Annotated in this window: 52 protein-coding genes and 1 riboswitch (2 of these 53 cut by a window edge); of the genes, 26 read left to right on the top strand and 26 right to left on the bottom strand. The window is 71.6% G+C overall.

The window, feature by feature from the left end:
* Positions 1-1027: the 3' portion of a hypothetical protein gene (locus ACIBQ1_RS15960; RefSeq protein ID WP_397278044.1), read on the top strand. Its footprint begins 47 nt before the window's first position; only the last 1027 of its 1074 coding nucleotides appear in the window; its start codon lies off the left edge, out of view; it ends in the stop codon at positions 1025-1027.
* On the opposite strand, the gene ACIBQ1_RS15955 is transcribed toward ACIBQ1_RS15960, so the two are convergent.
* The 6 genes from ACIBQ1_RS15955 to ACIBQ1_RS15930 are packed head-to-tail and all read right to left on the bottom strand — an operon-like array spanning position 1024 to position 7239.
* Positions 1024-2028: a M24 family metallopeptidase gene (locus ACIBQ1_RS15955; protein WP_397278042.1), complete on the bottom strand. Its 1005-nt coding sequence runs from the start codon at positions 2026-2028 to the stop codon at positions 1024-1026. The two genes, ACIBQ1_RS15960 and ACIBQ1_RS15955, sit on opposite strands and share 4 nt — an antisense overlap.
* Positions 2025-2933 carry an oligopeptide/dipeptide ABC transporter ATP-binding protein gene (locus ACIBQ1_RS15950; RefSeq protein ID WP_397278040.1) on the bottom strand — a complete coding sequence of 303 codons (909 nt, stop codon included), beginning with the start codon at positions 2931-2933 and terminating at the stop codon, positions 2025-2027. The genes ACIBQ1_RS15955 and ACIBQ1_RS15950 overlap by 4 nt, the downstream gene beginning before the upstream one ends.
* Positions 2930-3706 carry an ABC transporter ATP-binding protein gene (locus ACIBQ1_RS15945; protein WP_397278038.1) on the bottom strand — a complete coding sequence of 259 codons (777 nt, stop codon included), beginning with the start codon at positions 3704-3706 and terminating at the stop codon, positions 2930-2932. The genes ACIBQ1_RS15950 and ACIBQ1_RS15945 overlap by 4 nt, the downstream gene beginning before the upstream one ends.
* Entirely contained in the window at positions 3703-4581 is an 879-nt protein-coding gene (locus ACIBQ1_RS15940) for an ABC transporter permease (protein WP_397278036.1), read from the bottom strand. The genes ACIBQ1_RS15945 and ACIBQ1_RS15940 overlap by 4 nt, the downstream gene beginning before the upstream one ends.
* Positions 4578-5648: an ABC transporter permease gene (locus ACIBQ1_RS15935; RefSeq protein ID WP_397278034.1), complete on the bottom strand. Its 1071-nt coding sequence runs from the start codon at positions 5646-5648 to the stop codon at positions 4578-4580. Before ACIBQ1_RS15935 ends, ACIBQ1_RS15940 begins: the two co-directional genes overlap by 4 nt.
* A 13-nt stretch (positions 5649-5661) precedes the next feature.
* Complete coding sequence (locus ACIBQ1_RS15930; RefSeq protein ID WP_397278032.1) at positions 5662-7239, bottom strand: ABC transporter substrate-binding protein; 1578 nt, start codon at positions 7237-7239, stop codon at positions 5662-5664.
* Between the two features lie 108 nt (positions 7240-7347).
* Between ACIBQ1_RS15930 and ACIBQ1_RS15925 the strand changes: the two genes are divergently transcribed.
* A complete protein-coding gene (locus ACIBQ1_RS15925; protein ID WP_397278031.1) occupies positions 7348-8001 on the top strand; it encodes an Lrp/AsnC family transcriptional regulator in 654 nt (217 codons plus the stop codon).
* Between the two features lie 4 nt (positions 8002-8005).
* On the opposite strand, the gene ACIBQ1_RS15920 is transcribed toward ACIBQ1_RS15925, so the two are convergent.
* The 3 genes from ACIBQ1_RS15920 to ACIBQ1_RS15910 all read right to left on the bottom strand — a co-directional run bounded on the left by ACIBQ1_RS15920 (position 8006) and on the right by ACIBQ1_RS15910 (position 10711).
* Complete coding sequence (locus tag ACIBQ1_RS15920) at positions 8006-8341, bottom strand: hypothetical protein (protein ID WP_397278029.1); 336 nt, start codon at positions 8339-8341, stop codon at positions 8006-8008.
* Between the two features lie 217 nt (positions 8342-8558).
* A complete protein-coding gene (locus ACIBQ1_RS15915) occupies positions 8559-9326 on the bottom strand; it encodes a glycoside hydrolase family 25 protein (protein ID WP_397278027.1) in 768 nt (255 codons plus the stop codon).
* A gap of 12 nt (positions 9327-9338) precedes the next feature.
* Positions 9339-9481, bottom strand: a riboswitch (cyclic di-AMP (ydaO/yuaA leader).
* A gap of 417 nt (positions 9482-9898) precedes the next feature.
* Entirely contained in the window at positions 9899-10711 is an 813-nt protein-coding gene (locus tag ACIBQ1_RS15910; protein WP_397278025.1) for a TOMM precursor leader peptide-binding protein, read from the bottom strand.
* On the opposite strand from ACIBQ1_RS15910, the gene ACIBQ1_RS15905 reads away from it, so the two are divergent.
* Positions 10712-11206 carry a hypothetical protein gene (locus ACIBQ1_RS15905; RefSeq protein ID WP_397278023.1) on the top strand — a complete coding sequence of 165 codons (495 nt, stop codon included), beginning with the start codon at positions 10712-10714 and terminating at the stop codon, positions 11204-11206.
* A 6-nt stretch (positions 11207-11212) separates the two neighbouring features.
* Here ACIBQ1_RS15905 and ACIBQ1_RS15900 read toward each other — a convergent pair whose 3' ends face one another.
* The 3 genes from ACIBQ1_RS15900 to ACIBQ1_RS15890 all read right to left on the bottom strand — a co-directional run bounded on the left by ACIBQ1_RS15900 (position 11213) and on the right by ACIBQ1_RS15890 (position 12540).
* Positions 11213-11974 (bottom strand): phosphotransferase, encoded by a 762-nt coding sequence (locus ACIBQ1_RS15900; RefSeq protein ID WP_397278022.1) that lies wholly within the window; start codon positions 11972-11974, stop codon positions 11213-11215.
* Complete coding sequence (locus tag ACIBQ1_RS15895; RefSeq protein WP_397278020.1) at positions 11964-12239, bottom strand: hypothetical protein; 276 nt, start codon at positions 12237-12239, stop codon at positions 11964-11966. Before ACIBQ1_RS15895 ends, ACIBQ1_RS15900 begins: the two co-directional genes overlap by 11 nt.
* Before the next feature lie 106 nt (positions 12240-12345).
* Entirely contained in the window at positions 12346-12540 is a 195-nt protein-coding gene (locus tag ACIBQ1_RS15890; protein WP_397278018.1) for a hypothetical protein, read from the bottom strand.
* Between the two features lie 102 nt (positions 12541-12642).
* Here ACIBQ1_RS15890 and ACIBQ1_RS15885 point away from each other — a divergent pair, with 102 nt between their 5' ends.
* On the top strand, positions 12643-13125 hold the full coding sequence (locus tag ACIBQ1_RS15885) for a hypothetical protein (RefSeq protein WP_397278017.1): 483 nt from the start codon (positions 12643-12645) through the stop codon (positions 13123-13125).
* A gap of 245 nt (positions 13126-13370) precedes the next feature.
* Here the strand turns inward: ACIBQ1_RS15885 and ACIBQ1_RS15880 are convergent, their stop codons facing one another.
* Genes ACIBQ1_RS15880 through ACIBQ1_RS15860 form a run of 5 tightly spaced genes read right to left on the bottom strand, consistent with a single transcriptional unit; the run spans position 13371 to position 17788 of the window.
* Positions 13371-14375 (bottom strand): amidohydrolase family protein, encoded by a 1005-nt coding sequence (locus ACIBQ1_RS15880; protein WP_397278015.1) that lies wholly within the window; start codon positions 14373-14375, stop codon positions 13371-13373.
* Positions 14372-15184 (bottom strand): ABC transporter permease, encoded by an 813-nt coding sequence (locus tag ACIBQ1_RS15875; RefSeq protein ID WP_397278013.1) that lies wholly within the window; start codon positions 15182-15184, stop codon positions 14372-14374. The genes ACIBQ1_RS15880 and ACIBQ1_RS15875 overlap by 4 nt, the downstream gene beginning before the upstream one ends.
* Positions 15181-15975, bottom strand: a complete 795-nt coding sequence (locus tag ACIBQ1_RS15870) for an ABC transporter ATP-binding protein (protein ID WP_397278011.1) — start codon at positions 15973-15975, stop codon at positions 15181-15183. The genes ACIBQ1_RS15875 and ACIBQ1_RS15870 overlap by 4 nt, the downstream gene beginning before the upstream one ends.
* Positions 15972-16787, bottom strand: a complete 816-nt coding sequence (locus ACIBQ1_RS15865; RefSeq protein ID WP_397278009.1) for an ABC transporter permease — start codon at positions 16785-16787, stop codon at positions 15972-15974. Before ACIBQ1_RS15865 ends, ACIBQ1_RS15870 begins: the two co-directional genes overlap by 4 nt.
* On the bottom strand, positions 16784-17788 hold the full coding sequence (locus ACIBQ1_RS15860; RefSeq protein ID WP_397278007.1) for an ABC transporter substrate-binding protein: 1005 nt from the start codon (positions 17786-17788) through the stop codon (positions 16784-16786). Before ACIBQ1_RS15860 ends, ACIBQ1_RS15865 begins: the two co-directional genes overlap by 4 nt.
* 197 nt (positions 17789-17985) lie before the next feature.
* On the opposite strand from ACIBQ1_RS15860, the gene ACIBQ1_RS15855 reads away from it, so the two are divergent.
* The 4 genes from ACIBQ1_RS15855 to ACIBQ1_RS15840 all read left to right on the top strand — a co-directional run bounded on the left by ACIBQ1_RS15855 (position 17986) and on the right by ACIBQ1_RS15840 (position 20709).
* Positions 17986-19011: a LacI family DNA-binding transcriptional regulator gene (locus tag ACIBQ1_RS15855; RefSeq protein WP_397278005.1), complete on the top strand. Its 1026-nt coding sequence runs from the start codon at positions 17986-17988 to the stop codon at positions 19009-19011.
* A 189-nt stretch (positions 19012-19200) separates the two neighbouring features.
* Positions 19201-19359, top strand: a complete 159-nt coding sequence (locus ACIBQ1_RS15850; RefSeq protein WP_397278003.1) for a hypothetical protein — start codon at positions 19201-19203, stop codon at positions 19357-19359.
* A gap of 12 nt (positions 19360-19371) precedes the next feature.
* Positions 19372-20493, top strand: a complete 1122-nt coding sequence (locus tag ACIBQ1_RS15845; protein WP_397278001.1) for a hypothetical protein — start codon at positions 19372-19374, stop codon at positions 20491-20493.
* Between the two features lie 51 nt (positions 20494-20544).
* Positions 20545-20709, top strand: coding sequence for a hypothetical protein (locus ACIBQ1_RS15840; protein ID WP_397277999.1), 165 nt, complete (start codon positions 20545-20547; stop codon positions 20707-20709).
* Between the two features lies 1 nt (position 20710).
* On the opposite strand, the gene ACIBQ1_RS15835 is transcribed toward ACIBQ1_RS15840, so the two are convergent.
* Entirely contained in the window at positions 20711-23392 is a 2682-nt protein-coding gene (locus tag ACIBQ1_RS15835) for a helix-turn-helix transcriptional regulator (RefSeq protein ID WP_397277997.1), read from the bottom strand.
* A gap of 492 nt (positions 23393-23884) precedes the next feature.
* On the opposite strand from ACIBQ1_RS15835, the gene ACIBQ1_RS15830 reads away from it, so the two are divergent.
* From ACIBQ1_RS15830 to ACIBQ1_RS15780, 11 genes are all read left to right on the top strand, one after another.
* The gene (locus ACIBQ1_RS15830; RefSeq protein WP_397277995.1) at positions 23885-24673 is read left to right on the top strand and encodes a hypothetical protein; all 789 of its coding nucleotides are present in this window, start codon (positions 23885-23887) and stop codon (positions 24671-24673) included.
* Between the two features lie 2 nt (positions 24674-24675).
* Entirely contained in the window at positions 24676-25239 is a 564-nt protein-coding gene (locus ACIBQ1_RS15825) for a hypothetical protein (protein ID WP_397277993.1), read from the top strand.
* 108 nt (positions 25240-25347) lie between these two features.
* On the top strand, positions 25348-26133 hold the full coding sequence (locus tag ACIBQ1_RS15820) for a phosphotransferase (protein WP_397277991.1): 786 nt from the start codon (positions 25348-25350) through the stop codon (positions 26131-26133).
* Between the two features lie 34 nt (positions 26134-26167).
* Positions 26168-27181 carry a LacI family DNA-binding transcriptional regulator gene (locus ACIBQ1_RS15815; RefSeq protein ID WP_397277990.1) on the top strand — a complete coding sequence of 338 codons (1014 nt, stop codon included), beginning with the start codon at positions 26168-26170 and terminating at the stop codon, positions 27179-27181.
* A 37-nt stretch (positions 27182-27218) separates the two neighbouring features.
* Entirely contained in the window at positions 27219-30713 is a 3495-nt protein-coding gene (locus tag ACIBQ1_RS15810) for a WD40 repeat domain-containing serine/threonine protein kinase (RefSeq protein WP_397277989.1), read from the top strand.
* Positions 30714-30763: 50 nt separating this feature from the next.
* Entirely contained in the window at positions 30764-31828 is a 1065-nt protein-coding gene (locus tag ACIBQ1_RS15805; RefSeq protein WP_397277987.1) for an NAD(P)-binding domain-containing protein, read from the top strand.
* Positions 31829-31964: 136 nt separating this feature from the next.
* Positions 31965-33602, top strand: coding sequence for a protein kinase (locus ACIBQ1_RS15800; RefSeq protein WP_397277985.1), 1638 nt, complete (start codon positions 31965-31967; stop codon positions 33600-33602).
* A gap of 112 nt (positions 33603-33714) precedes the next feature.
* The gene (locus tag ACIBQ1_RS15795; protein WP_397277983.1) at positions 33715-34713 is read left to right on the top strand and encodes a coiled-coil domain-containing protein; all 999 of its coding nucleotides are present in this window, start codon (positions 33715-33717) and stop codon (positions 34711-34713) included.
* 5 nt (positions 34714-34718) lie between these two features.
* Positions 34719-35090, top strand: a complete 372-nt coding sequence (locus tag ACIBQ1_RS15790) for a hypothetical protein (protein WP_397277979.1) — start codon at positions 34719-34721, stop codon at positions 35088-35090.
* A 212-nt stretch (positions 35091-35302) separates the two neighbouring features.
* Positions 35303-36076 (top strand): IclR family transcriptional regulator, encoded by a 774-nt coding sequence (locus tag ACIBQ1_RS15785; RefSeq protein ID WP_397277977.1) that lies wholly within the window; start codon positions 35303-35305, stop codon positions 36074-36076.
* 108 nt (positions 36077-36184) lie between these two features.
* Entirely contained in the window at positions 36185-37189 is a 1005-nt protein-coding gene (locus tag ACIBQ1_RS15780; protein ID WP_397277975.1) for a 2-hydroxyacid dehydrogenase, read from the top strand.
* 8 nt (positions 37190-37197) lie between these two features.
* On the opposite strand, the gene ACIBQ1_RS15775 is transcribed toward ACIBQ1_RS15780, so the two are convergent.
* From ACIBQ1_RS15775 to ACIBQ1_RS15750, 6 genes are read right to left on the bottom strand one after another with little or no spacing between them, the layout of a single operon-like run.
* A complete protein-coding gene (locus ACIBQ1_RS15775) occupies positions 37198-37914 on the bottom strand; it encodes a sulfite exporter TauE/SafE family protein (RefSeq protein ID WP_397277973.1) in 717 nt (238 codons plus the stop codon).
* Entirely contained in the window at positions 37911-38924 is a 1014-nt protein-coding gene (locus ACIBQ1_RS15770; RefSeq protein WP_397277971.1) for an ABC transporter ATP-binding protein, read from the bottom strand. The genes ACIBQ1_RS15775 and ACIBQ1_RS15770 overlap by 4 nt, the downstream gene beginning before the upstream one ends.
* Positions 38917-39951 (bottom strand): ABC transporter ATP-binding protein, encoded by a 1035-nt coding sequence (locus ACIBQ1_RS15765; protein ID WP_397277969.1) that lies wholly within the window; start codon positions 39949-39951, stop codon positions 38917-38919. Before ACIBQ1_RS15765 ends, ACIBQ1_RS15770 begins: the two co-directional genes overlap by 8 nt.
* On the bottom strand, positions 39948-40958 hold the full coding sequence (locus tag ACIBQ1_RS15760; protein ID WP_397277967.1) for an ABC transporter permease: 1011 nt from the start codon (positions 40956-40958) through the stop codon (positions 39948-39950). The genes ACIBQ1_RS15765 and ACIBQ1_RS15760 overlap by 4 nt, the downstream gene beginning before the upstream one ends.
* Positions 40955-41884 carry an ABC transporter permease gene (locus tag ACIBQ1_RS15755; RefSeq protein ID WP_397277966.1) on the bottom strand — a complete coding sequence of 310 codons (930 nt, stop codon included), beginning with the start codon at positions 41882-41884 and terminating at the stop codon, positions 40955-40957. Before ACIBQ1_RS15755 ends, ACIBQ1_RS15760 begins: the two co-directional genes overlap by 4 nt.
* A 12-nt stretch (positions 41885-41896) precedes the next feature.
* Positions 41897-43456: an ABC transporter substrate-binding protein gene (locus tag ACIBQ1_RS15750; protein WP_397277965.1), complete on the bottom strand. Its 1560-nt coding sequence runs from the start codon at positions 43454-43456 to the stop codon at positions 41897-41899.
* Positions 43457-43901: 445 nt separating this feature from the next.
* Here ACIBQ1_RS15750 and ACIBQ1_RS15745 point away from each other — a divergent pair, with 445 nt between their 5' ends.
* Positions 43902-44894 (top strand): 2-hydroxyacid dehydrogenase, encoded by a 993-nt coding sequence (locus ACIBQ1_RS15745; RefSeq protein ID WP_397277964.1) that lies wholly within the window; start codon positions 43902-43904, stop codon positions 44892-44894.
* Between the two features lie 161 nt (positions 44895-45055).
* Here the strand turns inward: ACIBQ1_RS15745 and ACIBQ1_RS15740 are convergent, their stop codons facing one another.
* Together ACIBQ1_RS15740 and ACIBQ1_RS15735 are read right to left on the bottom strand one after the other, a co-directional pair.
* Entirely contained in the window at positions 45056-46537 is a 1482-nt protein-coding gene (locus tag ACIBQ1_RS15740) for a sugar ABC transporter ATP-binding protein (protein ID WP_397277962.1), read from the bottom strand.
* Positions 46538-46926: 389 nt separating this feature from the next.
* Entirely contained in the window at positions 46927-47727 is an 801-nt protein-coding gene (locus tag ACIBQ1_RS15735) for a DeoR/GlpR family DNA-binding transcription regulator (protein WP_397277960.1), read from the bottom strand.
* Between the two features lie 163 nt (positions 47728-47890).
* Here ACIBQ1_RS15735 and ACIBQ1_RS15730 point away from each other — a divergent pair, with 163 nt between their 5' ends.
* The 6 genes from ACIBQ1_RS15730 to ACIBQ1_RS15705 all read left to right on the top strand — a co-directional run.
* Positions 47891-50419, top strand: a complete 2529-nt coding sequence (locus tag ACIBQ1_RS15730; protein ID WP_397277958.1) for a PA14 domain-containing protein — start codon at positions 47891-47893, stop codon at positions 50417-50419.
* A 464-nt stretch (positions 50420-50883) separates the two neighbouring features.
* The gene (locus tag ACIBQ1_RS15725; RefSeq protein ID WP_397277956.1) at positions 50884-51951 is read left to right on the top strand and encodes an ABC transporter substrate-binding protein; all 1068 of its coding nucleotides are present in this window, start codon (positions 50884-50886) and stop codon (positions 51949-51951) included.
* Between the two features lies 1 nt (position 51952).
* Positions 51953-54391 carry an ATP-binding cassette domain-containing protein gene (locus tag ACIBQ1_RS15720; protein WP_397277954.1) on the top strand — a complete coding sequence of 813 codons (2439 nt, stop codon included), beginning with the start codon at positions 51953-51955 and terminating at the stop codon, positions 54389-54391.
* Complete coding sequence (locus tag ACIBQ1_RS15715; RefSeq protein WP_357753812.1) at positions 54384-55343, top strand: ABC transporter permease; 960 nt, start codon at positions 54384-54386, stop codon at positions 55341-55343. Before ACIBQ1_RS15720 ends, ACIBQ1_RS15715 begins: the two co-directional genes overlap by 8 nt.
* Positions 55340-56293, top strand: a complete 954-nt coding sequence (locus tag ACIBQ1_RS15710) for an ABC transporter permease (RefSeq protein ID WP_397277952.1) — start codon at positions 55340-55342, stop codon at positions 56291-56293. Before ACIBQ1_RS15715 ends, ACIBQ1_RS15710 begins: the two co-directional genes overlap by 4 nt.
* 95 nt (positions 56294-56388) lie before the next feature.
* Positions 56389-57671, top strand: partial view of a serine/threonine protein kinase gene (locus ACIBQ1_RS15705; protein WP_397277950.1) — the 5' portion only. It continues 1252 nt past the right edge of the window; only the first 1283 of its 2535 coding nucleotides appear in the window; its start codon is at positions 56389-56391; the stop codon falls past the right edge of the window.

Below are 57671 nucleotides of genomic sequence, written 5' to 3'. Positions count from 1 at the left end.
CGTCGAGCCGCTCACCCACAACCCGCTGAACGCGGTGACCGGCGGCATCTGGCGGGTGCGCAGAGGGCAGAGGTCGGCCGTGCTCAAGGTGCTGACCCGCCGGAAGGAGGGCGGCGAGGGGTGGGCGCACTCCGACGACCCGCGCCACTGGAACTACTGGCGCAGGGAGGCCGACGTCTACGCCGACGGCCTGCCGGGGCTGTGGGCGGGCTCGGGGGTGACCGCGCCGAAGCTGCTGGAGCTGGTCGAACGCGACGACGGCGACCTCGCGCTGTGGACCGAGGACGTCGGGGGCACCCCGGCGACCGCCTGGGGCCTGGAGCGCCACACGCTGTTCGGGCACCAGCTCGGCCTGGCCCAGGGGGCGGCGGGCGAGGTGGAGCGGCCGTGGGCCAGCCGGTCGTTCCTGCGCGACTACCTGGGTTCGAAAGCGGTTCCGTTCGAGCTGTTGGAGGACGAAGCGGCCTGGCGGCACCCCCTGGTCGCCGAGAACTTCCCGCCCGGCCTGCGCGGGGAGCTGGTGCGGCTGCACCGGGACCGGGAGCGGTTCCTGGCCGTCCTGGAGTCGCTGCCGAGGGCGCTGTGCCATCTCGACGTGTGGCCGAACAACGTGATCGACCGCGACGGCGAGAGCGTGCTGGTGGACTGGGCGTTCGCGGGTGACGGGGCGCTGGGTGAGGACGTGGGCAACCACATCCCGGACAGCGTGTTCGACCTGTTCCTGCCCGCCGGGCTGCTGCCCGCGCTCGACGCGGCCGTCTACGGCGCGTACGTGCGGGGCCTGCGCGAGTCGGGCCGGCGCGGGGACGAGCGGCTGGTGCGGCTGGCGGTGTGCGCGTCCGCGGTCAAGTACGACTTCCTGGCCCCGCTGATGCTGGCCCGGGCGGGGAAGAAGCAGCTCGACTACGGCGGCGCCCGGCCGGTGGACGCGGCCCGCCGGTTCAGGGAGCGGGGCGAGGCGCTGATGTTCCTGGCGGGATGGGCGGAGGAGGCCCGCAGGCTGGCCGACGCCGTCCAACTGCCTTAGCGGTCGAGGACGTGGAGGGTGTGCGGCGACGCGCCCAGCGGCACCGGGCCGTCGTCCCCGCACACCACCACGTCCGCGACCCGGGCCCCGAACAGGTCGGGCACGTAGATGGCGGGCTCCAGGCAGAACACCATCCCGGGCTCGAACACCGCGTCCTCGCCCGGCCACGGCCCCTCGTCGTGCCCCAGCCCGACGCCGCGGCCGACGTGCGCCGCGGCGAAGCGCCCGTACCCGCTGCCGTCGATCACCTCGCCCACGGCCCTGGCGACCTCGTCCACCGGCACGCCGGGCCGCACGGCCGCGAGCCCGGCCCGGTGGGCGGCCAGCACCACCGAGTACATCGCCTCGAAGTCCTCGGGCGGCTCGGCCACGGCGAACACCCCGGCCACCTCGGCGCAGTAGCCGCCCCATCGCCCGCACACCGACACGCCCAGCGCGTCCCCGGGGTTGATCACGCGCTCCCCGGGCACGTGCGCGGGCCGCGCCGTGTGCTCTCCGGCCGCCACCCGCAGCGACAGCAGCTCCTCGCATCCCGACTCGGCCAGCAGCACGCGCAGCCGGTACGCCATCGCCCGCTCGGTCGCCCCGAACCAGGCCAGCTCCCGCGCCCGCGCCAGCACCCCTTCGGCCGCGGCCACCGCGCGCCCGACGGCCTCGACCTCGTACGGCTCCTTGCGCAGCCGCAGCGGCCACAGCACCGAGGAGGCGGGCACGAGCTCGGCCTCGATCGCCAGCCCGAACAGCTCCCGCACCCGCATCTCCGGATCCACCCCGACCCGGCGCGCCCCCGCGGGCACCACCCCGGCCGGATCGGCGGTCTCGGCCACCACGTCCCGCGTGACCACCAGGAACGCGCCCTGACGGTCCCCAAGATGGCTCCCGAGGAAGCGGGCGTCCGGCGAGGGCCGCAGCACGAGGGCCTCCACCCCGGCCTCGCCCATGGCCGCCCGCACCGCCGCCAGCCGCGCCGCGGCGGTCCGCGGCCCGGGGACGGGCGTCACTTCGGCTCGTGCAGCCAGCAGGCGACCGGCCCGAAGTCCGGCTCCTTCACGCGGCAGACGTCCATCACGGACGGGCAGCGCGGGTTGAACCGGCACCCGCCCGGCGGGTTCGCCGGGTCCGGCACGTCACCGGCCAGCTCGGCGGGCAGCACCCCCATCCCGTCCGGCTTGGGGATGGCCTGGAGCAGGGCCTTGGTGTACGGGTGCTTCGGGTCCGCCCACACCTCGGCCGTGTCGCCCACCTCGACGATCTTCCCGAGGTACATGACGGCGATCCGGTCGGCGATCAGCCGCACCACGGACAGGTCGTGGCTGATGAACAGCAGCCCCGCGCCCGAGTCCACCGCCAGGTCCCGCATCAGCCTGGCCACCTGCGACTGCGCCGAGGCGTCCAGCGCCGAGATGGGCTCGTCGCCGATCAGCAGCCGCGGCCGGGCCGCGAGCGCCCTGGCGATGGCGATGCGCTGCCGCTGCCCACCGGAGAACTCGTGCGGGTGCCGCCCGGCGAAGTCCCGCGGCAGGCCGACGCGCTCCAGCAGGTCGGCGGGCGAGGCGGCGGTGTCGTTCGAGGTGCGCAGCCCGTCGGCGATCTGGTCGCCGACCCGGCGCCGGGGGTTCAGCGACGCGTACGGGTCCTGGAAGACCATCTGGATGCTGGTCAGCTTCCTGCGCCGCAGGCCGAGCGGGGTGACCGGCTGCCCGTCGAAGGAGATCGAGCCGGCGGTGACCGGGTTCAGCCCGCAGACGGCGCGGGCCAGCGTCGACTTGCCGCACCCGGACTCGCCGACCAGCCCCACGACCTCGCCGGGGTTGACGGCCAGGCTGGCCCCCGCCACGGCCCGCACGGCGGGCCGGCCGGGGGAGCGGTGCTCGACGACCAGGTCGTCGATGGCCAACAGCGTCATTGCGCCTCCGCGTCGGGTAGGGACTCCAGCAGGGAACGCGTGTAGGCGTGCTCGGGCTCCCGCAGCACCCGCCCGCGCGGCCCCGACTCCACGACCAGGCCGTCCTTCATCACGCTCACCTCGTCCGCCACCGCCGACATCACCCCCAGGTCGTGGGTGACCAGCAGCACCGCCAGCCCCAGCTCGTCGCAGAGGCCGCGCAGCAGCCGCAGCACGCCGGCCTGCACGGTCACGTCGAGCGCGGTGGTCGGCTCGTCGGCGATCAGCACCTTGGGGGAGCAGGCCAGCGCGATGGCGATGGCGATGCGCTGCCGCATCCCGCCGGAGAACTGGTGCGGATAGCGCCCGTACGCCTCCTCCGCCCCCGGGATCCGCACCTTGCCCAGCAGCTCCACCGCCCGGGCCCGCGCCTCGCGCTTGTCCAGCCTCAGGTGGTGCCGCATGTGCTCGGTGAGCTGCTTGCCGATGGTCAGCATGGGGTGCAGGCTGGTCGCCGGGTCCTGGAACACCATGGCGACCTCGCCGCCGCGCACCCGGTTCAGCTCCTTGGGCGGCAGGGTGAGCAGGTCGCGCTCGCCGAGCCGGATCGCGCCCGACACGCGGGCGCCGTGCGGCAGCAGCCCCAGCACGGCCAGCCCCGTCATCGTCTTGCCCGAGCCGCTCTCCCCGGCCAGCCCATGCACGCGGCCGGGCTCCAGCGCGAGATCGACGCCGCGCAGGATCTCCTTGCCGCCGATCGACATCTCGAGCCCCGTGATCTCCAACGTCCTCACAGGGCACGCTCCTTGATCGCGCGGGCCGTACGGGGGTCGAGCGCGTCCCGCAGGGTGTCGCCGAGGAAGTTGAACGCCAGCACCACCGTCAGGATCGCCAGCCCCGGGAACGTCGCCACCCACCAGCTGTCGAACACCTCCACGCCCGAGGCCACCATCGCCCCCCACTCGGGAGACGGCGGCTTGGCCCCGAGGCCCAGGAACGACAGCCCGGACAGCAGCAGCAGCGCGGTGCCGATGTCGAGCGTGGCGAGCACGAGGACGGGCCCGGTCACGTTCGGCAGCACGTCCACGCGCAGCGAGCGCCACACCGAGAAGCCCAGCAGCCGCCCGCTCAGCACGAACTCCCGCTCCCGCACTCCCAGCACCAGCCCCCGGGTGACGCGGGCGTAGGCGGGCCAGGCCACCACCAGCACGGCCAGGACCGCGTTCGTCAGGCTGGCGCCCAGCGCGGCGGCCACCACCATGGCCAGGATCACGGTCGGGAACGCGAACACCAGGTCCGCCACCCGCATGATCGTCTCGTCGACCCACCGGCCGAAGTACCCGGCGCAGGCGCCGAGCAGCCCGCCGATCAGCACCGACAGCACGACCAGCAGCAACGTCAGCGGGATCGACACCCGCGCCCCGTACATGACGCGGCTGAGGATGTCGCGGCCGAGCTGGTCGGTGCCGAACCAGTGCCCGGGGCCCGGCGGCGTGAGCCGGGGCAGGTCCTGGGCGAGGGGGTCGTGCGGCGCCAGCACGGGGGCGGCCAGCGCGATGACCAGCCAGGCCACCGCCAGCACGGCGCCGACCACGGCCAGCGGCTGCCGCCACGCCTCGGGCAGCCGCGCGAGCAGGCCCCTGCGGGCCAGCGGGTCCCGCCGTCTCATTGCAGCCTCACTCGGGGATCGATGACGCCGTACAGGACGTCCACGATCAGGTTGATGACCAGGTAGACGACGCCGACGACCAGGCCGACGCCCATGACGGCGGGCAGGTCGAGGGTGGTGGCGCTCTTGTACGCGTACTGGCCGACGCCGGGCCAGGCGAAGATCGCCTCGACCAGCACGGTTCCGGACAGCAGGCTGCCGAACGCCAGGCCCGCCACGGTGATGACGGGCACCAGGGCGGAACGCAGCACGTACCGGAAGAGGATCACCCGGCCGGGCAGGCCCTTGGCCCTGGCGGCGCGCACGTAGTCCTGCCCCAGCACCTCCAGCACCGCCGAGCGCGTGAAGCGGGTGAGCAGGCCGATCGTGTAGAGGGCCAGCACCAGCGCGGGCGTCACGAGGTGCCCGACCGCGGAGGAGAACACGTCCCACCGGCCCGCCAGCAGCGCGTCCACGGTCTGCAGCCCGGTCACGGCCGGGGCCGCGCCGCTGAGCGCCGCGTCCACCCGGCCGCTGCCCGGGGTGAGCTGCAGCCGGTAGAAGAACACGTAGAACGCCACCAGCGCCAGCCAGAACGTCGGGACGGAGATGCCGATGAGGCTCAGCACGCGCAGCGCGTGGTCCGACAGCCGGTCCCGGCGCAGCGCGGCGATCACGCCGAACGCCACGCCCAGCACCAGCGACACAAGGATCGCCGCCCCGGCCAGCTCCAGCGTCGCCGGGACGAACTCGGCCAGGTCCGCGCTGACCGGCCGGTGACTCTGCTGGCTGGTGCCCAGGTCGCCGTGGACCAGGCCCTGGAGGTGGAGCGCGTACTGCTCCCAGAGCGGCTTGTCCAGGCCGTGCTCGGCCCGCCACTGGGCCACGATCGCCGGATCGCCCAGCGCCCGCTGGCCGAGGTTCGCGGCCACGGGGTCGCCGGGGACGAGGTTCGTCAGGACGAACGTGACGAGCGTGATGCCCCAGGCCATCAGGACCGCGAGCAGGATGCGCCGGATCAGGAAGCGGACGAGCGGATGCGCCCGTCTCGCCCGGCCCCGGCGGGCTTCGCCCGGGATGTCGGACACCTGCGAGGCTCCCTTACTTCACGCCGAGGTCGGCCACGTCCACCGTCCACACGGGGTGGTACTCCAGGCCGGTGACCGACGCCGCCGTCACGATGTTCTGGCCGGGCTGGATCAGCGGGATGAACGGGCCGGAGGCGTTCAGCTTGGTCTGCACGTCCACGTAGGCGGCCTTGCGGGCGTCGTCGCCGATCGCCGTGGCGGCCTTGTCACCGGCGGCCTCGATCTCCTTGGCCGCCCCCGCCTTCCAGCCGGCCCGCAGGCCCACCGTCTTGCCCGGCAGGAACGCCAGGTAGTCGCTCGGGTCGGGGTAGTCCGGGCCCCAGTACCACAGGCCCATCTCCTCCTTGCCGTTGCGGTAGTTGTCCAGGGCCGTGGTGACCGGCGCGGGCTGCAGGTCCACCGTGATGCCGACCTCCTTGAGGTTGGCCTGGATGCGCTCGGCCAGCGGCTGGAAGGACAGGCCGTTCACGGTCAGCTCGCTCGGGTACTCCAGCTTGACGGTCGGGTTCGACACGCCGCTGGCGGCCAGCGCCGCCTTGGCGCCCTCGACGTCCCGCTTGGCCGCCTGGTCGGCGGGCAGCGCGCCGAGCAGCTGCGACGGGATGACGCCCGGCGCCTGCGCCGAGCCCTCGCCGGCCAGCTCCAGCAGCCCCGCGTAGTCGACGCCCTTGCGGACCGCCTCCACGAACTTGGCGTTCGGCGTCGTCTTGCTGATCCCGGAGTCCTGGTTGGCCAGCAGGAAGATGACGTTCGCCGAGGCCGTCTTCTTGACCTGCAGGTTCGCGGGCATGCCGGTGACCTGGTCGCCCGACAGGTTGAGGGCCACCTGGCTGTCGCCGCGCTGGACGTTCAGCTTCTGCGTGGCGGCCTCGACGTTGCGGATGACGACCTTGTCGTAGGCGGGCTTGGTGCCGTAGTACTTGGGGTTCGCCTTGAGCGTGACCTGGCTGCTCACGTTGAACGACTCGATCTCGTACGGGCCCGAGCCCGCCGAGGCCGAGTTCAGGTACTGCTCGGCCTTGTCCTGGGCGTCCGTGGTGGCGCCGTGCTCCTTGGCGACCTTGCTGTTGAGGATGCCGAGGGCCGGGTTGGGCAGGATGTACGGCAGCGCCGGGTTGGCCGCCTTCGACGTCAGCGTGATCGTCGAGTCGTCGGTCTTGGCCACCTCGACGCCGTCCAGCAGGAACGACGGCGTGCCCTTCATGTCCCGCACGCGCGTCAGCGAGAACACCACGTCGTCCGCCGTGATCGGGGACCCGTCCGCGAACGTGGCGCCCTTCTTCAGCTTGAGCGTCAGCGTCTTGCCGTCCTCGCTCAGCTCGTACGACTCCGCGAGCGCGGGCACCGGCTTGGTCACGTCCGCGCCGTCGAACGTCAGCAGCGTCTCGTAGACGGCCTTGCCGACGATCAGCCCCGTCGGCTCGTACGTGCGGCCCGGGTCGGCCGTCTTGAGGTCGAAGGACGTGTCGATGACGAGGGTCTTGCCTCCACCGCCGGACGCGGCGGGAGCCTGGGAGCCGCCGCTGCCGCAGGCGGCCAGGGCGAGTGCACCGGCGAGCAGCACAGCCGCCGTCTGCGAGCGGGTCGCCATGATGGTCCTCCAAGATTTGGACGTTCGGCAGGAAGATGTCGAGGATTGTGCGGCAGAACGTCCAGGCACCGTGCGGTCGGTAAGACGTATATAAAGGTCGATGAGGTAATGATGAGTGAAATTTCCAGAAATGGTGTCGGCGGCGGCGGTCAGCCTGGACGGATCGGCATCGGTCTCGAGCTCGACGACATCCACATGAAGATCCTCGAGGTCCTGCGCGAGAACGGCAGGATCTCGGTGGCCGCGCTGGCCGAGCGGGTGGGCATCTCCCGCGCGAACGCCTACACGCGCTTCGAGGCGCTGCGCGCGGACGGGGCGATCAAGCGCTTCACCGCCGAGATCGACCACGTGCGGACCGGGCTCGGCATCACCGCCCTGATCTTCGTGACCGTGCGCCAGCAGATGTGGAAGCAGTTCCGGGCCGAGCTGGCCCGGATGCCGGAGGTGGAGTACTGCGCGATCACCACCGGGCAGCACGACGCCATGATCCAGGTACGCGTGTCCGACGTGGCCGCCGTGCACACCATGGTGACCGATCGCTTGGCCAACATCCCGGCGGTCAAGGCCACGGAGACCGTGTTCATCCTGGACGAGGTGCTCAAGCGGCCGTACGTGCTGCCCAGCGACCGCGACCGTGATCGCGACCGGGCGCGCCCGGCGCGGCGGCCCGCCCAGGAGGGGGCGCAGGGCGGCGTGCCGCTCGGCAAGATGCGCTTCGTCGGCGCCGCCGAGGGCCGCGCCGCCCTCCGCAAGGACGACTGAGCGATCAGCCGATCTCCTGGCACACGCTCACGTGGAGCGTGTCGTCCCCGTCGAAGCTGAACTCCTCCACCAGGCGCAGCAGCCCGTCGTCGCCCGCCTCGATGCGGCTGCTGCTCTGCCCGCCCGCCTTCCCACCGGCCTTCAACGCGTGCGCATACGAGATCGAGACCTGGGCGCCGTCGCGCATGCCCACGAAACGCCCGTGGGTCACGGTGTCGCCGGAGTAGCTGCCCCACACCACCCCGTCAGCCTCCTGGTACAGGAACTCCGTAGGGCTGTCCTGGTCGACTGCGCTCGCCGTCGAGCTCACCATCACGAATTTGCGGCCGTTGAGATTCACGCCCGACATCGTGGCTCACATTTCGGAAATGTCAGCATCCGTCTGGACGGATCGCGGGGAGACCGCTCGATGATCGACAATCCGTCCAGTCCGGATCTCCATCACAGGCCACGCCACGACGAGCTCGTCGGTGAGCTCGCCGTGGCGTGGGGGTCCGGTCGTCCCGGCCGCGCGAGCGCGCGGCCGGGCACGTGGCCCGGCTGTCCGCGCCGCTCGCTCAGGCGCGGCGGCCCAGGTCGCGTAGCTGGTCGGTGGACAGCACGGAGACGTTCTGGTCGATGGGGACGTCGGTGTACTGGTGGATGGCCCAGGACTTCCAGTCGGCGGGCGGGGCGACCGCGCCCTTGGCCTTGCTGTAATGGGCGACCCACAGCGGGTACTCGGCCAGGCCCTTGCCGTACTTGTTGGCGAACTTCCAGCCGCTGTAGAACATCGGCGTCGTCCCGGTCTTCTTCTTCACGTACGACAGCCAGGTCTTGGCCCAGGAGTTCACCTCGGCGATGGACTTGCCGTCGGTGGTCTCCAGGTCGAGGACGAGGATGTCGCCGGCCGCGCCGGGCTGCGAGTTCAGCACGGACAGGAAGTAGTCCGCCTCCGCGATGGGGTCGTTGGCGGGGTGGCCGTAGTGGTAGGCCCCGCGCACGATGCCCTTCTTGCCCAGCTCGCGCCAGTGCCTGGCGAAGGAGGCGTCGCGGAAGTCGGTGCCCTCCGTGGCCTTGATGATGCCGAACTTGGCCTGGCTGGCGCTCCAGTCGTACAGAGGCTCGTAGTTGGAGATGTCCAGGCCGTAGATGAGAGACCCGGTCTTTTGCTGAGACGCGTTCACCGGCCCCTGCTCCGGGGATGCCGCCGCGAACGCCACGCCGGCGATGGCGGTGGTTCCGGCGAGGGTCGCACCGGCGACGGCGAGGCCGAGGCGATTGGTGAGGAGAGCGCGGGGGTTCTTGAGGATGTGGGCGATTGCGGCAAACCGAGGCTTGGACACGACGGCATTGACTCCTTGCTTCCATACCGCCTACCGGGTTAGCTGACGGGTTCGGGCTTGGAAGTGCCTTACGGGCGCAGCCTGGGCTGGCGTCCGATTCACCCCAGAAAGTGGGTCCCCGGCTCCGCGAGGCGCGGATTAGGCGGCCGAATGCTGTCCCGAAGAGCTTCTGGAGGACAGCGCACGGTCCGGTCAACGAAGCGGCAACGATGAGGCGAAGTGACCACATCTATGCCGTGATTAGGCAAAAGATAGGCATCTGTCCATAGGTAGTGCAAGCAGAACAAATCGGATTCGCGGGTATCGGTCGCCGGACGGCGGGGAAACGCCGTGCCTGTAAGGGTTTCGGGACTTGGTAAAACTTGCGGCCATCGCGTCCTGCCCGGCTCCCGAGAACGCCGGCCGCCGGCATGGATGGGGTCGACCGGCCGCATGATGCTGCTGTGACTCGCCGCAATTGCGCAGGTAATCGTGGCCCGAGGCGGCCGTGGTCGCCGTGATTCGCACGTTGCCGGCCGTTCGCCCTGGCACAGAAGGTCTTGCTGGAGGGAGGTTTGCGATGCTGGTTGTGTTCATGGCAAAAAACGCGGTGTGATCGCGCCGTCGCGGCCCTCCCCGCAGGTCGGACAGTCGGGCCGCCTCGGGATGGGGCGCGAGCGGATCTCCAGCGGCCAGAAGTCCACCTCGCTCCACCGCCCGCTCAGCGCCGGGGGCAACCCCGCCAGGACCCGGATCGCCTCCCAGGCGAGAATCGTGCCGACCAGCCCGCACAGCGCCCCGATGGCCCCCGCCTTCTCCCTCTTGCCGACCAGCGACTCCATCCGGTCGCGCCCGTGGTCGGCGAAGGTCTCGGTACGGACGCAGGTCCAGCAGGCGGTCCGTCCCGGCAGGACCGTCGTGCCGAGCACCCCGATGTGGTACGCGTACCCGGTGCCCAGGATGTGCGGCACGTCGGGCCAGCAGGCCTCGCTGACCCAGGTGGACGTGTCGTTGGGCGTGGGCAGGTCGATCGCGTTGATCACGATGCCCGCCCCGTCCACCAGGTCCGCGAGGTCGGCGGGGGAGGTGACGCGCCGGTCGAAGGTCTCGACCGTGACGAAGGGATTGGCGGCCCGCAGCCGGGCTCCGGCCGCCTCGACCTTGGGCGCTCCCACGTCGGCGACGGAGAAGAGGGTCTGCCGGGTCAGGTTCGACGGCTCGACGCGGTCGAAGTCGCACAGGCGGATGGTGCCGACGCCCGCGTTCGCCAGGGAGAGCGCGACCCAGCCGCCGAGCCCGCCGGCCCCGCACACCACCGCGGTCGAGCGGTCGACGCGCTCCTGCAACTGCACGCCGGTGGGGAGGTCGGTGAGGCCCTGGTCGCAGAAATCCTGGAGCAGCCTCAATTGGCGGTCGTAGAATTCGGCGCGCTCGTCCCCGAGCTTCGCGAACGATCCCTCAAGATGGCCGACCCGGCTCAGCAGCCGCTCTTCCGTGAGGATTTGCAGCACCTCGCCGAGCGGCTGCGAGTCACCGACGGACCGCTGGATCTCGGCATATGTGCGGGTGCCGTCCAGAAGCGTTATCACCTGTTTCACGAAAGCGTCGGCGGCGAATCTCTTCACGGTTCTGTCCGCCGTGCACAGGAAGAGCAGTTCGTCGCCTTCAGCCTGTACGATAACGCTTTCCCGCAGGCGGGGGCGCCAATCCGTCACGTGTTCCTCCGAGCGCGGGTGAGGCGAAAACGCCTCACCCGCGCCCACTGTCAGTTGCCGGCGGAATTCGAAGCGGTGACCGCGCCCACGCGCAGGCTCGTCTCCTCGAGCTTCACCATGACCGGACGTCTTCTCATGGCTGCACCCCTCGTCCGTGGATTCCACACTGTATTCTCTACATCGTAGAATTTTTTACAAGCAAAAGTCATCGAGTTCGCGAACCGCCTGGTCGAGATCGTCGGCGACGCCGCGTTCGAACAGCCGCATGTAAAGCTCGTCGGGGCCGCGGCCATATCTGCGTATCTGGCCGGCCCGTGCGCGCATGCGCACCTGCGCCTCGAGGACGATCTTCTCGGGGCGGCCGCGCCAGCCGTACGCGTCGAGGAAGAGGCGCAGCCGCTCCGGCCGGGCGGCGAGGTCGCCGAAGCCGTCGGCGACCGCCACGCGCCGGGCGTACAGCGGCACCCAGGCGATGGCCACCCAGGCCACGTCCGAGTCGGGTGTGACCGGTCCGGCGAAGTCCCAGTCGAAGAAGCCGGTCAGCCTGCCCTCGTGCCACGCGGCGTTGAACGGCCCGGCGTCGTTGTGCGCGATGATCGTTCCCGGTGTCCAGCATCCGCCGAGCCGCCAGCACGCCCCGGGAGCCGGCACGTAGTCGGCCACGGCCGCATGGTAGTCGCGCAGCCAGCGGGCTGTCTGGACCAGCGCGTCCTCGCTCCACGCCCACGCAGGCCACGGCGGCTCGCCGGCGATCTCGCCCACCAGGTAGGTGAGCATCTCCCGGCCCTCCGCGTCCACGCCCAGGGCGCGGGGGGCGCCGCCGAACCCCACGCGCTCCAGGTGCCGCAGAAGCTCGTGGACCGACGCCGACCACCGGCGCACCGGCCGCCGCACCGTGCCACCGACCCGCACCACGGCCTGGTCGTTGCCGCCCACCGGCTGATCAGCGGCCACGGTCACCCCACGTCACGATCCCGCCGGCAAACGCACGTAGGCCCGCCGCCGGCATCAGCTCCTCACCGGCCCCCTCGGCCCCGGCTTCCACCAGCCGCCGGGCGGCAATCGGTTTGCCGCCCTGGATCGCCTCCGTCTTGCGGGCGGGCACGACGTAGCCGGACTCCGTGAAGCTCCCGCCGCTCCGGGGCCCGGGGACGGCGGGACCGGCGAGCGCGTCCCGGGCAGCCGGGTGCTCCTCCGGAGTCCCGATGACTGAATCCATGACTCCCAGCTTCCGTGATGGCGCTGACCATCATGCGTCGACTCCGACGAGATACCCCAGATCGACACCCCGCTGCGTACGGACGCCTTCAACAACAAGTGCGACGTCATGCGGCCACGTCACCGCCGACCGTGGCGCCGTTGAGGTACGTCGTGGAATCGGCGGCCAACGCCTGAGGGGCCTGGATGGTGACGAGACCGGCCGCGACGGTCAGGGCGCCGCCGAAGGCAAGCAGTTGCCGGGCCAGCCGGTTGATGAGCGGCCGGCCGGCATGAACACGTTCCGTGCGTAATGGGCGCACCCGCACTCCGCTCATAAGAATGGGAAAGTCCCGTTGATCAATCCATAGGAGCGTGCGGCCGGTCAAGATCAATCGGCTGGGCACTCCGCAGTCGGATTTCGGGTGGCACTGGCGCACCTGCTGGCGGTCTCGGGCGGTAAGCGGGTGTCCGTCCCTGAGGGGCCTGTCGCAGAGGCGTTTCGCCGGGCGATCGACATTCTGCTCCCTCCGGGACCACCGGAACGACACCTGGCTCTGGCCGGGCCTGGCCTGTCCGCCGCGATCACGGACATCGCCCTGGTGCCCCGGCATCCGCAGACCGGTGAGGTGTGGCCGTGCGACGCGGGAGCGGTGGTGCCGCTGGCCGCGGACGTGTGGACGTACATGGCCTTCAACGATGATCGGCGGCTCGTGCCGGCGGCGCATGGGATGCCTGCCGGCGTTCGCCGTGATGATCCGCTCCCGCTGCTGCCGCACGGTCTTTTCCGCCCTGATGGGCGGGTGTTCCTCCGTACGCTGGAGCGGCTGGCGCCGGTTGGGCAGCCGTGGTTGCGCCGCATCCACGACCGGGTGAAAGACCGCCCGTACATGGACCCGTTCGTGTAGACGTCAAGCCCCGAACCGGACGCGCCGCTCCAGCTTCAGCGGATCAAGGGGGCAGCTCCATCATCGGGAGACCAGGACGGAAGCGTCTGCGGCGGTCTCGCCGCTGCCGGAGATCTGTTCGCCTGCGCTCCCGCATGCACCACAAGAGCCGGACAGAGCCGACTCCGCGCGGGCGACGTCCCGGCGAGTGAGACTGCCGCATGAGATCGGACGTGGCCTTGGATGTGGCGAGATGACGCCCAGGTTTAGTCCAGCAGTCGCATCAGGCGTCGAATGTTGAGGTGGTAGATCCGGTCCCGGTCGGTGTCGGTGAGGTCGAGGGCGTCGAGGACGCGGATGGTTTCGCGGATGTACATGGGGCCGCCTTCGGGGTCGAAGGGGCAGTCGGTGCCGAACAGGACGTGGTCCGCGCCGAAGAAGTCGAGGCCGCAGCGGGTGCCGATGTCGGAGCCGGACAGAGCGGTGTCGGCGTAGAAGCGGCGGAAGTAATCCAGCGGGCGCCGGGGCAGCAGGTTCTGATAGTTCTCGCCGGCGGTGCGGCTGCCGAGTTGGTCGCTCCAGCCGAGCCCGATCCGGCCTTCCAGGTAGGGGATCATGGCGCCCAGATGGTGGGTGATGATCTTGATGTCGGGGTGGCGTTCGAACAGGCCGGAGAAGACCAGGCGGGCCATGGCGGCGCTGGTCTCGTACGGCCAGCCGAGCGCCCACCAGATCTCGTACCTGGAGGTTTCCTCGGTCGCGTAGTCGGCGAAAGCGGCGCTGCGGGTGGGATGCATCCACACCGGCAAATCACGCCGGGCCATCTCGTCGAAGACGGCCGCGAACGCGGGATCGTCCAGGGGCCGGCCGTTGACGTTGGTGAAGACCTGGACGCCGCGGGCGCCGAGGTCGTCGATGGCGAAGGCGAGCTCGTCCAGTGCCGCATCGGGGTTGTTCATCGGCAGGGAGGCGACGAAGGCCGGGAACCGGTCGGGATGTTTCTCGCACAGCTCCAGCATCGACTCGTTGGCCAGCCGGGCCAATGCCGCGGATTCGGTGGGGCCGGCGAGCAGTTCGATCGGCGGAGACGACAGGGTGAGGATCTGCTGGTAGCCGTCGCCGAACTCGTCCATCATCCGCAGGCGGGCGTCGACGTCGTGCAGCGCGGGCAGTTCCAGCCAGCGTTTGAGCGCGCCGGGGTCGACGGCGAGTTCACGCATCCGCTCGAAGTACGGCGCGGGCAGGATGTGGCTGTAGGCGTCGATCTTCATCGGTCTCCTCTCGAGGTTTTCGGGACCCAGCGGGTGATGCGGCGGTCGACCGCCTGGACCAGGGCGACGGCGCCGAGCGCGACGGCGATGATGACCACGAGCACGGCCAGCACGCTCGCGCCGTCGAAGCGCCCGCCCGCCTGGGTGACGATGCGGCCCAGGCCGACCACGGCGATGAACATCTCGCCGTTGATCATGCCGGTGACGGCGCGGCCGACGCCGAGCCGGACACCGGCCATGATCATGGGTGCGGCGGCCGGGAGCATGACGCGCAGGAGCACCTGCCGTTCGCCGGCGCCGTAGGAGCGGGCCATCTCGATCAGAGAGGCCGGTACGGACTGGATGGCCGAGGCGGTGTTGATGATGATGACGAACATCGCGTACATCACCACGACGGCCACGATCGCGCCGCGGCCCTCGCCCAGCAGGGAGAAGAAGATCGGCGCGAAGACCAGCGACGGGGCGGTGAGCAGGGCGTAGACGTAGACGCCGAGGGCGGCCTCGACCTTGCGGTAGCGGCCCATGGCGACGCCGACGGCGAGGCCGGCGCCCAGGGAGATGGCGAACCCGAGAACGAGGTTGACCAGGCTGTCGGCCAGGCTGGGGACGATCAGACCGCCGGAGATCATGTCGGCCAGGCGGGCCAGCACGGTGCTCAGCGGCGGGAAGAACGACACCCCGGCCAGGCGTCCGACCAGTTCCCAGGCCACGGCGCCGATGGCCAGGCTGACGGGGGCGGCCGGCAGGTGCCGCCAGGATGGCCGTCGTCTGGTGGAGCGCATCGTGCGGCGCTCGGCCACCGCGCTCATCCGGCCGCCTTGGCCGGGCGGTGCTCTTCGTGCATGTCGCGAAGCCGGTCCCACAGGTACGCGGTGATCTCGACGTACCGGCCCGAGCGTTCGAGGGCGCCGACGTCGCTGGAGCGGGGCCGTTCCAGCGGCACCGGGACGATCTCGGCGATCTTGCCGGGGCGGGCGCTCATCAGCACGACCCGGTCGCCCAGCAGCACCGCTTCTTCCATGCTGTGGGTGATGAACACGACGGTCATCCGGTGTTCCTCCCAGATCGACAGCAGCTCTTCCTGCAGCAGGCGGCGGGTCTGCTCGTCCACCGCGCCGAACGGCTCGTCCATGAGCAGCACCCGTGGTTGCACGGCCAGGGCGCGGGCGATGCCGACGCGTTGCTGCATGCCGCCGGACAGTTCGCCGGGGCGCTTGCTTTCGAAGCCGGACAACCCCACCATGCCGATGAGCGATCGGGCGCGTTCTTCCCGCTCGGCCTTGCCGACGCCGCGCGTGCGCAGCCCGAAGGCGACGTTCTCCAGCACGGTGGCCCACGGCAGCAGGGCGAAGTTCTGGAAGACCATGGCGCGATCAGGGCCGGGCCCGCGTACGGGCGTGCCATCGACCAGGATGTCGCCGTCGTTCCAGGGAATGAGCCCGGCGACGGCTTTCAGCAACGTGGTCTTGCCGCAGCCGCTGGGGCCGAGCACGGTCAGGAACTCGTTCTCGTCGACGGTCAGGTCGACGTCGCGCAACGCGTCCACGACCTGGCCGTCCTGGCCGACGAAACTCTTGCTCAATCCACGAATTTCGATCATTGTGCGTTCCTCGCCGTCATCGTGTGGGCCCAGCCGGTCAGTTTGCGTTCGCACCATCGCGCGGCGGAGATGAGCAGGAGCGCCTCCGCCAAAATGATCACGATGGTGCCGTAGAGCAGCGGCGCTTTGAACAGGCCGCGATATTCGAGGATCAGCCCGCCCAGCGCGGTGGAGACCATGAGCAGTTCGACGAGCACCATGCCGGTGACCGCACGTCCGACGCCCAGCCGGATGCCGGTCATGATCGCGGGCAGCGCGCCGGGCAGCAGGACCCGGGTCCAGATCTGCCGCTCGGTGGCGCCGAAGGAGCGGGCCATCTCGATCAGCGACGGGTCCACCTGGCGTACGCCGGCGCGGCTGTTGACCACCACCATCACGATCGAGAAGATCGTGACGAGGATGACCCGGGAGGCCAGCCCGAACCCGACCGACATCACCAGCAGCGGGATGATCGCCGCCATCGGGGTGACCAGCAGGATGTTGAGGTAGACGTCCGTGAGGCGCTCCAGCGTCCGGAAGCGGCCCAGCACGATGCCCGCGGGCACGCCGAGCACGACGGCGACGCCGAAGCCGAGCACCAGCGCCTGGTTGCTGACATACATCGCGCGCCACAGCTCGGCGCTGCCCAGCAGTTCGGCGGTCGCCTCCGCCGTCTCGGTGAAGGTGGGGACGAGCAGGCCGCCCCACTGGCGGGCGTACAGCTCCCAGCCGGCGGCGAAGAGGGCGAAGGTCAGCAGCTGGTACGGCAGGCTCGCGCCGGCGAGGCGGCGCAGCACCCCCGGACGGCGCGCGGGCCGGGGACCGGAGGTCATGCGGCCGCCTTGACGAAGGACAGGTCGGCGGCGTCCCTGGCGGTCATGCCCTGCTTGATCACGCCGGCTCGGACGAAGAAGTCGATGGTGCCCTGGACGTTCTGCTCGGTCAGGGCCGGCGCGTCGAACAGCTTCGCCTTGACGTACCGCTGGGCTATCTCGGCGGTGTGAGCGGCGTCCTCGTCCGGCAGGTACTTGGCGGCCAGGCTCACCAGGTGCTGCGGATCAGCGTTGATCTTGGCGTGCTCGCGGACGAGGGCGGTCACGAACGCCTGCGCCGCGGCCTTGTGCTCGGTCAGGAACCCGGTGTTGGCGTACACGGTCTGCGGGTGCAGGTCGGGCAGGGTCTTGGCGAAGTCGACGACCTGGGTGAACTTCTCCTTCCCCGACGACTCCAGGATGGCCACGTCGGAGATCTCCAGCGGCGTCGCGTCGATCTGGCCCGCGACCAGGGCCTGGGCCCGCACGTCCGAGCCGCCGATGGTCAGGTAGTTCGGCCGCTTGCCGGCGCCGCACTGGGCGCCCACCCATTCCTTGGCCATCGCGGTCGCCACCGCGCCCTCGCTGAAGATGCCGAACGGGCGCCCGCTCAGGTCGTCACAGGAAGAGATGCCGGGTTTGCTGTAGATCGCCCACTGGTTGCCGATGACATCGGCGATGATCTTGATCGGGGCATCTTGTTCGATGGCGATCAGCGCCGGGCTGGTCGCCTCCGCCGAGATCGCGTAGTCGCCCTTGGCCAGCCCCTCGATGGCCAGCTCGGGCTCGGCCAGCTCGACCACCTTGACCTGGTGACCGGCCTGGCGGACGGCGTCCACGGCGGCCAGGATCGGCACCGTCGTGAGGTCCGGCTCGATCACCGCGACCGTGAACGACGACGTCCCGTCCGCGTTGGTGCCGGCGCCACCGCCGCCGCACGCGGCCAGGGCGGACAGGGCCGCCAGCGCGGCGATCCGTTTCACATGAGTCCCGGCGTGCATGGGCTTCTCCTTCGAGCTCACGTCCGTGTCCTCTACCTTGCAAAAGGGGAGGTCACCGGCTAGGCAAACGTCTGCCTTGCGGGCCAGTTAATGAGCTGCGCCACATCGCCGTCAAGAGGGCGTTGCAGGTTAGTTACATGGCGGTTTCGGGCATTTGATTGCTGACCTGGGAGGATCGTGCCATGGTTTAGGCAAACGTTCTCCTCGGAAGGTGAGCCGTGACTTCACTGGTAGAGGTCGCAAAGGCGGCCGGCGTGTCGGTGTCCACCGCCTCGCGGGTGCTGACCGGCTCCAGCCATCCCATCTCGGCCAAGACCCGCGCCAAGGTCATCGCCACCGCCGAAAGCCTGGGCTACTCGCCCAGCGCCCTGGCCCGCGCGCTGGTCTCGCGTACCAGCCGGGTTCTGGGCGTGCTGGTCAGCGACATCGTCAACCCGTACTTCTCGGTCATCGCGCGCGGTGTCGACGACGTGGCCAGCCGCGCCGGCTACGTCACCATGCTGTCCAACGTCGATCGGAGCACGCTCACCGAGATCAACCGGCTGCAGACCATGCGCGACTACCGCGCCGCCGGGGTGATCATCGCCGGCAGCGGCTACGTGGACGACCCACACGCGCCCGAACTGGCCGAGGCCGTCCGCCACACCCGCGACCAGGGCATCCGGCTGGTATCGCTGACCGTCCGCGACATCGGCTGCCCGATCGTCACCGCCGACAACCACGCCGCCGCCCACGACATCACCGAGCACCTCATCTCCCTCGGCCACCGCCGGATCGCCTTCATCGAAGGACCCGGCGGCATGGTCACCAGCCGGCAACGCCGCGAGGGCTTCCTCGCCTGCATGAGCGACGCCGGCCTCGCCGACGCCGCGCAATGCCTGCCCGGCGGGTTCGACCACGAGGCGGGCCACGCGGCCACCATGCGGCTCATCGCCCGGCCGCCGCTGCCCGACGCCATCCTCGCCGCCAACGACGAGGCCGCGGTCGGCGCGCTCAACGCGCTGCGGCAGGCGGGCATCGACGTGCCGGGCGAGATCTCCGTCGCCGGTATCGACGACCTCAGGGTCGCCCAGTTCGTCGGCCTGACCACGGTGAGCCTGCCGTTGTACGAGATGGGCGCCATGGCGGCCCGGCACATCATCGACACCACGACGGAGCCCGGCAAGCCCACCACCACGATCCTCAGCCATCGGCTCCTGCCCCGGGAGACCACCGCCCGCCGCCCCTCCCCGACGTCGGCATGAGCGTTTATGCGCGGACGGCTGCGGGGCTCACCCATGGCGTGGCGGTGGCCCGCTCGCTCCGCCAGGACCTCGAACGGCACCACCCGGTGAGCCGTTCAGAGATATGTCAGGAGCCGCCAAACGGTGTCTGAACTGGTATTTCATCGGGTTTCGAGATGCCGTCGAGGGTGCACGGACGGAGGCCGCCAAGTGGACTTCGGCGACGTGATGTCGCAACTCGACGGTGGGATGCTGTGCAGCGGATCGCGTCGCCGGCGGGCCGGTCGCCTCTCCTTCGCTGATGCTGTTCTGTCACCGACGGCTGATATCCATGCCTGCCAGACGATCTACGACGAACGACTGCTCTGATCGGAGGCTGACATGGGCGTCATCGACGAATATCCCGACCCCAGCGCTTGGTTCCTGAAGAACGTGGGGCAGCCGGAGCGCGAGCTGTTCGCCCGGTTCGACCTCGGTTACCGGCCAGGCGAGGAGGTGGCTGAGCGGCGCTCGTTCGGGCGCTGGGCACAGTTGAGGCTCAGTCGGGGCTGTGAGAGCGGCCACGATGACGACGACTGGGTGCTGCGGATCGTGCGCGAAGTGGCCGAAGCCGACACGCCCTGGACCGTCGAGGACGTCACGTTCCTGTGGGAGGCCGCCGACGGGTTGCTGCGTAACGAGCACAGCAACTACGCGGAGCTCTACCGGATCCCGCTGGCGGCCATTCAGCGCCTGGACTATCGCGACCGCCGCCAGGTGCTGCACTGGGTGCCGGAGCTGCTCGAAGATCGTTATCCGAAGGCGTGGAATGAGCTGAACGACCAGATCGAGCAGGTGTTGCAGGAGCCGCCCGAGCATGGCCCGGCCGGTGTTGTGCGCACGCTGACCTGGGACTTCGACCCTTTCGCCCATGCCATGGCGGAGGAATACGGCACACGGCTGACCGCCCCCACCGTCTTGCCGCTGCTGAAGCACTGGACGATGAAAGGCTGGAGGTCGACCAGAACCTTCAAGTCGAGCGTCAAGTGGCTCGCCCAGGCACGGTCGCTGCTCACCGACGACGCCGTCGAGATGATCCGCGAGATCCTGGGTCGGGTGGCGGCGCATCGGGAACAGACGTTGGAGAATCCCGACGCCGATGGCTACGTGTGGACGAGTAAGACCTTCCTGGATACTCACACCGAGGTGCTGGTACGCGGTGTGGTGTGGACGTGCGAGCTGATCGACCAGCCGTGGGTGCCGGGGCTGCTGGGCGATGTCGCGGTGACGTGCGGCGCCGCGCTTCACCCGGGTCACGGCAAGGGCCCCTACCTCCGCAGCCAGATGCTGGCCAACGCCGCCGTCCATGTTCTGTCCGGACGCGACGGCCTCGACACCGTGGCCGCACTGGTCAAAGTACGGGACGAGGTGCGCAAGAGGGCTGTGCTGATCAAGGTGGCTCGTGCACTGGACGAGGTGGCCGCCCGGACGGGGCTTACCCGTGAGCAAACGCCCGATTACTGATACTGCTCAATACCAGGGCAGAAACTTCTGATATCAGCGGGAGGGGCGACGGTGTGGCGACGCCAGGAGATACCGGCCGCGACTTCGCCGTGCGCGACCACAAGCGCGCTCACCCTCCTCGAAGCCGACGACCTGCGCAAGGTCCTGCACCGCACGCTGGACGTCTTCGCCGACGCCGCCGACCATCTGGCGGAATCGCTTCTGACCACTCGGTGACTCAACGCATGAGCTTGGTGGTGAGGGCCACGCGTGAGCTCACCCCCAGCTTGGCGTACGCGTTCCCCAGGTGGTACTCGATCGTCTTCACGCTCAGCACCAGCTCCCTGGCCACCTGACGGTTCGTCATCCCGGTCGCCACCAGCCGCGCCACCGCCTGCTCCTGCGGCGTCAGCCGCAGCAGCGGCGAGGCGCCCGACTCGGCGCGCGGCAGCCCGCACGCGCTCAGCTCCTGCTCGCACCGCCCCGCGTACGGCGCCGCGCCCAGCCTGGTGAACAGCCCGAGCGCCGGCTCCAGGTGCGACTGCGCCTGCCGGCGGCGGCCCAGCCTGCGCAGGAACCGCCCGTACGCCAGCCGCAGCCGCGCCTCGTCGAACGGCAGCCCGGCCACCGCCCCCGTGTGGGCGAGCGCGGTGGTGAAGGCGGCGTCGGCCAGGGCGTTCTCGTGGCGGGCCGCGTGCAGGCCGCCCCGGCAGCGGGCCGCCGTGGCCAGCGCCGACCGCCTGCCGCGCCGCCCCGCCAGCCGCTCGACCGCGACCAGGCAGGACTCGGCCCGGTCCAGCTCGCCCAGCCCCACCAGCGCGTCGATGAGCAGGTCGAGCCACTGCACGACGCCCGGCTCGTACACGATGTCGTGCGCGTTCACCGCCTCCAGCGGCTCCAGCGCCGCCACCGTCGCGGCGTGGTCGCCCCTGGCGGCGGCCAGGTGCGCGGCGGCGCCGCACCCGTGCGCCAGCGCCGCGACCGAGTCCGCGCCGGCGACGGCCGCCCTGACGTGGGACTCCGCGAGCGGCCAGGCGCCGCGCGAGGCCGGGACGAGCGCCGCCAGCCCGTGGCAGATGGGCGAGAGCCACCGCTGGTCGGCGTCGTCGGCCACGGACGCGGCGGTCTCGGTGTGCAGGGCGGCGTCGTCCCAGCGGCCGGAGCGGTACTCGACCTGCCCCAGCAGGGCCGTGGCCAGCATGCGGAACGGCACCGAACGCTCACCGCACGCCGCCACCACCCCGGACAGGTCGGCCAGCCCGCCCGCCAGATCGTCGGAGCACGTGCGCACCAGCCCCCGGCCGAGCAGCGCGTCGAGGTCGGCGATCGACGCCGACGCGGGCGGCGGCAGATCGGCGGTCGCGGCCAGCGCCGCGTCGATCTCGCCGGAGACGGCCAGGCCGGTGAGCTGGGTGAAGCGGTTGTAGTCGATGCTGAGGCGGTAGCCGGGGGAGCTTCTGGCGCGTTCGGCCCAGCGGGCGGCCTGCCTGCCCTCGGCCCTGACCAGGCAGAGCATGGCCAGCTGCTGCGCGGCCCGCGCCGCCAGGCCGGACTCGGGCGGCCCGGCCTGCTGCCAGGCCGTGATGAGCTGCCTCCGCGCCTCCTCGACCTGGCCGCGCACCATGGCCAGGTGGCCGAGCGCGTAGCCGCGCACCGCCGGGTGCGCGTCCTCGGGCAGGCTCGCGGTCAGCTCGGCGGCCTCGTCGACCCGCCCGTCCAGCAGCAGCGCCTCCACCGCCTCGGCGGCCAGCGGCGCCGGGTCGCCCGACAGCTCCGCCGCCGCCTTCAGGTGCTCGGCCGCGCCGCCGAACGCGCCGAGCCGTACCTGCGCCCTGCCCAGCTCCGCCAGCTCGGCGGCCAGCTCCGTGCTCGGGCCCGCCACCGCCTCGATGCGGTGCCGCAGCCGCGCCTGCTCGCCCTCCGCCGCCAGCGCCGCCCGCGCGTGCAGGGCCGAGCGGCGTGCCGGGCCCAGGTCGCGGTAGACGGCCGCGCGGATCAGCGGATGCGCGAACGCGGCCACGGGCCCGCGCGAAGAGGACCGTTCCAGGAGCACGCCCTCGCGCACGGCCTCTTCGAGCGCCTGCAGCGGCTCCGCCACCCCGGCCACCCGCGCCGCCAGGTGCAGCGGGCACGACAGGCCCAGCACGCTGACCGCGCCGACCAGCTCGCGCACCGTGGGCGCGCACCTGGCCACCTTGGCCAGCACCAGCATCGTGTACGAGCGCGGCGCGGGCAGCGGCTGGGCCAGGTCGTCCAGCGCCTCCATGGGCACCTCCTCCAGCAGCGCCCGCAGGTGCAGCGGCACGCCCTCGGTGTGGGCGACCAGCCTGGCCACCGCCCGCTGCGACACCCGCCCGCCCGCCAGGGCGGCCACCTCCGGCTCCCGCAGCCCGCGCAGCCGCACCCGGCGGGTCGCGTCGGCCGTGATGAGCCGCCGCAGCCCTTCCGGCCCCGGCAGCGTGGCGGTCTCGCGCAGCATGAGCACCGCCATCACCCGGTCCACGCGCAGCCTGCGCAGGCAGAACGTCAGCGCCCGCAACGTCGGCGCGTCCGCCCAGTGCACGTCGTCGACGACCAGGCAGAGCGGCTCGCTCGCCTGCCGCTCGCTCAGCTCCGGCAGCAGCGCCGCGCCGACCGCCAGCGGATCGGGCGGCCCGGCCGCGGCCGCCGCCTCGACCTGCGCGGGGAGCCCGCCGAAGAGCCTGGTCAGCGTCCCGTACGGGAGCAGCGCCTCGCCCTCGTCACCGTCGGAGAACAGCACGTTGCCCGTCCCGCACGTCTCCAGGAACCGCCGGACCAGCGTCGTCTTCCCGATCCCCGCCGGTCCCTCGACCACGACGAGCCTGGGCAGCCCGGCGCGGGCGCGCTCGAACTCCGCGGCCAGGCATCGGAGTTCCTCGTCCCGTCCGACGAACGTCATACCGGCCTCCGCACGCTGGGAAGTCCAACGTTGCGCGGCGCGGCGGGCGGCTCAAGTAAGACTTGCCTGTCCCCTTGTCCAGAGGCCGCGCGAAACCCAGGGGTTATCCCCAGGTGCCGTCCGAAGACGGCGGGTCCACGCGGCCGTTCCGCATGCGGCTGGACGGGCCGCGGCCGCGCGAAGGCCCGTACCCCAGGGGAAATCCCCGGGGCGATCCCTGACGCGCGGAGCCCCGGGACGGCGGATCATGCGAGGCGGGTCCTGGTGGGAGGGGTGCGGGCGAGGGCTGCCGGCGGTTCGCGCGGAGCGGCCCCGGTCCTCGTCGCGCAGGAGGGCACGCCTCCGGACCTGGGCCCAGCGGGGCGGTCACGCGCGTAGCCACACGTGGCCGCCCCGACGCCGTTCACGGGCTCGCCGCTGCCCCGGCCTTTACCGATCTGTGCTTCGCGCCATCATTGCACTGTGTGATAGTAATGTGACGTTGCGTATCCGATGAGTTTCGGGAGATTCTTCATGGTGGCGTACACGCTCTCAGTCGTGGCGGCGGTGGGCGCGGTGGCGCTCACCGCGCTGATCTTCAGGAAGGTCAAACGAGCCGGAGAGGACCGCGACCCCAACGGCCCGTCGGCCGCGCACGCGGGAGCGATGCTGTCGGCCATGTTCCTGCTGGTCTTCGCCATCGCGATCATCGTTCCCTGGACCACGGCCGATGCCGCCCGCCTCAACACCCACGCCGAGAGCCAGGCGGCCGTCGACGCGTACTGGGCGGCCGACGCCCTGCCGGGCACCGCGGCGCAGGACGTGCGCAGGGCGCTGCGCGACTACGTCACGTTCGTGGTCAGGGACGAGTGGCCGCTGATGGTCGATGGCCGGATGGACCCGGTCGGCGCCGCCAGGATGGACGAGCTGCGCGGCCGCGTCACCGACCTGCAGGTGACCGGCGACAAGCAGGACGACGCCAAGGCCGCCGTGCTGGAGAAGCTCAGCGCGCTGTCCACCGCGCGGGCCCAGCGCACCGCCGACGCCGCCGCGCGGCCTCCGGCGGGGCTGCTGCACCTGACCGTCCTCACCGGCGTCCTGGTCGTCGTCTTCCCGTTCCTGGCCGGGGCCAGGCCGAGGGGGCTGGCGATGCTGCCGCTGCTGGCGACGGCCGCGCTGCTGGGCTTCGGCACGTACCTGACGTGGGACATCTCCCGCGCCTTCGCCGGGCCGCTGGCCGTCGGGCCCGAGGCGTTCCAGGGGGCGCTGCAGGAGTTCACCCGCATCGGCGGGGGAGTGTGATCGTGGGCGTCAGACGCGCTCCACTCCTTTTCGCCGCCGCCCTGGCCGCCCTGGCCGTCGCGGGTCCGGCCGCGGCGGACGGGGTGCCGTGGCCACGCCCGGTGCCGCACGTGACCGTACGCCCGCCCGCGCCCCCCAAGGGCGTCACCGTCGGTCCCACCGTGTCGGTGCCCCGGGTCCGGACGCGGCGCTCGCCCCGCCCCAAGGTGTCGATCTCGGTGCCGCCCCGCAAGGGGCCGGGGCCGCCCGCGATCGTGCTGCCGCACGTGACGGTCTACCGCGACGGCGTGTGCATGCGAGAGGTCCAGGTGGGGCAGTGCCCGCGCAGGAGAGCGGGCCGGGTGCGCCCGCCCGCCCCCTGGACGGCGCCGGTGCGGGTGCCGGCACCGAAGAAGACGCCGAAGAAGAAGCCTGAGCCGAAGGCGACCGTCCCGCTGACGCGCTACCAGCGTGCCGAGGCCGGCCCGGCCCGGCGCAAGAGCCCGCTCAACACCGTGCTGGTGATGACCGTGGTGGTGTCGGCGATCACCTCGACGACGGCCGTGGCCTTCCGCTCCCGCCGCTGACGACGCGGTGTTTTATTCGCGTGCCGTGGCCCGGCGCCGCGTGACACACTGACCGCCGGGCCCGGAGATCATCGTCCGGGCCCGGCGGTGATCAGGGGAGAGGCGGCAGTGGCCGACGAAGAGGTGCTGACCGGTGGCGGCGTCAACCACGTGGTACGCGTCGGCTCCACCGTACGGCGGCCTGCGGGGGCCTGGACCCCGGCCGTGCACGCGCTGCTCGGCCACCTGCGGGCGCGCGGGTTCACCGGCGCGCCCCGCGGCCATGGGATCGACGCCGACGGGCGGGAGATCCTGGACTTCGTGCCCGGCGACGTCCCCGGCCATCCGCTGCCGGAGTGGGCCATGACCGACGACGCGCTGGTGGCCGTGGGCACGTTGCTGCGGGAGTACCACGACGCCACGCTCGGCTTCCCCATCGATCCCGATTTTTCGTGGTATTTCCCGCCGGTGGGTCCGGCGGAGGTGATCTGCCACGGGGACCTGGCCACCTACAACTGCGTCTTCCGGGACGGGCTGCCGGTCGCCTTCATCGACTTCGACACGGCGCACCCCGGGCCGCGGATCTGGGACGTGTCCTACGCCGCCTACCGGTTCGTCTCGCTCAGCGATCCCCGGCACGAGGGGGTGGGCTCGGGGCCGGTGCAGGAGCAGGTCCGGCGGCTGCGGCTGTTCGCCGACGCGTACGGGCTCGGCGACGCGGACCGGCGCGCGCTCCCGTCCACCGCCCGCGCCCGGCTGGAGCACCTGGTCCGGCACATGTACGACCGCGCCGCCGCCGGCGACGAGGCGTTCGCCGGGCACATAGCCCGGGGCGACGACCGGTTCTACCATGCGGACATGGCGCACCTGGCACGCTGCGAGCCCGTGTTCCGGTCCGCCCTCGCGGCGCCCTGACGGCACCGTACGCCCGTTGAGGAGAGGAGGCACGATGCCGGACAACCCCAGGCGCGCCACCCTGGCCACCGTCGCGGCCTCGGCAGGCGTGTCGGTCGCGACCGTCTCCAAGGTGCTCAACGGCCGCAGCGACGTCGCGCCCGCCACCCGATCCCTGGTGGAGTCGCTGCTGCGGCAGCACGAGTACGTCCCGGCCACGCCGCGCCGCGAGCTGTGCGGGAACGTCGAGCTGCAGTTCGACGACGACCTGAACGCCTACTCCACAGAGATCATCCAGGGCGCGGTGGCGGCCGGGGCCGAGATCGGCGTCGGGATCGTCGTCAGCATCAAGAAGGACCTCGGCCACAGCACGGCCTGGGTCCGTGACCTGGTGGCCGCCGGCCGCACCGCGCTGATCGCCGTCACGTGCGAACAGCTGGCCGCCCAGCAGGTGGCCGCGCTGGCACGCGCCCGCCTGCCGCTCGTGCTGATCGACCCGCTGAACCTGCAGAGCGCCAGCGTGACCAGCGTCGGCTCCACGAACTTCGCCGGCGGGCTGGCCGCCACCCGCCACCTGCTCTCGCTCGGCCACCGCCGCATCGCCTACGTCGGCGGCCCGGCCACGGCGGCCTGCAACCAGGCCCGGCTGCACGGCTACCGCGCCGCCCTGGAGGCCGAGGGCGCGCCGGTGGTCCCCGAGTACGTGCGGACCGGCCAGTTCCGCTACCACGACGGGCTGCTGGGCGGCGCGGCCGTCCTCGACCTGCCGCAGGCGCCGACGGCGATCTTCGCGGGCTGCGACGAGGTGGCCCTGGGGGTCATGGAGGCCGCCCGGGCGCGCGGGCTGCGCATCCCCGAGGACATCAGCGTCGTGGGCTACGACGACACCCAGGTCGCCCGGATGGCCGCGCCGCCGCTGACCACGGTCCGCCAGCCGCTGCGCGAGATGGGCGGGGTGGCGCTGCGCACCGCGTTGCGGCTGGCGGCGGGCGAGAAGATCGACTCCCATCACGTGGAGCTGGCCACGGGGCTCGTCGTCCGCGGGTCCACGGCGCCCGTGCCCGGCTGAGGTCAACCAATCGCGCCCCATCCGCATCAAAAGTCACGTGGAAAGTCTGGCGCCGGGTGATCCGGTCAAGATCGGCAGATACTGGCTCGCCGGGCGGCTCGGTGCCGGTGGCCAGGGCGTCGTGTATGAGGCGTACGACGATGACGGCGGCCGCTACGCGCTCAAGGTCCTGCACGCGGAGGTACGCGACCGGCTGGCCAAGGAGGCCGCCGCCGCCCGCCGGGTCGCCTCCTTCTGCACCGCCAGGGTGATCGACGCCGACCCGGCCGCCACCCCGCCGTACATCGTGAGCGAATACGTCGAGGGCCTTGACCTGCGGCGCGCCGGGCGGCGGTTCGCGGGCGACGACCTGCACCGGCTGGCCACCGCCGTGGCGACCGCGCTGACCGCCATCCACGAGGCCGGGGTCGTGCACCGCGACCTCAAACCGGACAACGTCCTGCTCGGCCCCGACGGGCCGCGCGTGATCGACTTCGGCATCGCCCGCACCGAGGACATGTCGCGGACGGCCGGCGACTACATCGCGGGCACGCCCACGTACATGGCGCCGGAGGTCTTCTCCGGCGGGCGGGCGGGCACGGCGGCCGACGTGTTCGCCTGGGGTGGGATCATGGTGTTCGCCGCCACCGGGCTGGACCCGTTCAGGGCCGAGACCCTCGCGGGCGTCATGCACCGCGTGCTCACCTTCGACCCCGACCTCGGTGCGCTGCCCGAGCCGCTGCGGCCGCTGGTCGCGGCGGCGCTGAGCAAGGACCCGGGACGGCGGCCCACCGCGCGGGGGCTGCTGCTCGCCCTGGTCGGCGGCGCGCACGACCCGCTCGGCGAGGGCAGCCAGCGCGGCGACGGCCTGCGGGCCGCCGCGGCCGACCCCGGGCTCGGCACGCTGGCCGAGGACGCCTACGACCTGCTCACCCCCGACCAGCGCGAACTGGTGCCCGACCTGCTGCTGCGGCTGATCACGATCGACGGCGACGGCACGGAGACCGTACGGCGCGCGTCCGTGGCCGACCTGCTCCCCGAACGGCCCGCGGAGCGCAAGCGCATCCTGGACGTCTTCGGCTACATCCTGACCGAACGCGACGGCGAGGTGAGCATCGTCCGCCCGGCCGTGCTGCGCGCCTGGCCCAGGCTGCGGGGCTGGGTGGAGGCCGACCGGCGCGGGCTCGGCGTCCTGCCCGAGATCTCCCGTGCCGCCCACGCCTGGCACGAGCACGGCCGCAAGGACGGCGACCTGCTCCAGGGCAGCAGGCTGGAGGCGGTGCTCGACTGGGCCGCCACCGGCCGCCACCAGCTCACGCTGACCCCGCTCGAACGCGACTTCCTGGCCGCCGCGAGCGGCGTCACCCGGCGCCGGGCCGGCCGCCGCCGCCTGCTCACCACGGCGCTGGCGGTGCTGCTGGTGGTGGCGGTGATCGGCGCCGGGGTCGCGGTCCAGCAGGGACGCCAGGCCGCCGAGCAGCGCGACCAGGTGGCGGCCGAACGCGACCGCGCCCGTGGCCGCGAGCTGGTCCACCAGGCCGACGACCTGCGCACGGTGAACCCGGTGCGGGCCATGCTGCTGAGCCTGGCCGCCTGGCGGCTGGCCCCGGGCGTCGACACCCGCTCCAGCCTCACCTCGGCCGTCTACCAGCGCGAGAGCACGGCGTTCAGCCCGCCCGCCGACAAAGGCGCGGCCACGCAGGCGGTCAGCGGCGACGGCCGCGTCCTCGCCGCCGTGAGCGAGCGCGGGGTGCGCGTGTACGAGGTCGCGACCGGCCGCCAGGTCGCCTCCTGGACCTCACCGCGGCTGGCCGAGGGCGTGAACCAGGTGGCGCTGAGCCGTACCGGCCGGCTGCTGGCCATCGCGGTCGGCCAGGCCGTGACCGTGTGGCAGACGCGCACCGGTCGCCCCGTCGGCGTCAAGAAGAAGCCGGGCGACGACCCGGTGCTGCTCCACCCCGATTTCGGCGACCAGGACTCGCTGCTGTCGATCAGCATCACCGACGGCGTGACGGACCTGTGGGACGCCGAGCGCGGCCGCGAGCTCCCCACGAAGGAGTGGGACGAGCTCACCCAGTTCACCGTCGCCTCCTCGGGCAGGCTGGTCGCGATCGTGGCGCCCCCGGGGGAGTCGATCCGCGTGTGGCGGCTCCCGGGGATGCGGCGCGTGCCCGCTCTCGAGAAGGGCTGCGGCACGGAACCGGTCGTGGGATTCAGCGCGGACAGCCGGCTCATGTACTGCGCCGGGGAGCGGTTCCAGCTCCGGGACACCGCGTCGGGCAGGCTGGTCGCCGACTCGGAGGCGGAGCTGACGGGCTTGACCTGGGCGGAGGCGGCGGGCCAGGCGGCCCCCGACACCCGGTGGACCGTCCGGCTCAGCGCCGACAACCAGCTGGTCGCCGGCGTGCGCGGGCAGCGGGTCTGGGTCTGGGACGTGACCACGCACGAGGAGATCCTCAGATACGAGGCGCCGGGCGAGGTCACCGACGTGTGGTTCGACCCGACCGGCCGGACGCTGCGCTACCGGGTCGACGAGCGCATCGTCAGCCTCGCCCTGCGGCCCGGGACCGCGAGCGTCCGCCCGCCCTCCGGCGCGCAGGTCGACGCGATCAGCCCGGACGCGCGGCGGCTGCTGATCAGCACGTCGTCCGCGTACCGGACCTGGGACGTGGCCGCGAGGCGCTCGACCGCGTCCTACCCCAACCCCGGCAACCCGATGCCGTGGCTGTTCAGCCCCGCCAACGACAGCCTGGTCTTCCAGGACGGGGAGGCGATCGTCGCCTACAGCCTCGCCGACGGGCGGCGGCTGTGGTCGTTCGCGGGCATTCCGGCGTTCCTCCCCACGGGCGGGGCCTACAGCCGGGACGGCCGCCTGTTCGCGGCGGTCTTCGCCCAGAACAGCCAGAAGCAGGATGACTTCCGCCTGCGGGTGTGGGACGCGCGCACCGGGAAGGCGGTCAGCAGTGTGAAACTGCCGCTCGTCACCCGCGACTTCGTCTTCCTCTCCGACGGCAGGACGATCGCGTCGGCGAGCGGCCAGTTCTACGACATCATGACCGGCAAACCCGTCGGCACCGGGTTCGGCGCGGCACGGAACCAGGGTTACATGGTCGTCGATCCGGCCGGGCGGCGGCTGGCCACGCACGACGGGCGCCGCCTCAGCCTGTGGGACGTGAGCGCCCGGCAGCTCCTGGTGCCTGACCTGCGCGTTCCCGGCCGGGAACTCGACACCGTCGTGTTCGCCCCCGCGGGCGACGTGATCGCCGCCTCCGACGCGAGTGGCGGGATCCATCTGTGGGACGTGGCGACCCGGCAGCCGCTGGGCGGGGAGATCCGGCTCGACAGCGACGGCATCGTGCACCTCATGGCCTTCACCGGCGACGGGAGGCTGCTGCGGGTGGTCGGTGCGTCGGAACGGGTTCACGACCTGCCGGTCGCGCCGGAGGCGATGGCGAGCGCGGTGTGCGCACGGGCCGGGCGCACGCTCAGCCCTCAGGAGTGGCGCGAGTACCTGGGTGCCACGGCGTACCGCGACGTGTGCGCGAAGGCGTGAGGTCCCGGAGCCCGGGAAGAGGGCGGGCCCGGCGGCGGTTTCACCTGATCGTGGAAGAGACCGAAGTGGTGGTGATCGGCGCCGGGCAGGCGGGGCTGTCCAGCGCGTACTTCCTGCGCCGGTTCGGGTTCGAGCCGGTCGTCCTGGACGCGGCCGACGGGGCGGGCGGGGCCTGGCGCCACCGGTCGCCGTCGCTGACCATGGACAAGGTGCACGGGATCTTCGACCTGCCCGGGGTCGCCCGGGTCCCGGGCGTGGACGGCCGCCGTCCCGCCGCCGAGGTGGTCCCCGCGTACTACGCGGCCTACGAGGAGGAGTTGGGGCTGGACGTCGTACGGCCGGTGCGGGTCGACTCCGTCCGGCACGGCGCGGACGGCCGGCTGGTGGTCGGCACGGGCTCGGGGGAGTGGTCGGCCAGGGCCGTGATCAACGCGACGGGCACCTGGACCAGGCCCTACTGGCCCTACTACCCGGGGGCGCCGGACTTCGCGGGCCGCCGGCTCCACTACGCGGGCTACCGGGGGCCGGAGGAGTTCGAGGGGCGGCGCGTGATCGTGGTGGGCGGCGGGGCCTCGGCGATGCACGTGCTGTCGGAGATCGCCGGGGTCGCCGCCGCCACGGCCTGGGTGACGCGGCGCCCGCCGGTGTTCCGGGACGACGACTTCGGCGAGGACGCCAGGCGCGCGGCCGTCGCGCTGGTCGAGGAGCGCGTGCGCGCGGGGCTCCCGCCGCAGAGCGTGGTGAGCGTCACCGGCCTGGGCTACAGCACGGTCGTCCGCGAGGCCCTGGCGAAGGGCGCCCTGGAACGCCTCCCCATGTTCGACCGCGTCACGGCGGACGGCGTCACCTGGCCGGACGGCCGCCACCTGGAGGCGGACACGATCATCTGGGCCACCGGCTTCCGCTCCGCCCTCGACCACCTCGCGCCCCTGCGGCTCAGGGAGCCGGGCGGCGGGATCCAGGTGGACGGCACCCAGGCCGTCAAGGAGCCGGCCCTGCAACTGGTCGGCTACGGCCCCTCGGCCAGCACGATCGGCGCGAACCGGGCCGGACGCACGGCCGCGCGCAACGTCCGCGGCTACCTGGCGAGCCGACCGGCGCGGCCCGCCGCCTGAGCAACCTACTATGCGCAGTAGTAAAAATACCGATTGCGGCAGCGGGCCGGTTACTCGCACGAAGGGGCTCGACACGGGGTGTGACCCCAGGCTAGCGTCCTGACATAAGGATCTTTATCCGGTCAGGAGGTCCCACATGGAAGTTCCCGGCTACACCGAGATCCGGGAACTCGGACACGGCGGGACAGGCCGGGTGATGCTCGCCGTACGGGACTCAGACGGGCTGGCCGTCGCGATCAAACACCTGTCCGAGCCGCTGCGCGAGGACGCGGAGTTCGTCGAGCGGTTCCGGGCGGAGGCCGAGGTCATCCGCGAGATCGACAGCCCGCACACCGCCCGCCTGCTCGAATACGTGGAGGGCCAGGACGACGCCGTCATCGTGATGGAGCTGGTCGACGGCGTGACGCTGCGGCGGCTGCTGGAGCACGAGGGCGCGACGGGCGCGGAGGCGGCGCTCGTGGTGCTGAAGGGCGCGCTGCTCGGGCTGGCCGAGGCGCACCGGCGCGGTGTCGTCCACCGGGACTTCAAACCCGAGAACGTCATCATCACCCAGGACGGCGAGAGCAAGCTCGTCGACTTCGGCGTGGCGACCCACTTCGGGGAGACGGCCGCGCTCGTCGGCACGCCCTCGTACATGGCCCCCGAGCAGTGGGACGACGCCCCGGCCAGCGCCGCGACCGACGTGTACGCCGCCACGCTGGTGTTCTTCGAGTGCCTGACCGGCCACCGGGCCTTCCAGGGCGAGAACGTGGCCGCGCTCGCCTACCAGCACCAGTACATCCTGCCCCAGCTGGGGGACGTCGACGAGCCGCTGCGGCCGCTCCTCGAACACGGCCTGGCCAAGGACCCGGCCGGGCGGCCGGCATCGGCGCAGGCGTTCCTGGCCGAGCTGGAGGAGGTCGCGCTCGCCGAGTACGGCGACGAATGGGAGACGCGCGGGCGGGCCGGGCTCGGCATCGTGGCCGTGCCGCTCGCCGCGCTGTTACCCAGGGCGCAACCGGTTGCCGAGAGCACCACCAGCGTGGTCCAGAGCACGCTGGCGCCGGCGGCCAAGTTCGCGGTGACGGGCGGGCTGGTGCTGGCGACCGCGGCCGCGGTCGTGTCGGCGTTCGTGATCCTGGGCGACTCGCCGGAGCCGGGGCCGGGCGTCGCGCTGCCGCCCGCCACGTCCGCCGCGCCGCGGACCCCGGCGCCCGCCTCACCGACCTCTGGGCCGACCTCTGTGCCGACCTCCGCCGAGCCCGCTCCCAGCGAGTCGATCACGGGTACGCCGCCCGTCACGTACGCCGGTCAGCCGACGGCTCCTCCCACAGGCGGGCCCGGCTCCCGGGAGCCGAGCGCCCGGCCCACGACGCGGGAGCCGACGCGCTCCAGCCGGCCCACGGACCGGCCCACCGGCCGACCCACCAGCAGGCCCACCACGCGGCCGCCCACCAGCGAACCCCCGGCCACCCGGCCGCCGACGACCAGGCCCCCGACGACCAGCCCGCCGGACACCGATCCGCCCGCCACCCGGCCTCCGACCACGAGCGCGCCCGATCCCGGCACACCGCCCGCGACCAGGAACAGGGGGCCGCTCATCTCCGTCTCCGTCAAGGTGTCGGTGAACCTGCCCGTTCTCGGCGGCGACGATGACGGGCTGCTGGACGCCGACATCGACCTCGGCCTCGGGTCGAGCCTCCTGGGGATGGTGATCGTGCCGGGTTCGGTGCTGGTCGGCCGGCAGATCGTGGCGCGAAGGGTACGACGACCGCGCGATACCGAAAAGTCGTGAGTTGTGTGCGGAGCGGGGTGATCCCCTACTATCGGCTCTCGAATAGAGGGCATCCCCCGGCCTGGATTACTGCTGACCGGAACCTGCCCTGCGGCTCGGGGTAAGGAGAAGTGTGGCGGTTGCGTCCCGCGCCGACCGGCTACGCGGCCTGGTCCGCACGCTCTCCGCGGCGACGTTCGCCGTGGCGTTGCTGACGGCGGGGGCTCCGGCGCAGGCCGCGCCCAAGCCCACGGTGAAGCAGCTCAAGAAGGAGCTCGCGGCGCTCCAGAAGGAGTCGGACAAGCTCATCACCGACTACTACGGCAGCAGAATCGCCCAGCAAAAAGCCGAAAAATCGGAAAAGTCGGCGCGGGAGAAGCTGGCCGCTGCCCAGGCGGTCTACGACCGCGAGTCCACCGAGCTCCGTGCCATGGCCGTCGCCCAGTACATCGGCGGCGACCCCGGCCAGATCGCCCTGTTCGCCGGCGGGCAGGACCCGACGTCCCTCCTCGGCCGGATGGCGCTCAACCAGCACCTCGTCACGCTCCAGGACACCCGGTTGCGCGGCTACGCCCAGGTCAGGGACGCCCACCGGCAGGCCAAGGACGAGGCCGACGCGCGCGCGAAAGAGCTCGCCCAGACGGCCGACGAGCTGGAGAAGCGCAAGAAGAAGGCCGAGAAGCAGATCGACCGGATCAAGGACAAGATCGACCAGCTCTACATCGGGCCGGGCCTGCGGCGGCCGGACGGCACGTGGGTGCCGCAGCTGCCCGGCGGGGCCGACAACATCACGCCCAGGATGCGGCTGGTCAAGCAGCTCATCCAGGAGCGGTTCAGCGTTCCGTACGGGATCGGGTGTTACCGGGCGATCCAGGACGGCGGCGAGCATCCGCTCGGGCGGGCCTGCGACTTCATGCTGAGCCGCGGCGGCGCGATGCCGTCGGGGGCCGAGATCGGGCGGGGCAACGAGATCGCGGCGTGGGCGATCAAGAACTCCAAGCGGCTGGGGATCATGTACATCATCTACCGGCAGCGGATCTGGCACGCCAGGACGGGCTCCTGGCGCACCATGTCGGATCGGGGCGGCACGACGGCCAACCACTACGACCACCCCCATATTTCGGTTTATTAGGGGGTATGTCGGGGCTACAGGCCACGCGACTTCGCCGAGTTCGCTGGCACCACCGGCGGGTCCGGCACGTTCCGGGCACCGCGGCGCGGGGGCAGCGCGCTCGCTACAGCCTCACGGAAGCCGGCATCCAGACGCTCCCGATCATCTACGCCCTCGGCAACTGGGGCCTCGACTGGCGCCCCGGCAGCGCCGAGCTCCGGAGCCGGCAGCAGCTCATGCGCGATGAGGGTCCGGCGTTCATCGAGGAGCTCATGGACGAGCTCCGCGCCCGCCACCTCGGCGCCCCGCCGAAGCCGAACGCCGGTCCAGGCCCACTCGCGCGTCTCGACGCCGCCCACGCCGCGGCCGCCGAGCGGGAACACGTCGATCAACGGTGACGGAACGCCTGGTCAACGCTGAACTCGGGGCAGACGACAACGATCGGCGGCCCATGCCGTCGCAGGCCGGGGTTGAGGATGGTGCCGGGTACCTACTCGTCGGTATTCTCGTTCGCGTATGTGGAAAGATGTCCCATACTCGAACGCAGACCACGTCGGGATGGATCATGGAGAGTGCTGATCTGCCTGAGGCTTCCGCGGAGAAGCAGGGCGTGCGTGAAGTCAAGTCGGCGAAGCGGACCATCGAACTGCTGGAGTTCCTGGCCGCCCGCAACAATCGGCCGGCGCGGCTGCGCGAGCTGAGCGAGGCCCTGGGCGTGCCGCGCAGCAGCCTGCACGCTCTCCTGCGCACCCTGGTGCAGTCCCGATGGGTGCGCACCGACCCGTCGGGGACCCTGTACGGCATCGGCATCCGCGCGTTGCTCGCCGGCACGAGCTACCTCGACACGGACCCCTACCTGCCGATGATCCTCCCTTTTCTCGACGAGCTGCGCGAGCAGCTCGATGAGACCTTCCACTTCGGGCGTCTCGACGGTACGGACGTGGTCTATCTCGCCACCCGCGAGTCCCGGCAATACCTGCGCCCCTACAGCCGGGTCGGCCGGCGGCTTCCCGCCTACACCACGGCGCTGGGCAAGGCGCTGCTGGCGGACCGGACGGAGGGGGAGTTGGCGGAGCATCTCCCGCAGGCCCTGGCCGCGCTCACCCCGCACACGCTGACCGGCCATGACGAACTGCGCGCCGAGCTGGCCCGCACCCTTGAGCGGGGGTACGCGATCGACGAGCAGGAGAACACCCTCGGCGTGAAGTGCTTCGCGGTGCCGCTGCGCTACAACGAGCCCGCGACCGACGCGATCAGCGGGTCCATCCCCTTGGCACGCATGACGCCACAGGTGGAGGCGGCGATGGTCGAGGCGTTGCGGCTGGTCGGCGACAAGGTCTCGCGCCTGGTCAACCCGATGACCTCGGGGAGCATCTGGGGCTGAGGGCACCTCCCCACACTCCCGGGCGTCCGCATGCCCAGCCATTGTCTTCCTATGTAGACGAATGACAAAATACGGGATGAAGCACGACCATGTGGAAGGGACCGGCCCTTGACCGCCCATACCGAGACCGCCGCAGGACTGCGCGTCCTGGTCACCGACCACATCATCGGCCGGTTCGAGCCGCTGCTCACCTCGCACGGCACCGACGGCCACACCTGGACCATGGCGGCGGGCTGGCCGGAGCAGCGCATGCTCGCGGCGCTGCCGGACACCGACGTGCTGGTGTGCACGCGGATGAGCCCCGCGATGGCCAGGGCCGGCACGAATCTGCGCCTGGTGCACGTCGCCGGGGCCGGGTACGACAACATCCCGCTCGACCTGCTCGCCCCGGAGGTCGCGGTGGCCAACACCTTCAACCACGGCCGCTCGATCGCCGAGCACGTGCTGATGTGCGCCATGATGCTGGCGCGCCGCACGCTGACGGCCGACCGCGAGATGCGGGACGGAGTCTGGCGCACGGTCGCCACCGACCCGCGGGCCGCGTTCGGCGCGACCGTCCTCGGCCGTACCCTCGGCCTGATCGGGCTGGGGGAGATCGGCCTGGAGACGGCGCGGCTGGCCACGGCGATGGGCATGCGCGTGCGGGCCGTACGCCACAACCCCGCCGCCCCGGTGCCCGGCGAAGTCGCCCTGGACTGGGTGGGCGGCGTCGGGGAGCTCGACCTGCTGCTGAAGGCGTCCGACGTGGTGGTCGTCACCGTGCCGCTGAACGAGGACACGCATGGGCTGGTGGGCGAGCGGGAGTTCCGGGCGATGCGGCCGAGCGCGTTCCTGATCAACGTGGCGCGCGGGCCGATCGTGGACGAGGCGGCCGCGTACGCCGCGCTGAGCACCGGCGTGATCGCCGGCGCGGCCTTCGACGTGTGGTGGGGCGGGCGCGGCGGGCCGGAGCCTCCGTCCCGCCTCCCCTTCGGGGAGCTGCCCAACGTGATCCTCACCCCGCACCATTCGGGCCACACTCGCGACACCTTCGAGGGGCGCGCCCGCGACATCGCCGCCAACATCGAGCGGCTGGCCCAGGGCCGTCCGCTGGCCAACCTCGTACGGACCTGATCGGGGGGTCAGCCGAGCTGGGCCACCAGCAGCACCAGGGCGCCCAGCACCGACACCACGATCGCCGCCGTGCGCAACCGGCCCGGGTCGAGCCACCGGTTGGCCAGCCGCGACAGCCCGTAGCCGGCCGCCACAGCGGGGAGCAGCAGCAGCGTCCTGCCCAGCGTGGTGCCGTCGATGGCGCCGCTCACGGTGAGCGCCAGGATCGACAGCACCGACCCGGTGAGGAAGAACGCGCTCATCGTGCCGCGCAGCCGAGGCCCGGACAGCCCCTGCCAGACCAGCGCCATGGGCGGGCCGCCGATGGACGTCGCCGTGCCCATCAGGCCGGAGATCGTCCCGGCCGACACCAGCGTGAACGGGCGAGGACTGGGCGCCCAGCCGGTCGCGGCCATCGCCACACCGCCCAGGACCACGACCGCCACCAGCACGGCCAGGGCCCGCGGCGGCAGCCACGCGACGAGCGCCGCGCCCGCGGCGGTGCCCGGTAGCCGACCGGCCAGCGCCCACCACGTGCCGCGCAGGTCGAGATGTTTGCGCTCGCGGACCACGACCATGAGGGTGATCAGGGCCGCCAGCATCACGATCGTGCCCGGGAGCAGGGTGGGGTCGATCAGCGCGATCACCGGGGCCGCCAGCATGCCCATGCCGAACCCGATCGACGCCTGCACGCAGGCGGCGAGCACGATCGAGACCGCGATGATCGTGAATCCGGCGCCACTCACGAGGTGACGGCGGCCCGGTCGGTGCTCGCGGGCTCCAGGGGGAAGTGGCAGGCGGCCAGGTGGCCCGGCCCGCCGGCGGCGCGAGCCGGCGGTACGTCCTCGGCGCAGGTGTCCTGCGCCTTCCAGCAGCGGGTGCGGAACCGGCATCCTGACGGCGGGTCGAGCGGGGAGGGGATCTCGCCTTCCAGGAGGATGCGCTTGCCAGCGTGCTCGCCGGAGACGTCGAGCACCGGGGCCGCCGACATCAGGGCGGCGGTGTACGGATGGGCGGGCCGGTCGAACACGTCGGCGGTCGCGCCCGATTCGACGATCCTGCCGAGGTACATCACCGCGACCCGGTCGGCGACGTGCCGCACCACCGACAGGTCGTGGGAGATGAACACGTACGACACGCCGAGCTGCCGTTGCAGGTCGTTGAGCAGGTTGAGCACCTGGGCCTGCACCGACAGGTCCAGCGCGGAGACAGGCTCGTCGCAGATGACCAGGTCGGGGTTGAGCGCGAGGGCGCGGGCGATGCCGATGCGCTGGCGCTGGCCGCCGGAGAACTCCTGGGGATGCCGCCCGGCGTCGCCCGGGCGGAGCCCGACCATGTCCAGCAGCTCCCGTACGCGGGCCTCGCGGTCGCGGGCGGTCGGGTACAGGTCCTTGTGCGTGCCCCACGGCTCGGCGATGATCTGGGCGGCCGTCATGCGCGGGTTCAGCGAGGCGAAGGGGTCCTGGAACACGAGCTGGACCCGGCGCCGCCAGGCCAGCAGCTCCTTGCCCCGCAGCCCGAACGGGTCGACCCCGCCGAAGCGGACCGAGCCCTCGTCCGGGCGCTCCAGCATCAGCAGCGTACGGGCGAGGGTGGACTTGCCGCAGCCGGACTCGCCGACCAGGCCGAGCGTCTCGCCCCGGCCCAGCGTCAGGTCGATGCCGTCGAGCGCGCGCAGGCGGCCGTGGCCGGAGCCGCCCTTGGCGACGCGGAAGGACTTCGACAGCCCGGAGACTTCCAGAAGCGGATCAGCCATTGCTCAGTTCCTCGGAGAAGTGGCATGCGGCCGCCCGTCCCTCGCCGGTGGCGGCCAGGGCGGGCCGGGTGGTGCGGCACAGGTCGCGGACCATCGGGCAGCGAGCCTGGAACACGCAGCCGGAGGGGATCGAGTGCAGGTCCGGCGGGGTGCCGGGGATGGAGCTGAGCGTGGTGCCGCGTTCGGCGTGCACGGGGACCGAGTCCAGCAGCCCGCGCGTGTAGGGGTGGCGGGGCGCGGAGAACACCTCGGCCACCGGCCCCTGCTCGACGATGCTGCCGGCGTACATCACCGCCACCTGGTCGGCCTGCTCGGACACCAGGGCCAGGTCGTGCGTGATCAGGACGACCGCCATGCTGTGCTCGGCGCGCAGCCCGCGCAGCAGCTCCATGATCTGCGCCTGCACGGTGACGTCCAGCGCGGTCGTGGGCTCGTCCACCAGCAGCACGCGCGGGCTCAGGGCCACGGCCATGGCGATGAGCAGGCGCTGGCGCATCCCACCGGAGAACTGGTGCGGATGGGCGTCCACCCGCGTCTCCGGCTCGGGGATGCCGACCCGCCGCATCAGCTCGATCGCCTTGCCCCTCGCTTCCTTGGCGGACATGCGCCGGTGGATGCGGAACGGCTCGGCGAGCTGGGTGCCCACGGTGTAGACCGGGTTGAGCGCGGTCAGGGCGTCCTGGAACACGATCGACAGCTCCGGACCGGCCAGCTTGCGCCGCTCGGCCCGGCTCATCGTACGGGTGTCGGCGCCCCCCAGCCTGATCTGCCCGCCGGTGACGGACGCGACCGGGTCGAGCAGCCCGACGACGGCCTGGGCGGTCATGCTCTTGCCGCACCCCGACTCGCCGAGCAGGGCGATCGTCTGCCCGGAGCGGGCGTCGAAGCTCACGCCGTCCACCGCGACGACCGGACCCGAGTGGGTCATGATCTCCACGGTGAGGTCGCGCACCTCCAGGGCCGCACCGCCCGGCGGGTCCGTACGTTGTGCCGTCGCCGCCTTCGCGGTGGCCTTGAGCCTGATCATCGGGTCTCCTCCGGCGTCACGGGAACCGTCGCGCCCAGGCCGCGCGGGCGTCGGCGCCGGGGCAGCGCGAGCCGCCAGCGCTGCCCCGGGTCGGTGGCGATGCGGAACCACGAGGCCAGCATGGTCGCGGAGATCGTGGTGATCACGATGGCGAGGCCCGGCAGGAACGACACCCACCACGCCGTGTGCAGGTACTCGCGGCCCTGCGCCACCATCAGCCCCCAGCTCACCTCGGGCGGCTGGATCCCGATGCCGAGGAAGCTCAAGGAGGACTCCGCGAGCATCACGAAGCAGAAGTCCATGGTGGCGACGGTCAGCAGGGTCGGCAGCACCGAGGGCACCACATGGCGGCGGATGATGGCCCCGCTGCGGGTGCCGAAGGTGCGCGCGGCGTCGACGTACAGCCTGCTGCGCAGTTCGGCGGCCTCGGCCCGCGCCGTCCGCAGGTAGACGGGGATGCGCGCGACGGCCAGGACGGCGACGATGTTGGCCGCGCTGGGCGAGAAGACATAGAGGACGACCACCGCGAGCAGCAGCGAGGGGAAGCTCAGGATGATGTCCGCGATCCGCATGGACAGCGTCTCCCGCCAGCCGCGGTGGTAGCCCGCCCACATCCCCCAGATCGAGCCCACGACCAGGGAGATCAGCACGGCCGGGACGGCCACCGACAGCGTGGTGCGCGCGGCGACGACGAGCCGGGCGAGCATGCTGCGGCCCAGGGAGTCGGTGCCGAGGACGTACGCCCAGCCGTCCCCGCCCGCGAACGGCGCCGTGCCGGCGAGCGGCAGGTTCTGCTTGGTGGCCAGGTCTCCGACGAGCCACGGGCCGAGGACGCCGGTCAGGGCGACGAGGATCAGCACGACGGCCGCGCCGGTCGCCACGGAGTCGCGCAGCAGCAGGCGCGACATTCCGGGGCTCCTGCCGGCCCGCCCGGACTTCCCGGCCGTGGCCGGCGGCGTCTCCTGCTCGGGATGCGTCATGGTGGACATCGGGTCTCCGGTCGTCATGCCTGCACGGTGTGCCGGACACGCGCGTCGAGCAGCGCGTAGCACAGGTCGATGAGGATGTTGAGCAGGAAGATCGTCAGCGCGGTGACGAGCACGGCCGCCTGCAGCACCGCGAAGTCGCGCTGCAGGATCGAGTCGATCATGAGCTTGCCGATGCCGGGCCAGCCGAAGATGGTCTCGACCACGACCGCGCCGTTGACCAGGCCGACGGCCAGGTCGCCGGCGACGGTCAGGGCCGGCGCGGCGGCGTTGCGCAGCGCGTGATGGGTGACGACGCGGTAGTCGTCGGCGCCCTTGCTGCGGGCCAGCCTGACGTACGGGGACGACAGCGCCGACACCATCGCCCCCCTGACCACCTGTACCAGCACGCCGAAGGGACGTACCAGCAGCGTGGCGATCGGCAGGATCCAGACGGTGCCGCCGCCCTCGACGCCCGAGGTCGGCAGCCACCCCAGGGACACCGCGAAGATCCACACGCCGGTGACCGCGAGCCAGAAGTCGGGCACGCTGGCCGCGATCATCGACAGGAAGCCGGAGACCCGGTCGGCCAGACCGTTCGGCTTGAAGGCGGCCCAGCTGCCCACCACCACGGCGCCGAGGATCGCGAGCGTCATCGTCGCCGCGGCGAGCTGCAGCGTGGCGGGGAAGGCGCGCAGTGCCATGTTGAGCGCCGGCTCCCCGGTCCGCAGGGACTGGCCGAAGTCGAGGTGGAGGATCCCCCCGAAATAGTCGGCCATCTGGGCCAGGATCGGCTTGTCCAGCCCGTGGGCGGCGGTGAAGTCCGCGCGCATCTGCTCGGTCGCGTTCAGCGGGAGGTACAGGCTCGCCGGATCACCGGTGAGCCGTGCCAGGCAGAACACTCCGAGCATGACGACGATGAGCGGGATGACGCTCGATGTCGTTCTGCGCCGTAGGAAGGTGAACACGCGCTGTCTCTCTCAGCCGGCGGGCTTGATGTCGGCCAGGCGCATCTCGTCGCTGGTGGCGGCGTTCGGCGTGTACGCCACCTTGCGGGATAGCGCGATGATTCCACGCATGTGGGCAATGTGGGCGAACTGCACGACCTTGTCGTTCTGGTAGCGCAGCACCTCGGCGAAGGCGTCCTGGCGTTCCTGGCCCTGCTTGCCGTTGGCCTCGTCGATCATCTTGTCGAGGGTCTTGTCGCCCATCACGCTCTGCGCGCCCTCGGTGCCCATGTACTGCCCGACGGTGAAGGCGGCGTCACCGGCCTGGTTGCCGTGCATCACCAGCACCGCGACCGGCCCGGCGTCCTTGACGAAGGGACGGAGCTGGTACTGCAGGTGGGTGGAGGTGTCCACCATGCGGAGCTTGACCTTCAGCCCGGCCTGGGTGAGCTGCTCCTGGAGGACCTCCGCGGTCTCGGAGACCCGGGGGAACTGCGCGTTGCGCGCCAGCAGCAGGATCTCCTTGTCGACGGGCACGCCGTCGGCCTTGGCCTCCGCGACGAGGCTCTTGGCCTTGGCCAGGTCGTAAGGCCAGGGCTGGATCCCCTTGTCGTGCCCGACCACGCCCGGGGGCACGAGTTGCCCGGCCGGTGTGCCGACTCCGTTGAGCAGCGACTTGGTCAGGGAGTCCTTGTCGAGCGCGTAGTTGATCGCCTGGCGTACGCGGATGTCGTTCAGCGGCGCCTCCTCCCCGGTGAGCCGCAGCGCGGTCGTCTCGTTGTTGGGGTAGGTGACGCCGAGGTCGCCCGCGCCGTCGGTCGGGCCGATGCCCAGCGCGAGGTCGGCCTCGCCGCTGGTGACCATGGCCGCCCGCACGGTGCCCTCGTCGCGCCACTGGTACTCGACGGTCTGGAACGAGGGCGCCTTGCCCCAGTACTTCTGGTTGCGGCCGAGCGTCAGCTTCAGCCCGGCGTCCCACTTGTCGATCTTGTACGGCCCCGTGCCGACCGGTTGCCGTACCTTCTCCGTGGTGCTGGTCGACTTGGGGACGATCTCGATGAACGACAGCCGCAGCGGGAGGATGGGGTCGGGCTCCTTGCTCGCCACGGTCAGCGTCTTGTCGTCCACGGCCTTGACCGTGAGCGGGTCGTCGCCGAACACGTAGCCGTCGACGTTGCAGCCCAGCTTGGAGTTGACGGCGCGGTCGATGGAGAACGCGGCGTCCTGGGCGGTTAAGGGGGCGCCGTCCTGGAAGGTCACCCCCTGCCGGAGGGTGAAGGTCCACTCGGTGTCCGAGGTGCGCTTCCACTCCGTCGCGAGCAGCGGGGACAGCTCACCGGTCGACGGGTCGCGCTCGAGGAGCGGCTCGGTGATGTTGGAACGTACGACGACGCCGGTGGAGGTCAGGGACGACTCGCACGGTTCGAGTGTGGGCGGCTCCTGGGGGAGGACGACGCGCAACGCGGACGATTTGGCGGCCGGGGGTTGGGTGTTGGCGACGGAGCACGAACCGACGAGGGCGATCACGCCCAGCGCGGCCGCGGCGACGATGGCAGGCCGGACGGCCGGCGGCTGCGGGAGTGAAGCGGACACATTACCTCCAAAGCGGCGAACGCCCTAGGTCCGCCCCATGTCTTCTCGGAAGACGTCCACATATGAAGACACGGTCTAGCGGTGTGGACATAACGTAGGAGTGTGAAACGAGCCCGTCAAGAGCGTTGACCCCACCGAAACAACGGGCTCCTGCGTCGAGCGCGAGCGGCACCGCCCTTGGCGTGCGCCGCTGCAGCTCGCTCTTGGATGCCGCAAAAGTATCGCGCGATGCATTTTGACACTTGGACAGGTATCGCAGGCCGAACCTAGCCTGCAGACACCCGTGACGAACGCAGGAGCGTGACATGACCCGGTTCTCGCCCGGTGAGATCGAGGAGCACCTGCGCCGGCCGCGGCCCCATGGGGCCGCGGGCGCGCGCACGACCGGGACACGGTCAGACTGGACATTCGACCCCCGGCAGCCGGCGCCCCAGCGCCGGGCGGCATGCGAAAGGCCATCGAGATGACGACCACCCCCGCTTCCCTCCCCACCGGCGCGGTGCTCCAGGTGGGACCGCTGAAGGAGTCCCTGGCGCGCACCCTCGCCGCGGAGTACGGCGCGCTCACGCTGCCCGAGCGACCCGAACGGGACGAGTTTCTCGACCGGCACGGCGCCGGCGTCACCGTGGCGGTGACCTCCGGCAGGACCGGGGTGGGCGCCGACCTGATGAAGGCGCTGCCCGCCCTGCGGGCGGTCGTCAACTTCGGGGTGGGCTACGACACCACCGACGTCATGGCGGCCCGCGGGCGCGGCATCCTGGTCTCCAACACGCCCGACGTGCTGACCGACTGCGTCGCCGACCTCGCCGTGGGCCTGGTGATCGACGTCCTGCGCGGCATCTCGGCCGCCGACCGGTTCGTCCGCCGCGGCGCGTGGGACTCGGCGCCCTTCCCGCTGACCCGCAAGGTGACGGGCAAGCGCGTCGGCATCGCCGGCCTCGGCCGCATCGGCCTCGCCGTGGCGCGCCGCCTGGAGGGGTTCGACGTCGAGATCTCCTACCACAACCGGAATCCGCGCGACGGCGTCTCCTATGCCTACGCGAGCACGCCGGTCGAGCTGGCGCGGGCCTGCGACATCCTGGTGGTGACCGCCTCGGGCGGCGCCCACTCGAACGGGCTCGTCTCCCGTGAGGTGCTGGAGGCACTGGGCCCCGACGGCTATCTGGTCAACGTGGCCCGCGGCAGCGTGGTGGACGAGGCGGCCCTGGTCGAGCTGCTCACCTCGGGCGGTCTCGCCGGCGCCGGCCTGGATGTCTTCGCCGCCGAGCCTCGGGTCCCGGAGGCGCTGCTCTCGCTCGACAACGTCGTGCTGCTGCCGCACGTCGGCAGCGGCACGGTGGAGACCCGCGCGGCGATGGAGGAGCTGACCCTGCGCAACCTCGATCGCTTCCTGAAGGACGGCACTCTCCTCACCCCGGTCCCCGAGACCGCGCGATGAGACGGTAGGGCCGTGGGGCCGGACGGCCTCCGGCCCCACCTCCGGCGTCGGCCGGGCTTGAGGGTGGTCGGCTCGGTTTGAGGGTGGTCGGCCGGGCTTGAGAGGGCGTCAGGTCGGGCTTCAGGGCGTCAGGTCGCGGTGAGGCGGTTGAAACGCGGCCTTTAGTCCTTGGCGAGGGCCGCCAGCAGGCGGTCCTCCGTGACCTCGGGGCCGACCAGCTGGTCCGTGATCGAGCCGTCGCGCAGCACGACCACGCTGTCGCAGTTCTCCACCAGCTCGCTCACGTCCGACGAGATCAGCAGGATCGCCAGGCCGTCCACCGCCAGCTCGTCCAGCAGCGCCTGCATCTCCACCTTCGTCGCCACGTCCACGCCCCGGGTCGGCTCGTCCAGCAGCAGCACCTTCGGTTGCATGGCCAGCCAGCGCGCCAGCAGCACCTTCTGCTGGTTCCCGCCCGACAGCTCCCCGGCCGGCTGGCGAGGTGAGACGGCCTTGATCCCCAGCCGCTTCATGAACGTCGCCACGATGCTGTCCACCCGGGCGTCCGACACGATCCCGGCCCGCGACAGCCGGGGCAGGGCCGCCAGCGCGATGTTGTCGCGCACCGACAGCGTGGGCACGATGCCCTCGGTCTTCCGGTTCTCCGGCACCAGGCCGACGCCGGCGCGGATGGCGTTCCTGATCGACCACTTGCGCGAACGCGCCCCCGCCACCGTCACCTGGCCCGCGTCCACCGGCAGCACGCCCGCGATGGCCCGGGCCGTCTCGCTGCGCCCCGCGCCGAGCAGCCCACCCAGGCCGATCACCTCGCCCGCCCGCATCGCCAGCGACACCCCGTCCAGCACGTGGTGACGGGTCAGGCCCTTGGCCTCCAGCACGGGCAGATCCGCGGGCTCGGCCGGCTCGCCGGCGTGGGTGGCGGGCTCCACGGGATGGAACGGCCGCCCCAGCATGAGCGAGACCAGTCGCAACCGGTCGAGCCCGGCCAGCGGTCCCGTGTGCACGACCCGCCCCTCGCGCAGCACCGTGACCCGGTCGCAGATCCCGTACAGCTCCTCCAGCCGGTGCGTGACGTACACGACCGACCGGCCCTCCTCGCGCAGCCGCCGCACGGCTCCGAACAGCGTCTCCAGCTCGGCGTGCGCCAGCGCCGACGTGGGCTCGTCCATGATGACCACCCGCGCGTCCGCCGAGGCGGCCCTGGCCAGCGCGACGAGCTGGCGCGCGCCCTCGCCCAGCGCCCCGAGCGGCCGGCGCACGTCCACCTCCAGCCCGTACGCGGCCAGCACCCGCTCGGCCCGCGCGTGCACGGCCGCGGAGTCGATCAGCCCGAACCGACCCCTGGGCTCCCTGCCGAGCAGCAGGTTGCGGGCGACGCTCATGGTCGGCACGAGGTTCGTCTCCTGGTGGACGGTGGCGATTCCCGCCCGCTCGGCGTCAGCCGGACTGCCGAACCTGACCGGTCCGCCCGCGAGGCGCAGCTCGCCCGCGTCCGGCTGGTGGACCCCGGAGAGCACCTTCACCAGGGTCGACTTGCCCGCCCCGTTGCCGCCGATCAGCGCGTGCACCTCGCCGGGGCGCACGGACAGGGTGACGTGGTCGAGGGCGGTGACCCCCTGGAACGTCTTGAGAACGCCTGCCACCTGTAGCACGGTTGCCTCCGCCTCGATCGTGGTCGAGGAAGGAAACGTTATCGTAACGACCTTGTCACATTCGATCAGAATCGAGCGCAACTCCCGCCCGTGTCGTCCGTGGTCGTCCGCCGTCCATGGCCGTGCGCATAGTCCCCGGCCTGCGCTCGCCCATCCGCGCTCGCCCATCCGCGCTCGCCCATCCGCGCTCGCCCATCCGCGCTCGCCCGTTCGGGCCGGGCTGCCCGCCTACGCACCTGCCGTCGGTCGGAGCCCCCGTGCCCGCCGCCCGCTCGCACCCGGCCGCCGCACCCGCTCCGCGCCACCTCCGCCCGCGTATCTCGCCCACCGGACCCCATCCCCAGGCGGTACCTGGGCGTTCGGCCGGGCGGAGGGGAGGGTCAGAATTGGGCGACGTGGAGGCGGACGCCGCGGGCGCTCAGGTCGTCGAGTACGTCCCGGGGCGCCGCGTCGTCCGTGACCAGGTGGTCGATCCGGTCCGGTGGCACCGTCTGGACCATCGTGTCGACGCCGATCTTGGTGTGGTCGGCCAGCACCACGACCTCTTCCGCGGCCGCCGCCAGCGCCCGGTCGACGCCCGCCACCTGCACGTTCGGCGTCGACAGCCCGCGCTCGGCGGTCAGGCCGTTGCCGGAGATGAACGCCCGGCGCACCCGCAGCCCCGCCAGCGAGTGCTCGGCCGCGCTGCCCACCAGGGCCAGGATCGAGCCGCGCAGCGTGCCGCCCGTGAGCATCACCTCGACCCGCGGCGACCCGGCCAGCGCCTGCGCGACCAGCAGGGAGTTGGTCACCACGGCCAGCTCGGCGTGCCTGGTCAGGCGGCGCGCGAACTCCTGCGTGGTGGTGCCGGGCCCGATCACGATCGCGTCGCCGTCCTCGACGAGGGCGGCGGCCAGGTCGGCGATGGCGGCCTTCTCGGCGGACTCGAGTGACACCTTGTGCGTGTATCCGGCCTCGCGCGACAGCTCGCCCGGCAGGGTGGCGCCGCCGTGATGGCGGTTGAGCAGGCCCTCCGACTCCAGGGCGCGCAGGTCGCGGCGGACGGTGACCTCGGAGGAGTGCACGGCCTGGGCGAGCTCGCGCAGCGACACCGCGCCGTTGGCGCGCACCAGCTCCAGGATGCGCTGCCGGCGTTCAGCGGCGAACACGGGTCTGCGTCCGTCGCTCTGCGTGTCGCTCACGTCCCGATCATAGTGGACAGGCCAAGATGAGTTCACCTCTGACCGTATGAGAACGAATTTGATCGGAAATCTTGACCGGGTCGGTCCGCCGGTGCTTACTTGAGTGCGTGTCAGGGTCAAAAGCTGTCCGAACCTGATCGGCGCGTTTCGAAAGGACCCCCCCGTGCGCAAGCGCCTCGCGTTCCCGCTGGCCGTACTGATGTCACTGTTATGGCAGCCGTCTTTCCCCGCCGCCGCAGCTCCCGACCAGGCCGCCGCCGCCCGGAACGGGCTGCGCGGCGACTACTACCTCGCCTCCGGGGCGGGGAGGTTCGACTTCGCCGAGCTGAAGGCCAGCGTGGTCGACCCCAACCTGGAGCTGACAGACCTGAATCCGACGTTCAAACTGCTGGCCGGCAGGGAGGACGACGTCTCCGTACGGTGGACGGGTCAGCTCCAGCCCAAGCACTCCGAGACGTACACCTTCTCCATCATCGGCGACAACGGCTTCCGACTCTGGGTGGACGGCAAGCCGATCATCGACCACTGGGTGGACGACTGGGACCGGGAGCAGACCGGCACCCCGATCGCCCTGGAGGCGGGCAAGAAGTACGACTTCAAGGTCGAGTACTTCGAGCACTTCGGCGGCGCGAACCTGCGGCTGCGCTGGCAGAGCCCGAGCCAGCCGAAGCAGATCGTGCCCGCGGAGGCGTTCACGCTGCCTGAGGGGTTCGCACCGCCCGGTCCGTCCGACGCCAAGGTGAACGCGGCCGGTGACGTCGCGACGCTGACGTTCGCCAAGCCCCTGGGGGCGCTGCCGGCGGACGCCCTCGGCAAGCTGGACGTCACGGTCGCGGGCACCAAATGGCCCGCAAACTCCGCAGTCCTGAAAAATCCGCAAACCGTAGAACTGAAGCTGAAATATCCGATCCCGTCCAAGGCCGGCCGCACCGTCCGCGCCGCCTACAACGGCGCCGGCGGCCTCACCTACGCCGACGGCAGTGCCGTCGAAGCCTTCCCGTACGCCTACGTCGCCAACGGCTCCGCCTACATCCTGCGGACGAAGTGGTCTGACGACATCAACCCGGCCAACCCGCTGCCCGAGTACCCCCGGCCCCAGCTCGTCCGGGACCGCTGGCGTAGCCTCAACGGGAGGTGGCAGTTCGCCCCGGCCAAGGCGGACGAGGCCGCGCCCGTCGGCCGCGACCTGCCCGAGCGCATCGTCGTGCCGTACCCGGTGGAGTCGCAGCTGTCCGGCATCGGCCGGCACGAGGAGCGCATGTGGTACCGCAGGACGTTCGACGTGCCCCGCTCGTGGCGCGGCGAGCGGCTGCTGCTGCACCTCGACGCGGTGGACTGGCAGTCCACGGTGTACGTGAACGGCAAGCAGGTCACCACCCACAAGGGCGGTTACGGCCGGATCACCGTGGACGTGACCGACGCGCTCAGGCGCAGCGGCCCGCAGGAGCTGATCGTCGGCGTGTACGACCCGACCGACGCCGGCACCCAGGCCATCGGCAAGCAGCGGCTCGACCCGAGCGGCATCTGGTACACCGCGAACTCCGGCATCTGGCAGACCGTCTGGATCGAGCCGGTCGCCAAGGAACGCATCGAGCGCGTCGACACCGTGCCCGACCTGCGCGGCCAGGCGCTCTACGTGACCGTCCAGGGAACCGGCGGCAAGGCCACGGTCATCGCCAGGGACGGCCGCCGCGTCGTGGGCAAGGTGACCGGCCCCGTGGGCCGCGAACTCAGACTCCCGGTGCCGAACCCCAAACTCTGGACCCCGGACGACCCGCACCTGTACGACCTGGAGGTCAAACTCAAGGACGACAGGGTCACGTCCTACTTCGGGATGCGCTCCATCGCGGTCTCCGGCAACCGCATCCTGCTCAACGGGCAGCCCGTCTTCCAGCTCGGCCCCCTCGACCAGGGCTTCTGGCCCGACGGCATCTACACCCCGCCGACCGACGAGGCACTGCGGTACGACCTGGAGCAGACCAAGGCGCTCGGCTTCAACGCCGTCCGCAAGCACGTCAAGGTCGAGTCCGACCGCTGGTACTACCACGCTGACAAGCTCGGGTTGCTGGTCTGGCAGGACATGCCGGCGGCGTTCCGCACGGATGACAGACCCCAGTTCGAGGCCGAACTGCGCGAACTGGTCGACCAGCACCGCAGCAGCCCGTCGATCATCATGTGGGTGCCGTTCAACGAGGGCTGGGGCCAGTACGACCAGGCTCGCATCGCCGACCTGGTCAAGAGCTGGGACCCGTCGCGCCTGGTGAACAACATGAGCGGGATCAACTGCTGCGGCGCGGTCGACGGCGGCAACGGCGACGTCAAGGACTTCCACATCTACCCGGGCCCCGGCAACCCCGGCAAACCATCGGGAACGCGGGCGAACGTGCTCGGCGAGTACGGCGGGCTCGGCCTGCCGCTGATCGGCCACACCTGGTCGGGCGGCGGCTGGGGCTACGCGGTCGAACCCGACCCGGAGGCCCTCACCACCCGGTACGTCGGGATGGTCAAGGAGCTTGAGCGGCTGCACGCCTGCGAGCAGCTCAGCGCCGCGATCTACACCCAGACCACCGACGTGGAGACCGAGCTGAACGGGCTCATGACGTATGACCGGGCCGTCACGAAGCCGGACGTGAAGCGCGTACACGACGCCAACACGGCCCTGACGAGCGCCATCAACCCACCCTGCACCTGACACGCACACGCGCTTGCACTCGGCACCTGGAAACCCGCGTCCAAGGCACCCGCGTCCAAGGCACTCGCGTCCAAGGCACTCGCGTCTGAGGCACTCGCGTCCAAGGCACTCGCGTCCAAGACGCTCGCGTCCGATGGGTCCCGGGTCCCGGGGTCCGCGTCCAGAGTCCTGGGTCCAGGGCCCTGGGTCCGACGGGTCCTGGGTCTGTCCGAAGCACGCTGCACCTGAAACACCGCACCTTTGAAACTGAAACGAACACCGCGCCTGAAACACCGCGCCTGAAACATCGCGTGTGGAACATGGCGTGTGGAACACCGCGCCCGGTGGACGGGCGCGCAGCTCCTGCTCGAACCGCGTGTGCCGAACCCCGCCTGAACCGCAGGCCGGAGCACGGCGACCACGGGTGAACGCCGGTCGCCCGGGCCCTGTGGCCCGGGCGCCGGGCCTGATAGGAAAGGAACGCCATGACCCCCCATATCCGGACAGCCGCATTAGCAATGGCCGTCCTCCTCACCGCGGCCGCATGCGCCAAGGCCGAGGCGCCGCAGGGCGTGCCCGCCACCGCGAGTACGGCGGGGCAGCAGGTCGTGCAGTCGCCCACCGGTTCGGCCGGGCCGACGTGCACGCTCGACCAGTTCGGCGGCACGAAGTTCGACCTCAAGACGGCCACGGTCGGCTTCTCCCAGTCGGAGAAGGAGGCCAACCCCTTCCGCATCGCCGAGACCAAGTCGATCAAGGACGAGGCCGCCAAGCTCGGCATCACGAACCTCAAGGTCACCAACGCCCAGTCCCAGTTCTCCAAGCAGATCACCGACGTCCAGCAGCTCATCGCGCAGGGCGTACGGCTCCTCGTCATCGCGCCCCTGAACTCCGACGGCTGGGAGCCGGTCCTCCAGCAGGCCGCCGCCAAGAAGATCCCGATCATCACGGTGGACCGCAAGATCAACGCCAAGGCGTGCAGCGACTACCTGACGTTCATCGGCTCGGACTTCTACGAGCAGGGCAAGCGCGCCGCCGACCGTATGGTCGAGGCGCTGAACGGAAAGGGCAAGGTCGCCATCCTGCTCGGCGCTCCCGGCAACAACGTCACCACCGAGCGCACGAACGGCTTCAAGGACCGCGTCAAGGAGAAGGCGCCCGGGATCACGATCTCGTTCGAGCAGACCGGTGAGTTCGCCCGCGAGAAGGGGCAGCAGGTCACCGAGCAGCTCATCCAGTCCAACCCGGACATCAACGGCATCTACGCCGAGAACGACGAGATGGCACTGGGCGCCGTCACCGCGCTGAAGGGCGCGGGCAAGGAACCCGGCGACATCAAGATCGTGTCGGTGGACGGCACCCGCAGCGCCGTCCAGGGCATCGCCGACGGCTGGCTTCACGCGGTCATCGAGTCGAACCCCCGCTTCGGGCCGCTCGCCTTCGAGACCGCCCAGAAGTTCCTCGACGGGCAGCCCATCCCGGACAAGGTGATCATCTCCGACCGGGACTACGACACGGGCAACGCCAAGGACTCCCTCGGTGAGGCGTACTGACTTGGAACCGGTTCTCGAGGCCCGGGTGGTCAGCAAGCGCTTCCCCGGCGTACTCGCTCTCGACGGCGTGTCCCTCGCCCTTCGCCCGGGCGAGGTGCACGCCCTCGTCGGCGAGAACGGCGCGGGCAAGTCAACACTGATCAAGGTCTTCACCGGCGTGTACCAGCCGGACGGCGGCGAACTGCGCTACCGGGGCGCTCCCGCCGCCTTCGGGACGCCCATGGAAGCGCAGCGCGCCGGGATCTCCACCATCTACCAGGAGGTCAACCTCGTCCCGATGATGAGCGTGGCCCGCAACCTGCTGCTCGGCCGCGAGCCGCGCGGCCGCTTCGGGGTGATCGACGCGGCCGCGATGCACGGGGAGGCGCAACGCGTTCTCGCCGGGTACGGGGTCGCGACCGACGTCCGCCGGCCGCTGCGCACCCTCGGGGTCGGGGCCCAGCAGATGGTCGCCCTGGCCAGGGCGGTCTCCGTGGACGCGCGAGTGGTCATCATGGACGAGCCCACATCCTCGCTGGAGCCGCGGGAGGTGGAGACGCTGTTCGGGGTGATCCGGCGGCTGCGGGCCGCGGGGATCGCCGTCATGTACGTCAGCCATCGGCTGGACGAGCTGTATCGGGTGTGCGATGAGGTCACGGTGTTACGGGACGGGCGCGTCGCCCACTCGGGGCCGCTCGCGGAGGTGGAGCGGCTGCGGCTCATCTCGCTCATGCTCGGTCGTGACCTGAACGAGGTCCGTACGGGCGGCCTCACCCGCTTCTCCCGCACCCGCCACCGCGCCACCACCCTTGCGACGTCCTCACCGCACCCCGCGGGGTTGGAGGGAGGCCCGACCTCGGCGGGCTCTGTGGCGCCGGAGGGGCCTGCAACGCTGGAAGGGTCTGCCGCGTCGCCGGGGCTTGAGTCGTCTGCCGGCCCTGTCCCGTCTGCCGGCTCTGTCGCGTTGGCCGGTTCAGCCCCGTCGACTCGCTCTGCGGCGTCGGAGGGGCCTCCGACTTTGGGTGGATCTGCAGTGCCGCCAGCATCTGGGGCGTTGGCGGGGCGTGTAGTGCCGCCAGGGTCCGTGGCGCTACCGGGGTCTGAGGCGTCGGCGGGATCCTCTTCGTCGGCGGGGGCTGCCGCGTCGGCGGGTCCTGCGGGAGCACCCGGTTCCAGTGCCTCGGTGACGTCCGGCGGCGCTCCTACCGGCGTGCCCGAAGGCGCCGCTACCGTTGCCGTGCCTGGTGGCGCCGCGACGCACGGCGGTGATGCCGCCGTCGCCCTCCCTCGTGCGGGTGTTCCGGCCGGGGGCGCTTCCATCGGCGCGCATGGCGGTGCTTCGAGTGCCGTACCCGGTGGCGGTGATGCGTCTGTGGCGGTGGGCAGTGGTGCTGCGGCCGTGCCCGGCAGCGACGGGCAGGGGAGTGCTGCCGCGTTCGACGGCGGCGCGCCGATTGAGTCCGACGCAACGACCCCGGCCGATGGGGCGGGGGCGCCGGTGGTTGAGGCGCGGGGGCTCACTCGGCGTCACGTTCTCGAGGGCGTGGACGTGGCCATCGCGCCCGGGGAGGTCGTCGGGCTGGGCGGACTGCTGGGCGCGGGGAGGACCGAGACGGCGAAGGCCATCGTCGGGGCGCTTCCGCTCGACGGCGGCCAGGTGCTGGTGGCGGGCCGGCCCCTCAGAAGGGGGACGAAAGCGGCGATCAGGGCGGGGGTGAGCCTGCTGCCCGAGGACCGCAAGGCCGAGGGCATCATCCCGACCCTCTCGGTACGGGAGAACATCGCGCTGGCCGCCCTTCCCAGTCTGGGCAGGGCAGGCGTGGTGTCCGATGCGAAGATCGACCGGGTGGTCGAGATCTTCATGCGGAGGCTGAGGATCAAGGCCGCGTCGCCGCATCAACTGGTGTCCGAGCTGTCCGGCGGCAATCAGCAGAAGGTGCTGCTTGCCCGCTGGCTGGCCGTGCGTCCCAAGGTGCTGCTGCTCGACGAGCCCACCCGGGGCATCGACGTCGGGGCGAAGGCCGAGGTGCAGGCGCTGATCGACGAGCTGGCCGGGGAAGGGCTGGGCGTGCTGCTGATCTCCTCCGATCTGGAGGAGCTGGTCGAGGGCGCCGACAGGATCCTGGTGCTGCGCGAGGGCGCGGTCGTCGGGGAGCTGGCGGGCGACGAGGTCACCGAGGAGAGGATCATGGCGACGATCGCGGAGCAAACGGCCGGAGATCAGACGTTCGCGGATCAAGAGGCGGCAGAGCACGCGGCCGCAGATGAGGCGGCGGTGGAGCGGGCGACTGCGGGAGAGGCGGCTGCGGGGCGGGGGGTTACGGGTGAGGGGGCCGTGGAGCACGTGGTTGCCGAAGAGGCGGCGGTGGGGCGGGCGACTGCGGGTGGGGAAGCCGGGGAGCGGCTGGGTGTGAGGCGGGCGGGCGAGGAGCAGATGGGCGAGGAGCGGGGCGATGGCTGAGCTCACCGTGCAGGGACGCGTCGCGGTGCTCAAGCCGCGCGTGTTCGCCTGGGTCCAGGACTACGGCGTGTACGCGGCGGTTTTGGCGCTGCTGCTGTTCAACGTGCTGTTCACCCCGCACTTCCTGGACGCGGCGAACTTCCGCACCCAGCTCGTCCAGGTCACCCCCATCGTGATCGTCTCGCTCGGGATGGCGCTGGTGATCGGCACCCAGGGCATCGACCTGTCGGTCGGCTCGGTGATGGCGCTGGCGGCCGCGCTGGTCGTGCTCTACCTCGGGTACGGCTGGCTGCCCGCGCTGATCGTGGCCGTGGTAGGTGGCGCGGTGGTGGGGGCGGCGGGCGGGGCGCTGGTGGCGTACGTGGGAGTGCAGCCGATCGTGGCCACCCTGGCGCTGCTGGTCGGCGTGCGCGGCCTGGCGAACGTCCTGGTGCCGCAGCTCGTCGAGTTCCGCAACCCGGACCTGATCGCGCTCGGCAGCAGTTCGGTGGCCGGGATCCCGGTCATCGTGCTCATCGCGGCGGCGCTGACGGTGGTCGTGCTGTTCGTGGTGCGGCGGACCACGTTCGGGCGGCAGGTGGTGGCGATCGGCGGGAACCGGTCGGCCAGCGAGCTGTCCGGCCTGCCGGTCAAACGCGTGCTCCTGACCGTCTACGTGATCTCCGGGCTGCTGGCTGCCCTGGCCGGGGTGCTGGCCACGGCCCGGTTGCAGGCCAGCGACCCGACCTCGCTCGGCCTGTTCATCGAGCTGTCGGCGATCACGGCGGTCGTGGTCGGCGGCACCCCGCTGACCGGCGGCCGCATCAGGGTGCTGAGCACGGTCATGGGCGCGCTGCTCATGCAACTGCTCTCGGCCACCCTGATCAAGCACAACCTGCCGCAGTCGTGGACCCAGATGGTCCAGGCGGTCATCATCCTCGCCGCCGTCTACGCCACCCGGGAGCGCCGATGAACCGTGAACAGGTGAGCCGCATCCTCCAGCAGCACGGCGCCATGATGGTGCTCGGCCTGCTGGTGATCGTGGGCAGCCTGGCGTTCGACTCGTTCGCCACGCCGGAGAACGCGGCCAGCGTCGTCGTGTCGTCGTCCTTCCTGGCGATCATCGCCATCGGGATGACGTTCGTCATCATCAGCGGCGGGATCGATCTGTCGGTGGGGTCGCTGTTCGTGCTCGGCGGCGTGCTGGCCGCGTACGGGTCGCAGTACGGGCCGATCGTGGCGCTGCTGCTGCCCCTGGCGGTGTGCGGGGTGGTCGGCCTGCTCCAGGGCCTGGTCATCGCGCGTACGGGGATGGCGCCGTTCATCGTGACCCTGGCGGGGCTGCTCGGCGTGCGCGGGCTGATGCTGGCGATCTCGAACGAGGGCGCTACCACCTATCTCGTGAAAAATCCGGCCTTCGCCGCTCTGGGCCAGGGTGAGCTCCTCGGCCTGTCGTATCCCGTCTACATCACGATCATCCTGACCCTGCTGGCGATGGTCCTGCTGCAGCGCACCGGCTTCGGCCAGAACGTCTACGCCATCGGCGGCAACGAGCAGGCGGCGGCCTTCATGGGCGTCCCGGTCGTACGGACGAAGGTCTACGTGTACGTCATGTCCGCCCTCCTCGCGGGCCTGGCGGGGGCGTTGAACGCCGCCCGGCTCTCTTCCGGGGTGACGATCCTCGGCATCGGGCTCGAACTGGACGCCATCGCGGCCGTGGTGATCGGCGGCACCCTGCTGACCGGCGGGGCGGGCGGGATCACCGGGACCGTGGCCGGGGTGCTGCTGCTCGGGGTCATCCAGAGCCTGATCAACCAGGTCGGGAGCCTGACGTCGGCGTTCCAGCAGGTGGTGAGCGGGATGTTCCTGGCGCTGGTCGTGGTGGCGCAGCGGCTGCTGAGCAAGGCACAGCGCCTGACGTGACAGCGGCCCGCACTGGCGGGGAGTGGTGCACATATCGGGAGAAATCTCGCGAGTGATGTAAGCCGTTTGCAAGATTCGCCGCTCATAATGCGCCCATGCCGCCGATAACTGAACTCAGAGCAGGAGATCCCTCCGGTCTCGGAGGCTACGAGATCCGGGGACGGCTGGGAGAAGGCGTTCAGGGTGTCGTCTATCTGGGCGTCGACGAGCAGGGGAGGCAGGCGGCCGTCAAATGGCTGCGGCCCGAGCTGGCGGGTGACGGGGCGGCGGCGGAGCGGTTCGCCAGGGAGGTGACGGCGGCGCGGCGGGTGGCGCCGTTCTGCACCGCGAAGGTGCTGGACAGCGGCGTGCACGACGGGCGCCCGTACATCGTCAGCGAGTACGTGGACGGCCTGGCGCTGGATCGCGCGGTCCGTGAGGAGGGGCCGCGCACCGGGCCCGCGCTGCACCGGCTGGCCATCGGCACCGCCACCGCCCTCGCCGCGATCCACCAGGCCGGCATCGTGCACCGCGACTTCAGCCCCGGCAACGTGCTGCTGGGCAGCGAGGGGCCCAGGGTGATCGGGTTCGGCATCGCCACGGCGCTCGACGTGACCGCCGGCGACACCACCGTGCCCGTGGGCGATTCGGCGTACCTGGCGCCGGAGCAGCTCGTCGGCGATCCCGTGGGGCCGGCGGCCGACATGTTCGCCTGGGCGGGCACCATCGTCTTCGCGGCCGGCGGCGCGGGGCCGTTCGCGGCCGACAACATGCCCGCGACCGTGCAGCGCGTGCTCAACGCCGAGCCGGATCTGGGGCGGTTGACGGGTACGCTGCGCGAACTGGTCGCGGCCTGCCTGTCCAAGGAGCCCGGACGACGGCCGACGGCCGAGCAGGTGATCCACCGCCTCCTGGAGCATCCGACCTCGAACCCGGACGCCCTCCACCGCGCCGCGGCCGCCATCGGCGGCTCCCCTCCGGCGGGCGGCCCCTCTCCGGGCCTGCCCCCGATGGGGCACACGCCTCCCGCGAGCGGCCCGTCACCGGTGGGCGGCACGCCTACGCCCGGCAGCGCGCCGACGCCAGGTGGCGGGTCGCCGGTAGGCGGTGCGCTTCCAGCGGGTGGCGGGTCGCCCCTGGGCGGTGCGACGCCGTCGGGTGGTGCGACGCCGTCGGGTGGTGCGACGCCGTCGGGTGGTGCGACGCCGCTGGGTGGGGCGGCTTCAGGAGGTGGTGGGGGGCCGTCGGGGGGTGGGGCTTCAGCGGGTGAGGGGTCTCAGTGGCGGGCGCCTGGGGCTGACCGGGCCGGTGGGTCCGGGCCGCAGGGGTGGTCCGGGCAGCCGCCGTATCCCCAGGCGCCGCCTCCCCAGGCACCGTATCCTCAGCCGCCGTACCCACC

Source organism: Nonomuraea sp. NPDC050153 (assembly GCF_044460125.1).
Lineage (GTDB): Bacteria > Actinomycetota > Actinomycetes > Streptosporangiales > Streptosporangiaceae > Nonomuraea.
The sequence above is the reverse complement of the archived record's forward strand: the minus strand, read 5'-3'. Positions and strand labels throughout refer to the sequence as shown.

Excerpts from the sequence above, each read along its gene's own strand:
- ACIBQ1_RS15950 (WP_397278040.1), bottom strand. The coding sequence starts at position 2,933 with ATGACGCTGTTGGCCATCGACGACCTGGTCGTCGAGCACCGCTCCCCC.
- ACIBQ1_RS15940 (WP_397278036.1), bottom strand. The coding sequence starts at position 4,581 with ATGAGACGGCGGGACCCGCTGGCCCGCAGGGGCCTGCTCGCGCGGCTG.
- ACIBQ1_RS15930 (WP_397278032.1), bottom strand. The coding sequence starts at position 7,239 with ATGGCGACCCGCTCGCAGACGGCGGCTGTGCTGCTCGCCGGTGCACTC.
- ACIBQ1_RS15925 (WP_397278031.1), top strand. The coding sequence starts at position 7,348 with ATGATGAGTGAAATTTCCAGAAATGGTGTCGGCGGCGGCGGTCAGCCT.
- ACIBQ1_RS15895 (WP_397278020.1), bottom strand. The coding sequence starts at position 12,239 with ATGGATTCAGTCATCGGGACTCCGGAGGAGCACCCGGCTGCCCGGGAC.
- ACIBQ1_RS15880 (WP_397278015.1), bottom strand. The coding sequence starts at position 14,375 with ATGAAGATCGACGCCTACAGCCACATCCTGCCCGCGCCGTACTTCGAG.
- ACIBQ1_RS15875 (WP_397278013.1), bottom strand. The coding sequence starts at position 15,184 with ATGAGCGCGGTGGCCGAGCGCCGCACGATGCGCTCCACCAGACGACGG.
- ACIBQ1_RS15870 (WP_397278011.1), bottom strand. The coding sequence starts at position 15,975 with ATGATCGAAATTCGTGGATTGAGCAAGAGTTTCGTCGGCCAGGACGGC.
- ACIBQ1_RS15865 (WP_397278009.1), bottom strand. The coding sequence starts at position 16,787 with ATGACCTCCGGTCCCCGGCCCGCGCGCCGTCCGGGGGTGCTGCGCCGC.
- ACIBQ1_RS15845 (WP_397278001.1), top strand. The coding sequence starts at position 19,372 with ATGGGCGTCATCGACGAATATCCCGACCCCAGCGCTTGGTTCCTGAAG.
- ACIBQ1_RS15835 (WP_397277997.1), bottom strand. The coding sequence starts at position 23,392 with ATGACGTTCGTCGGACGGGACGAGGAACTCCGATGCCTGGCCGCGGAG.
- ACIBQ1_RS15830 (WP_397277995.1), top strand. The coding sequence starts at position 23,885 with ATGAGTTTCGGGAGATTCTTCATGGTGGCGTACACGCTCTCAGTCGTG.
- ACIBQ1_RS15815 (WP_397277990.1), top strand. The coding sequence starts at position 26,168 with ATGCCGGACAACCCCAGGCGCGCCACCCTGGCCACCGTCGCGGCCTCG.
- ACIBQ1_RS15800 (WP_397277985.1), top strand. The coding sequence starts at position 31,965 with ATGGAAGTTCCCGGCTACACCGAGATCCGGGAACTCGGACACGGCGGG.
- ACIBQ1_RS15790 (WP_397277979.1), top strand. The coding sequence starts at position 34,719 with ATGTCGGGGCTACAGGCCACGCGACTTCGCCGAGTTCGCTGGCACCAC.
- ACIBQ1_RS15770 (WP_397277971.1), bottom strand. The coding sequence starts at position 38,924 with ATGGCTGATCCGCTTCTGGAAGTCTCCGGGCTGTCGAAGTCCTTCCGC.
- ACIBQ1_RS15765 (WP_397277969.1), bottom strand. The coding sequence starts at position 39,951 with ATGATCAGGCTCAAGGCCACCGCGAAGGCGGCGACGGCACAACGTACG.
- ACIBQ1_RS15760 (WP_397277967.1), bottom strand. The coding sequence starts at position 40,958 with ATGACGACCGGAGACCCGATGTCCACCATGACGCATCCCGAGCAGGAG.
- ACIBQ1_RS15745 (WP_397277964.1), top strand. The coding sequence starts at position 43,902 with ATGCGAAAGGCCATCGAGATGACGACCACCCCCGCTTCCCTCCCCACC.
- ACIBQ1_RS15725 (WP_397277956.1), top strand. The coding sequence starts at position 50,884 with ATGACCCCCCATATCCGGACAGCCGCATTAGCAATGGCCGTCCTCCTC.
- ACIBQ1_RS15715 (WP_357753812.1), top strand. The coding sequence starts at position 54,384 with ATGGCTGAGCTCACCGTGCAGGGACGCGTCGCGGTGCTCAAGCCGCGC.
- ACIBQ1_RS15710 (WP_397277952.1), top strand. The coding sequence starts at position 55,340 with ATGAACCGTGAACAGGTGAGCCGCATCCTCCAGCAGCACGGCGCCATG.